The sequence below is a fragment of the Methylotuvimicrobium sp. KM1 genome, from assembly GCF_044788715.1.
Lineage (GTDB): Bacteria > Pseudomonadota > Gammaproteobacteria > Methylococcales > Methylomonadaceae > Methylotuvimicrobium.
Window position 1 is genome coordinate 633,664 of sequence record NZ_CP173170.1, and the last position, 57,671, is coordinate 691,334.

Annotated in this window: 38 protein-coding genes, 3 tRNA genes and 1 pseudogene (2 of these 42 only partly in view); 30 read left to right on the top strand and 12 right to left on the bottom strand. The window is 48.0% G+C overall.

Going from position 1 to position 57,671, the window contains the following annotated elements; all coding sequences use genetic code 11:
* A protein-coding gene (locus ACINK7_RS02865; protein ID WP_404359786.1) for a peptidylprolyl isomerase crosses the window boundary here: on the bottom strand, nucleotides 1-114 show its start. Its footprint begins 399 nt before the window's first position; the window shows 114 of its 513 coding nt (coding positions 1-114); its start codon is at nucleotides 112-114; its stop codon lies off the left edge, out of view.
* Between the two features lie 181 nt (nucleotides 115-295).
* On the opposite strand from ACINK7_RS02865, the gene cysS reads away from it, so the two are divergent.
* The 5 genes from cysS to ACINK7_RS02890 all read left to right on the top strand — a co-directional run bounded on the left by cysS (nucleotide 296) and on the right by ACINK7_RS02890 (nucleotide 3,099).
* Complete coding sequence (gene cysS / locus ACINK7_RS02870; protein ID WP_404359788.1) at nucleotides 296-1,684, top strand: cysteine--tRNA ligase; 1,389 nt, start codon at nucleotides 296-298, stop codon at nucleotides 1,682-1,684.
* A gap of 50 nt (nucleotides 1,685-1,734) precedes the next feature.
* Nucleotides 1,735-2,364, top strand: coding sequence for a methenyltetrahydrofolate cyclohydrolase (gene fchA, locus ACINK7_RS02875; protein WP_404359790.1), 630 nt, complete (start codon nucleotides 1,735-1,737; stop codon nucleotides 2,362-2,364).
* A gap of 476 nt (nucleotides 2,365-2,840) precedes the next feature.
* Nucleotides 2,841-2,917 (top strand) — tRNA-Pro (locus ACINK7_RS02880).
* Nucleotides 2,918-2,921: 4 nt separating this feature from the next.
* Nucleotides 2,922-2,998: transfer RNA gene (locus ACINK7_RS02885), tRNA-Arg, on the top strand.
* Between the two features lie 25 nt (nucleotides 2,999-3,023).
* Nucleotides 3,024-3,099, top strand: a tRNA-His gene (locus ACINK7_RS02890).
* A gap of 10 nt (nucleotides 3,100-3,109) precedes the next feature.
* Here ACINK7_RS02890 and ACINK7_RS02895 read toward each other — a convergent pair.
* Nucleotides 3,110-3,653: pseudogene (locus tag ACINK7_RS02895) on the bottom strand (site-specific integrase).
* Between ACINK7_RS02895 and ACINK7_RS02900 the strand changes: the two are divergent.
* The gene (locus ACINK7_RS02900; protein ID WP_404359792.1) at nucleotides 3,590-4,009 is read left to right on the top strand and encodes a tyrosine-type recombinase/integrase; all 420 of its coding nucleotides are present in this window, start codon (nucleotides 3,590-3,592) and stop codon (nucleotides 4,007-4,009) included. The pseudogene ACINK7_RS02895 and the gene ACINK7_RS02900 sit on opposite strands and share 64 nt — an antisense overlap.
* Nucleotides 4,010-4,085: 76 nt before the next feature.
* Here ACINK7_RS02900 and ACINK7_RS02905 read toward each other — a convergent pair whose 3' ends face one another.
* Nucleotides 4,086-5,138 (bottom strand): helix-turn-helix transcriptional regulator, encoded by a 1,053-nt coding sequence (locus ACINK7_RS02905; RefSeq protein ID WP_404359793.1) that lies wholly within the window; start codon nucleotides 5,136-5,138, stop codon nucleotides 4,086-4,088.
* Nucleotides 5,139-5,307: 169 nt separating this feature from the next.
* On the opposite strand from ACINK7_RS02905, the gene ACINK7_RS02910 reads away from it, so the two are divergent.
* The 10 genes from ACINK7_RS02910 to ACINK7_RS02955 all read left to right on the top strand — a co-directional run bounded on the left by ACINK7_RS02910 (nucleotide 5,308) and on the right by ACINK7_RS02955 (nucleotide 31,022).
* Nucleotides 5,308-6,393 (top strand): hypothetical protein, encoded by a 1,086-nt coding sequence (locus ACINK7_RS02910; protein ID WP_404359794.1) that lies wholly within the window; start codon nucleotides 5,308-5,310, stop codon nucleotides 6,391-6,393.
* Entirely contained in the window at nucleotides 6,390-9,425 is a 3,036-nt protein-coding gene (locus ACINK7_RS02915; protein ID WP_404359795.1) for a hypothetical protein, read from the top strand. The genes ACINK7_RS02910 and ACINK7_RS02915 overlap by 4 nt, the downstream gene beginning before the upstream one ends.
* Before the next feature lie 37 nt (nucleotides 9,426-9,462).
* Entirely contained in the window at nucleotides 9,463-11,895 is a 2,433-nt protein-coding gene (locus tag ACINK7_RS02920) for a pPIWI_RE module domain-containing protein (protein ID WP_404359796.1), read from the top strand.
* 280 nt (nucleotides 11,896-12,175) lie between these two features.
* Complete coding sequence (locus ACINK7_RS02925; protein WP_404359797.1) at nucleotides 12,176-15,052, top strand: DEAD/DEAH box helicase; 2,877 nt, start codon at nucleotides 12,176-12,178, stop codon at nucleotides 15,050-15,052.
* Between the two features lie 70 nt (nucleotides 15,053-15,122).
* Entirely contained in the window at nucleotides 15,123-15,350 is a 228-nt protein-coding gene (locus ACINK7_RS02930) for an antitoxin (RefSeq protein WP_404359798.1), read from the top strand.
* Nucleotides 15,347-15,763 carry a type II toxin-antitoxin system VapC family toxin gene (locus tag ACINK7_RS02935; RefSeq protein ID WP_404359799.1) on the top strand — a complete coding sequence of 139 codons (417 nt, stop codon included), beginning with the start codon at nucleotides 15,347-15,349 and terminating at the stop codon, nucleotides 15,761-15,763. The genes ACINK7_RS02930 and ACINK7_RS02935 overlap by 4 nt, the downstream gene beginning before the upstream one ends.
* A 24-nt stretch (nucleotides 15,764-15,787) precedes the next feature.
* Nucleotides 15,788-20,821, top strand: a complete 5,034-nt coding sequence (locus ACINK7_RS02940; RefSeq protein WP_404359801.1) for a hypothetical protein — start codon at nucleotides 15,788-15,790, stop codon at nucleotides 20,819-20,821.
* Nucleotides 20,821-22,506: a DUF262 domain-containing protein gene (locus ACINK7_RS02945; protein WP_404359803.1), complete on the top strand. Its 1,686-nt coding sequence runs from the start codon at nucleotides 20,821-20,823 to the stop codon at nucleotides 22,504-22,506. The genes ACINK7_RS02940 and ACINK7_RS02945 overlap by 1 nt, the downstream gene beginning before the upstream one ends.
* Before the next feature lie 8 nt (nucleotides 22,507-22,514).
* A complete protein-coding gene (locus tag ACINK7_RS02950) occupies nucleotides 22,515-28,880 on the top strand; it encodes a DEAD/DEAH box helicase (protein ID WP_404359805.1) in 6,366 nt (2,121 codons plus the stop codon).
* 3 nt (nucleotides 28,881-28,883) lie between these two features.
* On the top strand, nucleotides 28,884-31,022 hold the full coding sequence (locus ACINK7_RS02955; RefSeq protein ID WP_404359807.1) for a 3'-5' exonuclease: 2,139 nt from the start codon (nucleotides 28,884-28,886) through the stop codon (nucleotides 31,020-31,022).
* Between the two features lie 649 nt (nucleotides 31,023-31,671).
* Here ACINK7_RS02955 and ACINK7_RS02960 read toward each other — a convergent pair.
* The 6 genes from ACINK7_RS02960 to ACINK7_RS02985 all read right to left on the bottom strand — a co-directional run bounded on the left by ACINK7_RS02960 (nucleotide 31,672) and on the right by ACINK7_RS02985 (nucleotide 37,456).
* The gene (locus ACINK7_RS02960) at nucleotides 31,672-32,538 is read right to left on the bottom strand and encodes an ion transporter (protein ID WP_404359809.1); all 867 of its coding nucleotides are present in this window, start codon (nucleotides 32,536-32,538) and stop codon (nucleotides 31,672-31,674) included.
* 59 nt (nucleotides 32,539-32,597) lie between these two features.
* Nucleotides 32,598-33,611, bottom strand: coding sequence for a VWA domain-containing protein (locus ACINK7_RS02965; RefSeq protein ID WP_404359810.1), 1,014 nt, complete (start codon nucleotides 33,609-33,611; stop codon nucleotides 32,598-32,600).
* On the bottom strand, nucleotides 33,602-34,519 hold the full coding sequence (locus ACINK7_RS02970) for a hypothetical protein (RefSeq protein WP_404359811.1): 918 nt from the start codon (nucleotides 34,517-34,519) through the stop codon (nucleotides 33,602-33,604). The genes ACINK7_RS02965 and ACINK7_RS02970 overlap by 10 nt, the downstream gene beginning before the upstream one ends.
* On the bottom strand, nucleotides 34,509-35,342 hold the full coding sequence (locus tag ACINK7_RS02975; RefSeq protein ID WP_404359812.1) for a DUF58 domain-containing protein: 834 nt from the start codon (nucleotides 35,340-35,342) through the stop codon (nucleotides 34,509-34,511). Before ACINK7_RS02975 ends, ACINK7_RS02970 begins: the two co-directional genes overlap by 11 nt.
* 117 nt (nucleotides 35,343-35,459) lie before the next feature.
* On the bottom strand, nucleotides 35,460-36,476 hold the full coding sequence (locus tag ACINK7_RS02980) for an AAA family ATPase (protein ID WP_404359814.1): 1,017 nt from the start codon (nucleotides 36,474-36,476) through the stop codon (nucleotides 35,460-35,462).
* A gap of 212 nt (nucleotides 36,477-36,688) precedes the next feature.
* On the bottom strand, nucleotides 36,689-37,456 hold the full coding sequence (locus tag ACINK7_RS02985) for a hypothetical protein (RefSeq protein WP_404359815.1): 768 nt from the start codon (nucleotides 37,454-37,456) through the stop codon (nucleotides 36,689-36,691).
* A 177-nt stretch (nucleotides 37,457-37,633) separates the two neighbouring features.
* Between ACINK7_RS02985 and rlmH the strand changes: the two genes are divergently transcribed.
* The 13 genes from rlmH (at nucleotide 37,634) to ACINK7_RS03050 (ending at nucleotide 53,966) form a co-directional block, all read left to right on the top strand.
* Entirely contained in the window at nucleotides 37,634-38,104 is a 471-nt protein-coding gene (gene rlmH / locus ACINK7_RS02990) for a 23S rRNA (pseudouridine(1915)-N(3))-methyltransferase RlmH (RefSeq protein ID WP_404359816.1), read from the top strand.
* Nucleotides 38,101-38,676, top strand: a complete 576-nt coding sequence (locus ACINK7_RS02995; RefSeq protein WP_404359817.1) for a Maf family protein — start codon at nucleotides 38,101-38,103, stop codon at nucleotides 38,674-38,676. Before rlmH ends, ACINK7_RS02995 begins: the two co-directional genes overlap by 4 nt.
* Entirely contained in the window at nucleotides 38,673-40,127 is a 1,455-nt protein-coding gene (gene rng, locus ACINK7_RS03000) for a ribonuclease G (protein ID WP_404359818.1), read from the top strand. Before ACINK7_RS02995 ends, rng begins: the two co-directional genes overlap by 4 nt.
* 149 nt (nucleotides 40,128-40,276) lie before the next feature.
* Nucleotides 40,277-44,095, top strand: a complete 3,819-nt coding sequence (locus ACINK7_RS03005; RefSeq protein WP_404359819.1) for a YhdP family protein — start codon at nucleotides 40,277-40,279, stop codon at nucleotides 44,093-44,095.
* A 344-nt stretch (nucleotides 44,096-44,439) separates the two neighbouring features.
* On the top strand, nucleotides 44,440-44,562 hold the full coding sequence (locus tag ACINK7_RS03010) for a hypothetical protein (RefSeq protein ID WP_404359820.1): 123 nt from the start codon (nucleotides 44,440-44,442) through the stop codon (nucleotides 44,560-44,562).
* A gap of 99 nt (nucleotides 44,563-44,661) precedes the next feature.
* Nucleotides 44,662-45,471, top strand: a complete 810-nt coding sequence (locus ACINK7_RS03015) for a carbon-nitrogen hydrolase family protein (RefSeq protein WP_404359821.1) — start codon at nucleotides 44,662-44,664, stop codon at nucleotides 45,469-45,471.
* A 145-nt stretch (nucleotides 45,472-45,616) separates the two neighbouring features.
* Nucleotides 45,617-46,252: an outer membrane protein assembly factor BamC gene (gene bamC, locus ACINK7_RS03020; RefSeq protein WP_404359822.1), complete on the top strand. Its 636-nt coding sequence runs from the start codon at nucleotides 45,617-45,619 to the stop codon at nucleotides 46,250-46,252.
* Between the two features lie 8 nt (nucleotides 46,253-46,260).
* Entirely contained in the window at nucleotides 46,261-47,700 is a 1,440-nt protein-coding gene (gene tldD, locus ACINK7_RS03025; RefSeq protein ID WP_404359824.1) for a metalloprotease TldD, read from the top strand.
* Nucleotides 47,701-47,840: 140 nt separating this feature from the next.
* Complete coding sequence (gene pmbA / locus ACINK7_RS03030) at nucleotides 47,841-49,172, top strand: metalloprotease PmbA (RefSeq protein WP_404359826.1); 1,332 nt, start codon at nucleotides 47,841-47,843, stop codon at nucleotides 49,170-49,172.
* A 729-nt stretch (nucleotides 49,173-49,901) separates the two neighbouring features.
* Nucleotides 49,902-50,543, top strand: coding sequence for a uracil-DNA glycosylase (locus ACINK7_RS03035; RefSeq protein ID WP_404359828.1), 642 nt, complete (start codon nucleotides 49,902-49,904; stop codon nucleotides 50,541-50,543).
* Nucleotides 50,540-52,381 (top strand): excinuclease ABC subunit UvrC, encoded by a 1,842-nt coding sequence (gene uvrC / locus ACINK7_RS03040; RefSeq protein WP_404359830.1) that lies wholly within the window; start codon nucleotides 50,540-50,542, stop codon nucleotides 52,379-52,381. The genes ACINK7_RS03035 and uvrC overlap by 4 nt, the downstream gene beginning before the upstream one ends.
* Nucleotides 52,371-52,934, top strand: coding sequence for a CDP-diacylglycerol--glycerol-3-phosphate 3-phosphatidyltransferase (gene pgsA / locus ACINK7_RS03045; RefSeq protein WP_404359831.1), 564 nt, complete (start codon nucleotides 52,371-52,373; stop codon nucleotides 52,932-52,934). Before uvrC ends, pgsA begins: the two co-directional genes overlap by 11 nt.
* A 432-nt stretch (nucleotides 52,935-53,366) precedes the next feature.
* Nucleotides 53,367-53,966 (top strand): TetR/AcrR family transcriptional regulator, encoded by a 600-nt coding sequence (locus tag ACINK7_RS03050; RefSeq protein WP_404359832.1) that lies wholly within the window; start codon nucleotides 53,367-53,369, stop codon nucleotides 53,964-53,966.
* Between the two features lie 545 nt (nucleotides 53,967-54,511).
* Here the strand turns inward: ACINK7_RS03050 and cmoB are convergent.
* The 3 genes from cmoB to ACINK7_RS03065 all read right to left on the bottom strand — a co-directional run bounded on the left by cmoB (nucleotide 54,512) and on the right by ACINK7_RS03065 (nucleotide 56,960).
* Nucleotides 54,512-55,483, bottom strand: coding sequence for a tRNA 5-methoxyuridine(34)/uridine 5-oxyacetic acid(34) synthase CmoB (gene cmoB / locus ACINK7_RS03055; protein ID WP_404359833.1), 972 nt, complete (start codon nucleotides 55,481-55,483; stop codon nucleotides 54,512-54,514).
* A complete protein-coding gene (gene cmoA / locus ACINK7_RS03060; RefSeq protein ID WP_404359834.1) occupies nucleotides 55,480-56,211 on the bottom strand; it encodes a carboxy-S-adenosyl-L-methionine synthase CmoA in 732 nt (243 codons plus the stop codon). The genes cmoB and cmoA overlap by 4 nt, the downstream gene beginning before the upstream one ends.
* Nucleotides 56,212-56,306: 95 nt before the next feature.
* On the bottom strand, nucleotides 56,307-56,960 hold the full coding sequence (locus ACINK7_RS03065; protein ID WP_404359835.1) for a phospholipid-binding protein MlaC: 654 nt from the start codon (nucleotides 56,958-56,960) through the stop codon (nucleotides 56,307-56,309).
* A gap of 190 nt (nucleotides 56,961-57,150) precedes the next feature.
* Between ACINK7_RS03065 and hemB the strand changes: the two genes are divergently transcribed.
* Nucleotides 57,151-57,671, top strand: partial view of a porphobilinogen synthase gene (hemB, locus tag ACINK7_RS03070; protein WP_404359836.1) — the 5' portion only. Its footprint extends 484 nt past the window's final position; only the first 521 of its 1,005 coding nucleotides appear in the window; the start codon lies at nucleotides 57,151-57,153; its stop codon lies off the right edge, out of view.

Below are 57,671 nucleotides of genomic sequence, written 5' to 3' on the forward strand. Positions count from 1 at the left end.
TTTAACGTAAGTCAGAAAGTTTTCGGATGAGATCGGCGCTTTTTCGTGATTCAATTGAATTGTGATTTCACCCTGTGTCGTGGTGAGTTTGACCTTATTTGCTTGTTCTGACATTGTATTTTCCTTTGCAAAAGAATGGGTTGTTGCTAGTAGCAGTATTGTAGCGGTAAAAAGAGTACGCATGGTTGATTCCCGTGAGTAACAAGTAACCAAGAATTCTATGTGTTTTTGTCTTGAAAGAGAAGTGCCGGCTTGGTACATTGCCCTGTTTTGTTGTTAACCCGCCTTATCTGTCATGTTGAAAATATATAACACTCTGACGCGCCAAAAAGAACTTTTTAAACCCCGTGTCGAAGGTAAGGCCGGTTTGTACGTCTGCGGTATGACGGTCTACGATTATTGTCATGTCGGGCATGCGCGTGTGATGGTCGTATTCGATGTCGTTTCGCGTTATTTGCGTTACTCGGGCTATAACCTGACCTATGTACGCAATGTAACCGATATCGACGATAAAATCATTCAACGCGCACGAGACAACGGCGAAGATTTCCACGCCCTAACCGAGCGCTTCACCGAGGCGATGCATGAGGACGAGCGCGCACTTTCAGTATTGCCTCCCGACATCGAGCCAAAAGCGACGCAATCAATTCCTGAAATCCTAGCAATGATCGAAAAGTTGATTGCGAATGGCTTAGCCTATGTCGGTTCTAACGGCGATGTATTTTATTCGGTCTCGAAATTTAGCAACTATGGCCGTTTGTCCGGCAAAAACCTTGCCGAGCTGCAAGCCGGCGAACGTGTCGAGATTGAGCAAGCTAAACAAGACCCGCTGGATTTTGTATTATGGAAAGCGGCCAAGCCCGGCGAGCCTGCTTGGGAATCGCCTTGGGGCCAGGGGCGTCCCGGCTGGCATATCGAGTGCTCGGCGATGTCGACCGGTTGCCTGGGTAATCATTTCGACATACACGGCGGCGGCATGGATCTGCAATTTCCGCATCACGAGAACGAAATCGCGCAATCGGAAGGCGCGACCGGCGAAAAGTTTGTCAATTACTGGATGCACAACGGCTTCGTGCGTATCAACGAAGAAAAAATGTCCAAGTCGCTGGGCAATTTCTTTACCGTTCGCGAAGTATTGAAACGTTACCGGCCGGAAGTCGTGCGCTTTTTCATCCTGACTAGCCACTACCGAAGTCCGCTAAATTATTCCAACGAACATCTGGATGAGGCGGCGGTCGCGTTGACCCGTCTTTATACTTCGCTACGCGGTATCAATGCCGGCGAGTTCGAAGTCGATGCCGATTACGAGGCGCGCTTTAAAGAAGCGATGGACGACGACTTCAATACGCCGGTCGCTCTGTCGGTACTGTTCGATATGGCTAGAGAACTCAATAAAGTCAAAGACTCCGATAAGCAAAGGGCGACTCAATTGGCCGCTACCATACGCGCGCTGGGTGGCATTCTGGGCATATTGCAAGACGACGCCGAGCGCTTCCTGAAAGAAGGCGACAACCAGGCTGAAGGCTTGACGGCCGAGCAAATCGAAGCGCTGATACAGGCGCGAATCGACGCCAAAAAGAACAAGAATTGGGCCGAAGCCGATAAAATTCGCGACCAACTGAAACAGCAGGGCGTGATACTCGAAGATATTCCGGGCGGAGGCACTAACTGGCGCCGGGAATAAACACCGCCAAAACGGCATTGCTTGTAATGATAAAATAAACAAATCGATCCATGACCGATATCAAAGACAAATCGCTACAAATCTATCTCGATGAATTGGCCAGCAAGGCGCCGACGCCCGGCGGCGGCAGCGCCGCAGCCCTGATGGGCGCGCAAGCGGCCGCGTTAGTCGGCATGGTGTGCAATCTGACGATAGGCAAGCCGAAATACGCCGAAGTCGAGGCGGAAATGGGCGTACTATTGGACAGGTCCAAAGCGTTACGCGAACGCTTAGCCGGCATGATCAAGGCCGACGTCGACGTCTTCGACCGATTGATGGCCTGTTACGGCATGCCGAAAGAGACCGAAGCACAAAAGGCGGTCCGTTCCGAAGCGATACAGGCCTTATTGAAAGAAGCGACCGAAGTGCCGCTTGAATGCGCCCGAGCTTGCTTCGAAGTGATCGAGCTGAGCCGAATCGCCGCCGAAAAAGGCAATATCGGCGTCATTAGCGACGCAGGCGTCGCGGTCATGTCTGCTTACGCCGGATTGAAAAGCGCGGCATTGAATGTCTATATCAATGTCGGTAGCTTGAAAGACAAGGAATTTGCCGAACGTAAGACTCTGGAACTCGAATCGATTTTGGAAGGCACCGAACAAGCAGTCGATGATGTTTATCGCATTGTAAAAGAAAGGCTATAGAAACAAGCCGAACACCGAGCGTTCGCCGTTATACACATCTCTTTGAGATAAGCTGTGCGTACCATGGCAGCCCCTCCAATATTAACCAAGCCCTCATGGTTTGATGTGGCTAGAAATTCGCTGCTTAACGGCATGAAGGTACGCGAAGCGGACAACAATTTATGTATACTCATCTTATACTCAAAAATTAGCTAACTTTATGAAGGTATGGGGTGTGGTTAGCGAGGATGTCGGCAGCAGGGAGCGCTGCCGTCAAGTCCCCATGGACGGGTTCACGGCGTTCCTCGATAGATACATCCCATACCTTTTATTCTTAGACGGTTTTTCAATCAAAAGGGAGTAGGTTGAATTACTTTTTGAGTTTATTGGTAAAGATTAAAAAAATCTATTGACGAAAGTCATGAGAGTCTTTATCATACGCAGCTCTTCACGGGTGGATAGTTAGACAAGATTCGAACTCATTCACGAAGGTCAATCGGGGTATAGCGCAGTTTGGTAGCGCGCCTGCTTTGGGAGCAGGATGTCGGGGGTTCGAATCCCTCTACCCCGACCATACTGCGCTTGTAGCTCAGCTGGATAGAGCATCGGCCTTCTAAGCCGAGGGTCGCAGGTTCGAGTCCTGCCAAGCGTGCCATCTCCTGTTGAAATACTTTTCTGTGGTGATCGTAGCTCAGTTGGTAGAGCCCCGGATTGTGATTCCGGTTGTCGCGGGTTCGAGCCCCGTCGTTCACCCCATCCAAATCAATCACTTAACTAATTTCAGTTTAACTTCATTCTTGGCTTGCAACGATTTTGCAACTTTCGCGTTGTTTGCATGCTCCGCCAAATGTTCCGTTGCTGAGTGCGCATAGCGTTGCACCATTTCGAAACTAGACCAGCCTCCCAGTTCTTTTAGCGCATGCATTGGCGTGCCGTTTTGTACATGCCAACTTGCCCAGGTGTGCCATCTGAAATTTTCTATTCCTGCCCGTTTTAATGCTTTTCGCCATGCCGCTTGTGCCCGCTTTGTCAATCGGTGCGCCGTAATAGGTAAACACGCGGATATGATGCCGTCCTATTTGCGATCTCAGTATAGAAACCGCTTCGTCATTCAGCGGCACGCCGATCGACTTGCCCGCTTTGGCCTGACCGGGATGAACCCAAGCGACTCGTCTTTGCAAATCGATTTGATTCCACTCCAGCAGCGTCACGTTGCATTCACGCAATCCAGTCGGCAAACTAAAACGTGCCATCGCTTCCAAATGCGGCGGCAATTCAAGTCGGCAAAGGCAACAAGCAACGCATAGCATACCTGAATACCGAGCCCCTACGAATCGTCAAACGATGGTTCAACGTCAGAAACCCACATCTCGATGCGAAAGGTTTTCTGTTTAACCCGATCAGTAAGGTCGGCACGATTCAAACTCGAAAACTGTCCACCCAAGCCGTTTACGCCATCATCCAGCAACGTGCGGATCAAGCTCAGATCGAACCAATTAGGCCGCATAACTTGATAAAAACCTTTGTCACACAACTGCTCGAAGCCAGTATCGATATCAATATCGCTCGGCAATTGGTCGGACATACAGATATTCAGACGACGGCTCGGTATGATTTGCGAGACGATAAGTTACAGAAAAGTGTAATTAAACTTCTTGTCTATTGAGTCAAGTTTTCGCTCAACCATTCCGGGAGTTATGCATTCTACTAGCACGATAGCTGAGTTACTGGTTAATCAGTGGCTACTCGTATTGTTGTAATGTTAAGGATATTGTATTGACAACATCATCATGTAGCGATTTTGGCTCAATCACCTCAATACGTTCGCCTTCACCCAATATCCACCAACGTAATTGCCAGGTATTTGCTAATTCTGCCTGCAGAATTTTATAGCCGGGCTTATCGTCTTCCATGATTACCTGGGATTTATGCAGCGGTGTTTCGGATAAGGTGGCCGCAAGATGATCAACAATTCTGGCCTTAAAGAAAATCGTTTCTCCAGAACCAAAATGTCCTTGTTTTTGAGCATAAACATTGAGATCGAAATCGTCATTCTGACGACTGGCCTCATCTAGCAATTGGGCTGAAATGATTCGGTGCAATGCATAGAGGTACGCATCTTCATAATCGTTAGCCATTGCCACGAGATACGTGATGGGGCCGCGTTGAATCAGACCCAAGGGATGTAATCGGTAGTTTTTTTCTTTGCCGATTTTATGATAAATCGATTGATAGCAAACCTGAATTTGTCTTTCCTTGAGCAACGCTTCATGCACTATGGACAACACAATGGAATCGATCGAGGGTGATAGCAGTGTTTGTGCGGGTTGAATCACAGTGATTTTTTCGGGCCAATGAGTTACTTGGCTTTTCTTGTGTAAATCCAGAGTTTGTTGTGCTTTCTGAAATAAATCATGCAAGGATTGAGTCAGTAACACCGGCAAGGACTGGCTCAAATAGCGCTCGACCATCACCAGTGACAAGGCTTCTGGCAGGGTTAAACCTGTTGCGGGTTCAACATCCGTTCCGATCCATCGGTATCCATGGGGTAAGCCATTGATGGGATTCCCGTAGCCTTTGCTGTTATCGTTGACTTCCAATTGTGGGTGTAGCGGTAGCAAGGCTTTTAAATCGCGACGGATATTGTGGATTTCTACCGCGTAACCCTGGGCTTTCAAATCCTGAACGATTTCTCTGCCAGTCACCCATCGCAAATTTTTGCCGCTGAGTCTGCGAATACTCTCCAAAACCAGATTTCGTCGTTGCAGTGTTGCCTGCGATTTTTGTTGGCTCATTCCCTTGCTTCCCGATGTAAAAAGCGTGTTATTGAATCAATGACAAAAACAATGAAGGGTTTAACCCTTACGCAAATTGTTAGGGTATGGCTATATAGTTCCAAACATTGGTATTCGTTAGTCTTTAACATTTTTTAAGGGATGCTTTTTAACGATATGAGGTGTGCCTTTGGATAGCCTTAACATAGAAAGTCAACTTGCATTAAACCATGCAGCCAATGCAGTGTTGAAATGGTGCACGATATCCAATGATCCTGAGATTGTAGACATTGATTTGGTCATGCACCAATTGAGTTTGGCCATTTCATGGATTCAGCGTGTTAATAACGGAAAAAGTCAGATTCAGAATCCAGCTGAGTTTTTGGCGCTGATGAAAAAGCCGATTTGCGAATGGCTGCCTCTCGATTTAGAAGAAAGATTAGTTGACGGATTTGGTGTGACAGCTTTTGCACAGGATTGGGTGGCAGAACATGGCAACGAATCCGAAGCAACACTCATTCAAGAGCAAATGCTGCAAGTCATGTCGAGGCTACGTTCACGTAAAAATGGTGATCAACTTTATAGCCGCTTTCGTGAAAACCTCATCTCATTCCCAGTTGTATCTATAGAAAAAGCCAGGGAAATATTGTTACCAACGGGTTTAAACCTTACTCAGGTTTTTGAAGACATCCCAAGTACCTGTCTTGATAAGAATTCAACTCATTATTTTCCTTGTCCGGTTTGTTATTGGCCGATGAAACGACATGAAAATAGAGTTCAATGCTCTGGAAGCAGATGCTTTTCACGAGGTGCCCAATTTAGTTTTGTCGAAGACCGATTGTCTCCACTTGGAGATTTGAAGGCTCCTACACCCAAATCCGCTGATGCAATGCTGAGGTTAAAACACGGTTTTTGGCGATACACGTTGTTACCCGGTTTAATTGAATTAGATTTGAAATCGCGTCTGGAACAGCTTGATGGTGTAAAAGTACGTTTATGGCCAAATTTGGATCAGTATGATTTGCTGGTCCAGATCAGTGAGAGGCAACTAATAATAGACGTTAAAGATTGGGTCAATACATTTGCTCTTGCAAAGGCAATCAATAACGACCTGAATACCGAAAACTTGATTTATGTCGTGCCGGATGATCGCCGAAATCAAGTAAAAATTCTGCAAGAAAACTGTTCGAGCCTCAAACATTTACAGTTTATGTCCGTGAGTCAATTACTGAAAGCAGTGAAACAAATCATTACTGAACAGGAGGCACCGTTTTGAACGAACAGCCACTTCACTTAGCCTTAGATGCACTGCTGCTATTGGGAAACAAACACCAGCCGGAAGTGAGAGTTGGTGATCTCGTTTTAATAGCTCATGGTCGTTTACATCGCTGGCGACAATGGGGTTATTTATCCGAATTGGAGCAAAATCGATATCTTTGGTTATTGAGATATTCGCATTTGAATGAAATTAATAAAACAAGGCTGATCAAATTACTGACTGAAAGAATCAAAGCAGAGAATTCACCTTTTGAATTTATTGGTCATAATGAATCAGACTTAACGCGACGCTATCGGGTATTACCCGGTAAAGATATTGAGCAACACGTCGATGAAATTATCAGTGATCTGAAAAATCTTCAAATAGCTAATCCCATTATTTTTAAAAAGCGACCTGGAAACCAATTCTGGGTTAGAAAGAGTTTTTCCGGTAAATCATTCAAAGTCCCCGTCAAACTGGTTCCGAATAGTATCGACGCAGTTAAAATCCAAAAAGCTTCCAGCCTAAAAAATCTATCGATCAGCTATGTTGAGTTAAGGGACCAAGCCGAGAATATTAGCCGACTGACCGGCCAGGATTTTTACAAAAAACGGATGCAAATATTCTTGGACGAACTTCGCTGCCGGAAGAACAACCAAAAAATCGAAGACTTGATCTTTACAGCGGGTGAGCTGCAGATGCTGGTGGCACCAACTGGTCGAGGGAAGTCAGTATTAAGTAGAGTCTTAGCGACATTGTTGGTGAAAAAAGGATTTACTGTGACGCTTGTTTTGCCTGTCATTAAAGATGTCATCCAAGAATACCGGCAGTGCTCGAAAATACTACAAAAACAGACGCCAGCTAAAGTAGCTAGTATGCTATTTTCTTCACGTTCATTGGGACGCATCATCATTGATTTGTTGCGTAATAGTTTAAGAGACCCCAATTCGAATGATGCTCAAAACATTTTAGAAACAGTGGGCTATCACTGCGCATTACAGGCTTATGCCGAAGAAGGAGATGAAGTACAATTCGGCGAAGAACCTTGTCGCCATAGCCGATTCGATTGCCCTTTCTTGGCGGGATGCCCCAAGTTTCGTCATCAAAAAGCGGCCTTAGGCGCCCAGTTGTTGATCATTAATCATCATGCTTTTTTGTCGGGTCGATTGTCTCTGCCTGTTCAGGACGAAGAGTCTACTCGAATCAATACTTTTTTTGACCTAGTTGTCAAACGTTCTCATTTCGTGATTGTGGATGAAATCGATCAGCTGCAACAGGTACTTATCGACCAGCAGGTTGGTCAGATTCCTTTGACGAAAGACAAAGGTCCGACCATAGCCAATAAGGTTTATCGAGATCTGACGGATAATGGCACGAGTGTTAACAATTATGATGTGATTGACCCTCTAATAGAATTAGACCGGTTACCTTTGTTACTACGCGATGCCTTGATCAATCATCGAGTTAAATGGCCAACCAATTATGGTATTGGAACTGTTTTACCAGCTGCTTTGGAACAAAAAATCAGTCATAACTTTAAAAAATACCTACCTGAATCTGAATACTCAAACATCGACAAACTCATTGATCGTAAAAGTAGTGAACCGTTGTGGGATGAACTAAACCTATCTTTAAATCAATGGCTAACCTCTAACGGCCTAACCGAAACAAGTGAAGCAGAGCGAAAACTTAGTGTTATACAATCATTAGAAAAACTCGCCCCGAAAATTGCTGTCGAAAAACGTAATAAGCTCGCCAGCTTGCTTATTCTTCATCGAGTTCTATTTCATTTACAAAATTTGTTACAGGATGTTACCTATAGCTTTGGCAAAACCGATCTAAAAGAATCTCAAGAAGCCACTCAGTTTTATGCTCAGCTTATTGGTTACCGTCCTTGGTGTACATCCTATATGGGGCCGTTTGGACGGAGACATTACGGATTCCATGTGGCGAGCAAAGAACAACACAGGCAATTAAATGTGCAGTCATTATGCGGTGACCCGCATCTACTGATCTCGGAAATAGGGAATTTAATAAGCCGTGGTTATGGTGGTGGGGCTCGTATCGTTCTAGGACTTTCGGCAACAGCCTACTTTCCTGGAGCTTCCGCGAGTGATGTCAAAGGATCGGTTCGTTACTATCAGCCGGACGATACTACCGATTTGAAATTGGCATTAAGGTTGATTAAATCTTCTGATTCGGACGAAATGATCCGGATATCCGGAATGGGCGGGCATAACAAAAAAGAGCTACAAACCAGATTGCTGACAAAAGGTTTATGGGAACAATATTTATCTGTTGATATTGAACAACTTAAACAAAAACACCCTGATAGAGCTCGGGTGCTTTTAGTTACCAATAGTGGACGAGAGGCACGTTGGTCGGCCAATGCTTTATCGCAAGTCATGGGCGAAAAGCATGCGCTACGGCGCGTACGTTACCTGCAGAATGCCGATGATAAAGCGGAAAAGAACAATGGTATGGCTATTAGCCGAGAAGATTTAACCAATTTTGCCTATGGTGAAGCCGATATATTGATTGCCCCTTTTTTAAGTATTTGTCGGGGCCATAATATTCTTCAACCGGGTTCAGACAAATCTGCTATCGCATCAATTTATGTGCTAGTCAGACCTGTACCAACATTGGACTCACCGGGAATAGCTTTGGCGCATGTTAATTATTCACTGTTGAATGTTTGTACACCTGAAATGCAGCCACTGGAAACATTGGAATGGGAGCAGCGCCATGCTTATGCTCGGCTTAATGGCTTTTATGAACGTATAGGACCGTTTAAGTCGCTACCGGAAGATTTGAGAATGGAATGCTTTTGTAACGTATTGGTAGAGATGCTACAGCTTGCCGGACGAGGACGGCGTGGCGAAACTCCTATCGATGTATTCCTCGTAGATAGTGCTTTTGCAGACAGCAAAGCTGGATGGCGAGAATTGGCTCAAACCGCGTTATCGACCTGGCAGACACAAGGAAAAATGGAAGAAATGACACGTATACATGGTGCATTGATACATGCATTGGAAAATTTTCAACGCTGATTGACAATTTTTAACGGAATTACTATGAGGACGGACCATGAATTTTGACCTAAAAACAACTTCATTCATTTTGCCTTTGGAAAGTTACGGTGCTGTCTATGGCTACCAAGTTTCTAATGATTTTGTAAGGCGTTGGCAAGAACTGAATGAAATATTTCGAAAAAACAAATCGTATCTACCGTTTGGATCTTTAGCGACTGCCTTACGTTGGCATTTGGGATGTTTCATTCGTTTAGACCCTTATCAGGATATGTTTAAATCTGGGCAGCAGCTATTTTTAGTCGCCAGTAAGCAAGTGCCCAAGGACGCATTGGCAACTTGCTTGGATTTCTGGGAAGACGAAATTGACCGGCAATGTGACACTCCGGTTTTAGGCTCGTTAGTCAGGGAGGGAGCATTGACAGAATGCGCTTTGGATATTGGCGCGAACATTCAAACAAGAAAAAAAGCGTGCCCTACAGCGCTGGGATGGGTATGGGAGGCCAGTAAATGGCGTGTAGCAGAACGTCTTGTTCAGCAAGATCTGAAGGTCGATACCGATACGCCGCTTAAGTTCGTTTTAGACAGCCAGGCCAGTTTAGTTTGTTGGGACAGGCCGCTGGGCAATCAAACCGGGAAAGTCCAAGGTTATGGCATGCATGTCATAACTCCACGTTTGATAACGGTACCAGGTTTTGAATTGCCGGCCATTCATCTCAATAGCAGTATCAGTCGCTTGGCTACGCAGTGGAAAGATTCAAAAAAATATTCGCTTAAACATGCCTGGTTTCAAGTTTCCCAAGATAAACCTTTATTAAACATTTCAATTGGTTCAACCAAAAAAGAAGAAAAATGGCTCAAGGTTTGGAGCGATTTGTCGGTTCTCTTGCTCAACCGAATCGGATATACCGATATTTCTGAACCGGAAGGCTATGATCTTGCCAACTTACAACCAGTGAGAGCGCGCTATGAGAAAACACCGGTAAATTTCCCCATTGGCAAAGGTGTCGGCTTACCTTTCCATCATTATGTCGCAGCACACGCCCATTCAATTTTGAACGAAGCCAAACCCATCAATTTACAAAAAGAAGCTCCAAAACAATTACCCGTACAAGAATTACCCGCCCAAAAACCGGATGCAACTCATTGGCAATCGATTATTCAGGATGCAGGAGGTAATCAGCTGCAAATTATTTGCTTATATTCATCTCATATCGTCCGAAAACGATTGCAGGATGAATTACAACAATTGTTGATGGGTGTAACAGAAGCCCCTATCGAAGTCGAAGATGGTAATTGGTTTCGGGCGGGTCCTTTGAAAATCTTATTCGTTTCGCCGGAAGACAATCAACAATTTTTGTTGTCCACTAATCCGGAAGATGCCATCTTTTCATGGATACAACAAGCAATAGAGGGCATCGAACTATCTGAAAATGAATTATCCGGATTTATTGTCGAAACATGTGAAAACGACAGACTAGAAAACAGTCCGAAAAATTATGCCGACCCCAAGCCGTTGATTAGGCGCTTGTTAGCTAAGCATGGTCATGTCAGCCAGTTTGTCAGAGCAAGCACTTTACGCCAGCAAGATGGCAAAGGCGTTTGCCATGGCGCTAAGCGCGCAATCCACGATTTACTTAGAATGACCGGTTGTTATTTGCTTCCTTTCGAAAAAAGTCCAGATCCTTCCAAAGACTGCTGGTACATCGGACATTTCATTCGCAAGTCAAGTAAAGATAAAAATCAGTTTCATATTGCCATAACGGCTTGTAAGGCGGGTTCTCATCAATCGTTGATGTTGAGCCCGGCAGGAAACTGGGAAATCATGCCCAGAGGCATATCAAGTTATATATCCGCACAAGATCGCCCAAAACAAAAAGCCGATGCTTGTCAATTCATCAATCATGGTTTGAATGTTTTCATAAACCGTTTTCCCAATGCGAGATTTATTTTATTAATGGACGGACGCGCATCCGGATCGTTATGGTCACGATTGTATGATACACAATCAGAAGAAAAAGGTATTTTGCCGGACATATCAAGCGATGAGCGAGTGTCAACTATCCGTATTCGAAACGACTCCGGCATTCTTCCTCGACCAGCCGGCACAATTGATTTCAATAGGCCACTCGATGAAAAAGGGGAATTAAATCCGGGAGGTTCAAAAGGAATATTTAGTCACATTGATTCCGACTACCACGGCGCTTACTACTGTACACAACCATCCGCAATCCTAGATAACGATCGTGCAAGGAAAAAAACTCGATTTGCTGATCAACCACGCAATTTACAAAATGATCGCCAGGCTCAGACAGTGACAGAAATCGTTGTGTTAAACAAAGGGCCTTTTGCGGAAAAAGAACTCGTCACTACGGTTTCCAAGCTATGCTTTCAAAATTTAACCTGGGTTGATAAACAAAAAACATCTCTTCCATCGCCGTTACATTTAGCCCAAGCTTATGTCACCAATGCTTTAGGGGATATCGTTTAATATTAGACAAAAAAGGAAAAAAACCTTATCAGCCAAGTTGGCTAATACCATTAACAGAACTTTGCCCGCGCTTAAATAAGGGTGACAAGTTCATTAATTGCATATTACTGAACCGTATCAGCATAGTCTTTACTGATTACCCCATAGCAAAAATAGCCTCGCAGCAAGGTCATTTTTTGAGGATTATTAAATAGCTATAGATTAGTTCTAACAGCCATCTTGTTCTATAATTTCTTTCCTAAAACAGATAAAGATAACAACAAACAGGGACGGCTCCGCAGTGACCACTCACCAACAATTTGCTTCAGGCCTTCGCATAGAGGCCCGTGATGCCGAATGGCGAATCAAACGGGTCGATTATTCTTCCGATGGCGGCTACTTGCTGACTTGCGAAGGGTTATCCGAAATTATTCGAGGCAAGGAAACGCTGTTTCTTACCGAGCAAGAAGCGCTAGGCGCCGGAATTCGCATTCTCGATCCGGAAACCACTCAGCTGGTTGACGACTTAACTCCGAATTTTCGTGCCAGCTTGCTGTACCTGGATACCCTGTTGCGCAAAACACCGCCGACCGACGAGTTTATTCACATCGCGCAACGCGCTGCGATGGACCAACTGCCTTTCCAGCTCGATCCCGCCCTCCAAGCTTTAAGCCAACCTCGACAACGAATTTTGATCGCTGACTCGGTCGGTCTGGGTAAGACACTGGAAGCAGGCATTTTGGTGAGTGAGCTGATTGCAAGAGGGCGTGGCAAACGCATACTGGTATTGGCGGTAAAATCCATGCTGGCTCAGTTTCAGCAAGAATTTTGGAATCGCTTCTCCATTCCCTTGGTCAGGCTCGATTCTGTCGGTTTACAGCGTGTGCGAAACCGGATTCCCGCCAATCACAACCCCTTCCATTACTTTGATCGCTCGATCATTTCGATCGATACGCTTAAACAGGACATCGAATACCGGCACCATCTGGAAAAGGCCTATTGGGACATCATCATTATCGACGAAGCGCACAACGTCGCGGAACGTAACGCTAATTCTCAACGTGCAAAATTAGCCAAACTGCTGGCTACCCGTTCAGACACCCTGATCATGTTGTCTGCGACGCCGCACGACGGTAAAGCGACCAGCTTTGCCAGCTTGATGAACATGCTCGATCCCACGGCCATTGCCAACCCCAAAGACTATTCGCAAGAGGATTTTCGCAACAAAGGTTTGGTGATCCGACGCTTCAAAAAAGACGTGCGCGAACAACTCAAGCAAAATTTTCCGGAACGCGAAATCGACACCGTTCGTACGCCAGCCAGCTTTGTCGAAGAAGCGGCGTATGACCAACTCTGTGCCGCCAAATTTTATACGTTGGACGGACATGGCGCTGGACAACTCTTTCGTACCGTATTGGAAAAAGCGTTGTTCTCAAGCCCTGCGGCGTGCTTGTCCACAATCGAAAATCGCCTGAAACGCTTAAAGAGCCGGACATCGAATGACGAGATAGTCGCCGACATCAGCACGTTGGAAGGGTTACGCTTAGCCATTCAAGCCATCAAACCCGATCAATTCAGCAAATATCAACGCCTGGTAGCCCTACTAAAACCAGATGGCTCGAGCAGCTTGGGTTGGAGCCCTAAACAAGCGGATGATCGACTGGTCATTTTCACCGAAAGTCTGATTACCCTCAATTTTCTACAAAAACACTTACCCGATGATTTGGGTCTTAAATCCAAACAAGTCGCGGTCCTGCGCGGCGACATGCGCGACAAAGACTTGATGGATGCCGTTGAGCAATTCAACAAACTGGATAGCCCGATACGCATGCTGCTGTGCTCTGATGTGGCATCGGAAGGTATCAACCTGCATCACCTTTCACATCGGATGATCCATTTTGATATTCCCTGGTCGTTAATGGTGTTCCAACAACGTAACGGTCGTATCGATCGTTACGGTCAGCAACGCCGGCCGCAAATTCGCTACTTATTGACCGAGTCCGACAATACAAAAGTTCGAGGCGACTCCCGCGTCCTGGATATTCTGATCGAAAAAGACGCGCAAGCCGGCAAGAACATTGGCGACCCTTCCGAATTCATGGGCAAGTTCAATCCGGAGGAAGAAGAAGCCATCGTTGCTGCGGTCATCGAACGCGACAAGAAAGACGATGACGACATTTCGGACATCTTTGCCGATTTGCTGAATGGCACAGATACCGCCACTGATCTATTAGCGCAATTCACACCCGAAACGCCGCCCAGTCACAGTTTTGAGCAAGCATTGAAAAAAAGCCCGCGACTGTTTGAGCAGGACCTTCACTATGCTGAACAAGCCTTACGCTGGCTGCGCGAAAGCGGTGTCGATCTGCAAGCCGACATCGAAGGCGATTTAATGCGACTCACCGCGCCGAACGACCTGGTGCAACGCTTGCGTTACCTGCCCAGTGAAGTCCGCCCCGATAACGACCGTTTTATTCTGTCCAATAACAAACAGCGCATCTACGACGAACTGAAACGCTGCCGTGAAGAAGATAGCCCCTGGCCCGACATTCAATATCTTTGGGAGCAACATCCGGTCATGGAATGGTTGGCCGACAGAGCCTTAAATGCCTTTGGTCGGCACACAGCCCCGGTTTTGCGTCTCAACACCTTATCGGCACAACAACAGTTCGTTTTGATCTACGGCGGGTTTCCCAATAAACGCGGTCATATTCTGGTACATGACTGGCTGGCGGTTGAATTTAACAATCAAACCGTCCTCGGCATCAAATCGCTCGAAGCATTCCTGGAACAGTTGCAACTTCAACCCGGTAAACTGGCCAATCGCGGCGCAGTGGGCGACACTGCATCATTACAAAAACTGCTACCCTTAGCTATTCCATCCGCTAAAAAGGCATTACAAAAACTTAGGCTAAGCAAGCAATCCAATCTCAGCGAACGCCTGCTTACACAATTGGATCAAATGAACGCCTTAAAACGTCGCCACGTTGAACAGTTGGAAATCGACTTCGGTGACAGTGCTCAGCCCGAGGCCATCAAAAAACACCGCATCGACGATAGGCGTTCTCATATCGAGCGGGTTTTTCAAGATCATCTGGACTGGTTGCAAAATACTCAAACTACCGAAGAAGAGCCGTTTATACAGGTTGCTGCGGTCTTTACCGGTACGATTGCCTGAAATGACTAGTCATCCTGGATGTTGACGTATATATTAAGGATGTACATTTAAATTATCAGTGGAGAGTGCTATGCAAACCGCTCGAATTTTTACTAACGGCAATAGCCAAGCGGTGAGACTACCGAAGGATTTTCGGTTTGATGAAGATGAAGTCGTCATCAAAAAGCTAGGCGACATCGTCGTGCTTTTGCCCAAGCGCTATCGGGCGGAAAGCCTGCTGGCCATGCTGCAGGAAATTGGCCCAATGGATATTGAGCGTCAACAGCCAGCCGAACTTCAAGAGCGGGACTTTGAATGAGTTTTTATTTGCTGGATACCAATATCTGCATCTTCCTGCTCAACCAGCGTGGCGGCTTTGAAAACATCATCCAACGCATGGACGGCATGAGTCGTGAAGACATCGGTATTTCGGCCATTACTGTAGCGGAACTGGACTATGGTATCGCGGCCAGCAAAAAGCAAAGTGATAACGCCAAGCGCCTGGAGCGGTTTTTACTCGATTTCGAAGTGATCGACTTTAACCGCGCATCGGCCGCCGCTTACGGTCCACTCCGATCGAATTTGCAGTCGCAAGGCATGCCGATTGGTCCGATGGATTTTTTGATTGCGGCTCACGCCTTGGCATTAAACGCAATTCTGGTCACTAACAATACGCGCGAATTCGAACGAGTTCCCGGTCTTCGGCTGGAAGATTGGACCCTACCCAGATAAACCCACTCAAGGATAAGCAGCACCGTGAACTGGATCGGCATCAGCAACGAAAACGAGTTTTACAGCCAGCATTACTTGTCGGAAATTTTTTCCGGCGATGTGCGCGGCGTCCTGGAAACCTGGGGCGAACAGGAAGCTCAAGCCCGCGAAACAGCACGCGCCCATAATCAAAAAGAACCGGAGTATCGCGCGCCCTATGCCCGGCTAAATAGCATTTGGCGGGAAGCCCTCAACCAACTCGACAGCCTGCAACGCCCACAGCCACCCAGAGAACGGGTTGTCAAAGGCCGTGCGGTCATCCGCCAATTGTTACAAATTTTCGATTTGCCGTATCAACCCACCCGGCAACCACTCAGCGGCAATGACGATTGGGAATTGCCTTTGATCGGTGAATTGCGCACTCCGCAGGATGAGCCCTTGTTATGGGTGCTGGAAGCCCAATCCCTGGATGAAGGCGACGAGTTCGACGCCGACCCGTTAAGCCTGCGTCTGCATGCTGCCCAGCTCACCAGTCTCAGCAATGTCCCGGTCGCTAAAGCAATCACAGCCGCTGACGCTCCGGATTGGCAAAAGCTGTTGTCCAGCGCCGTCTTTACCCAAGCACGCCCGCCACGCTGGGTGCTGCTGGTCAGCCCTTATCAATGGCTGTTGCTGGACCGCGCCAAATTTGCCCAACACCGCTTGTTGCGGTTTGATTGGCAAGAATTGTTCAGCCGCCGCGAAACCGATACCCTCAAAGCTGTTTCGGTACTGCTGCACAAACAATCGCTGCTCGACGCCCAAGGCCAAAGCCTGCTCGACACTCTGGATGAAAACGCCCACAAACATGCCTACGGCGTTTCGGAAGATTTGAAATACGCCCTGCGCGAATGTATCGAACTGCTAGGTAACGAAGCCGCACAGCAACTGATCGAACAGGCCCGTAGCGATAAAAAAGGCATTTTCACCGGTAAGGATGCGCTCGACCCGTCGGACCTGTCCCTGCAATGCCTGCGCTATATGTATCGCTTGCTGTTCTTGTTTTACATCGAAGCAAGACCAGAATTGGGATACATTCCGGTAGATGAAAACAACAAACCACTAGAAGTTTATCTAAAAGGCTATTCCCTCGAATTCCTTCGTGATTTGGAGCTAATTCCGCTGACTAGCGAAGCTGAACGTAGTGGTCTCTACCTGCATCACTCGATACAAACCCTGTTTCGACTGGTCAGCGAAGGCACTGCCGATTCGCACACCCATAACCTGTTCGGTTCCACCCAATCCGGCCGCGATGCCTTCCAAATGGCGGCCTTGAAGTCCCATTTGTTTGATCCCAGCCGCACCGCGTTATTGGCTAAAGTCCAATTCCCCAACCACATTCTGCAACGCATCATTCAACTGATGTCGCTCAGCCGCCCGGCCAAGGGCAAGCGCCGGCGGGGACGCATTTCCTACGCCCAGCTCGGCATCAACCAATTGGGCGCGGTGTACGAGGCCTTATTGTCCTATCGCGGTTTCTTTGCTCAGGACGATTTATACGAAGTCAAAAAAGCCGACCCTTCGACTTCGCGCAGGACAAGTTCTGAACCGGACATGCTCGACACCGGCTATTTCGTTACCCGCGAAGCCCTAGACGATTACGCCGACAACGAACGGGTCTATGACCGTAACGAGCGTGGCGAAAAAACGTTGCGCCTGCATAAAAAAGGCAGCTTTATCTACCGACTGGCAGGTCGCGACCGGCAAAAATCCGCGTCCTACTACACGCCGGAAGTATTGACCCGCAGCCTGGTCAAATATGCCCTCAAAGAACTGTTCAAAGAGCAACTTGATCCATTGCCGGATGATCGCGCTCGCGCCGAAAAACTGCTGACCTTGAAAATCTGCGAGCCGGCCATGGGCTCGGCGGCGTTCTTGAACGAAGCCATCAACCAACTCGCGGAAAAATACCTGGAGCTGATGCAATCGGCGCTGAACGAACGCATTCCGCAGCACCAGTACAAAGACGAATTGCAACAGGTCAAAATGTATCTGGCCGACAACTGCGTGTTCGGTATCGACTTGAACCCTGTGGCCGTCGAACTGGCTGAAGTCTCGCTGTGGCTCAACGCCTTGTCCAAAGACCGCTTCGTGCCCTGGTTTGGTTTGCAACTGTATTGCGGCAATTCACTTGTAGGTGCTCGGCGCGAGGTGTTCAACAGCGACCAACTCAACCGTAAATCCGGCGACACCGCCTGCTGGCTCAATCAAGCGCCCAAAGCTGTGCCCATGGCCACGCCCCGCCAAGCCGGACAAATCTGGCATTTTCTGTTGCCGGATAAAGGCATGGTCAACTACAGCGATAAGGAAGTCAAAGCCCTGTACCCGGATCAAATCAAAGCCATCAACACCTGGCGTAAAATCTTTACTCAGCCGTTCAATAAAACCGAATGTGAGCGACTGGAAAAACTCAGCACCAAGTTGGAAGAGCTTTGGCATGAACACGCCGACTCGCTGGCAAGACAACGCAAACGCACTACCGATCCGTATCAGATTTACGGCTACCAACAAACCGGCAATCGCACCCCGCTGAATTTCAAGGATCAAGTCTTAGCGCAGGAACTGGAAGCCAAAGGCCTAGAAAACACCAGCGCCTACCGCCGACTGAAACTGGTGATGGATTACTGGTGCGCCTTATGGTTTTGGCCGATTCACGCCGCCGACGATCTGCCCAGCCGCGAAGAATGGCTGTTTGATTTGGAAACCCTGTTGCTCGGCGACACCGTACCAGTGGGGCCGAGCGGCGAACAAATAGATATCTTTGGCAATCAACCCCGACAAGAAGCTATCCCTTTTGTCACTCGCTTCGGCGTCGTCAACTTAAACAAACTATTCAAAGCCTCGCCGCGCTTGAAACGCGCCGACGACATCGCCCAGCAACGGCGGTTTTTTCATTGGCATTTAGCCTTTGCCGACCTTTTTCTCCACTCGCCCTCCGGGAGAGGGGCTGGGGGTGAGGGCGGCGGTTTTGATTTGTTTTTGGGGAATCCGCCTTGGCTGAAAGTGGAGTGGAACAGCGGCGCAGTGTTGGGCGATTTTGAGCCGCGCTTTGTGTTGAAAAGTTACAGTGCCAAGCAGATGGCGGATTTGCGGGAGGAAACCTTTCATCGTGTGCCGGAATTGGAAGCTGCTTGGCGCTCGGAGTTTGAGGAGTCGGAGGGCACGCAGAATTTTCTCAATGCGGTTGGCAATTATCCTAGCCTTGCTGGCCAAAAAGCTAATTTGTATAAATGTTTTTTGCCGAGGGCTTGGGCGAATGGATCGGCGAAAGGCGTCAGTGGGTTTTTGCATCCTGAAGGGGGTTATGATGATCCTAATGGTGGAGGCTTTCGTCGCGCCATGTATCCGCGTTTAAGAGCGCATTTTCAATTTCATAACGAATTGGACCTATTTGCTGAAGTCCATCATGCCACGATATATAGCATCAATATTTATGGCCCTGAATCGGTTAAACCCGGTTTCAAACATATAGCCAATCTCTTCACGCCACAAACCATCGATGTCTGCTTTACTCATGACGGCAACGGCTTAGTTCCTGGTATCAAAGAAGAAATCGAAGATGCTAATGGAAAATTGAAAACTCGCTGGAATACCCAAGGCCATCGCGACCGCATCATTTCAGTGGGTGAGCATGAACTGGCATTATTTGCACAACTTTATGATGAAGCCGGAACCCCGCCACTGGAAGCCCGCTTACCCGCCCTGCATGCCCAACAGTTATTGGGTGTATTGGAAAAGTTTTCAACTCAGCCCAAAAGATTCGGTGACTTACAAAGCAATTGTTACTCGACGCAACATTGGAACGAAACAACTTCACAACATGACGGCACCATTCGCCGCGAAACCCGTTTCCCCAAAGATGCCACCGAATGGGTGTTATCCGGCCCGCATTTTTTTGTTGGCACACCATTTTATAAAACGCCCCGAGCCGAATGCAGTCTAAACAGTCATTACGACGTACTGGATTTGGAAAACCTGCCAGATAATTATTTACCGCGTACTAATTATGTACCGGCATGTCCATTGGACGAATATAGGGCGCGTACAACTAGGGTATCCTGGTCCGAACCAAGCGAAATTGGCCCTATGTTACCAAATCGCGTAACTCGGTATTATCGGTTTGTTAATCGTGAAATGGTCGGTTCTTCGTCAGAAAGAACTTTAACTACCTCAATTATTCCTACAGGTACTGCCCATGTTCATACTTGCCTCACAACAACTTTTCATCAATATACTGACTTGATTGATTTTTTTTCAGCCAGTTTATCTCTAGCATTGGATTTTAGAGTTAAAAGCACCGGTGTGGGTCATGTTAATAAATCGTTACTGAATCAGTTACCGATAATTTCTAACGAGAAGTATCAATTTAATATACACGTACGTGCCCTAGTCTTAGTTTGTTTGACAAATCACTATTCTGAACTTTGGCAATCATGCTTTAAATCGGAATTTCAGCAACAGCGCTGGTCTATTTCAACTGGCAGTAAACACCCCGGCTATCGAGTTCTATCTGCCGATTTTTTCGCCAAACTTACCCCCGAATGGCAACGCAACTGCGCCCTGCGTACCGACTACGCCCGCCGCCAAGCCCTATTGGAAATAGATGTACTGGTCGCCCAATCCTTGGGCATGACCCTGGACGAACTGCTCACCATCTACCGCGTGCAGTTCCCTGTAATGCGCCAATACGAAGCCGACACCTGGTACGATCAAAACGGCCGCATCGTCTTCACCCCCAGCAAAGGCCTGGTCGGCATCGGCCTGCCGCGCAAAGCCCGTAAATCCGACCTCAACGAAGGCATCCGCTACGGCATCCACAGCGACGATCGCAACGAACAAGCCATCGCTCTCGGCTGGGAAGACATCGCCGACATGCAATCCGGCCAAGTCACCAAAACCTTCCTGGACGACACCCTCCCCGGCGGTCCCACAGAACGCACCATCACTTACACGCCCCCCTTCTTCAAACCCAACCGCGAAGAAGACTATAGAATTGCTTGGGTATTTTTCTCTAACGATCAGCTTTCGGAGATGAACTAATGGCTTCATTTATGTTAATGGAACCCACCAATCAAAGTTTCCAGGAGCTCATCGGCAACGGTATTAAGTACCAAGTGCCACGGTTTCAGCGTGACTATGCTTGGGACAGACAGCAATGGGAAGATTTATGGGCAGATATAGAAACGATTGCCGATGAACAGTTTCACTATATGGGATATATCGTGCTACAACGCAAAGGGCAATACGATTTTGAAGTAATCGATGGTCAACAAAGATTAATTACCTTGTCGCTGCTAATTCTTGCCGCGATGAAAAATATTCAGAATTTGATCAATAAAAACCAAGAAGTTGATGACAATACCCAGCGATTGAACGTTTTGAAGCAGCGCTACATTGGCTCAACCAATCCCATATCCTTGAAAGTCGATAGCAAACTCTCCCTGAATCGAAATAATAGCGCTAATTTCAAATCTATCTGCGCAAACCTCGATGCACCTAATCGACGTGGACAAACGCATACCAATAAATTAATCAATAGATGCTTTAAGTTTTTTCAAGAAAAGAAATTTGGCGGTAGCGGCCAGGAAATTGCTGAATTTATCGAGCGCGTTGCTTCAGGGATGATCTTTACCAAAATTGTCGTTCAAGATGATTTAAATGCTTATAAAGTCTTCGAAACATTGAATGCACGCGGCGTACAACTATCCACACCGGATCTATTGAAAAACTATATTTTTTCCATCGTCACCAAAAATAATAATGTGCCGGATGAGGAACTCAATGAGCTCGACGAAACTTGGTCGGAAATTGTTTCTCAGTTAGGGGAAAGTAATTTTACCGACTTCATTCGCTACCATCATAATTTTCAGGCCAGTTTATCGCAAAAAAAAGAGCTATTTTCTTCGGTTAGAAAATTGGCCAATACGCCAGAGAAAGCCTATGCCTATTTACGCTCTTTAGGCAACTATGCGCCGGTTTATGCTTCGTTATTGAATCCGGAAGATGAATGGTGGGCTAGTCAAGACCAAGATTACCGTTCCGCTAAAAAATACCTGGAAGGCTTTGCTTTATTCAATATCAAGCAACCCTTTACCATTTTAATGAGCGCTTTTTTTAAATTTACCGCCGATGAATTTATCAAACTTGTCAAATACTTATATGTATTATCCATTCGTTATAATGTTGTTTGTCATTTCTCGCCGAATGAACAGGAAAGTGCTTACAACCAATTGGCGATAAAGATTGATAAGCAAGAATTCACCCGCGCTAGTCATATCAAGAACAGTGAACTATTTAAGAAACTGTATCCCAGCGATGAGGCATTTTTTAATGCGTTTGAATTTCACAAAATGCCAAGCCGGCGAAGTGAAAAGAAAATACGCTTCCTGTTGGCAGAAATAGAAACTTATCTCGGGCATAACACCAACTACAGTAAAACCACCTTGGAACACATTTGCCCCTATAACGCCGATGAACAGTGGGATAGCTATTTCGGCGAAGGGGTTAATGATATTCAGGACCGCTTGGGTAATGTCATTTTATTAGATAAAGATCAACTGGGCCGATCGAGCTTTGCCGATAAAAAATTAGCCTATATCAATTCTCGCTATCCTTTGGCGGAAAAAGTTGCCTCCTACGATCAGTGGAATTTGCAAAGTTTAAATGACTACCAATCTTGGCTTGCTAAACAAGCCGTAGAAACCTGGCGAGTTTCCTACGAATAATAGAAAAAATGTTACCCATATTAGTCGCCCGCCAGATCACTGAGGGCTTACAAACCTTTCTACGCACGACTTTTCCCGTCACGACGCCTGGCTTTAGACGTGATGCCAATCGCACGTTGATTGACGATTTTCTGGATCAAAAAGGCAATTTGTCCAAAGGGCCGTGGCTGGAAGTCAAATTGCCTTTTCGTACAGCAGGTGCGGATACCGCATTGCCGTTTAGCCGTTACACAATCGAATTTCAGCCCTATCAACATCAACTGAAGGCTTTTCAACGCCTGACGGGTAATGCCGCACGCTCGACCATCGTGGCTACCGGTACCGGCTCGGGTAAAACCGAATGTTTCATGTATCCCATTCTGGATTATTGCCTGACTCATCGGCACTCCGGCATCAAGGCCATCATCATTTATCCGATGAATGCGCTGGCTACCGATCAGGCAAGGCGATTCGCCAAGGAATGCAGCAAACTCAATCCCAAACTGAGCGTGGGTTTGTTCACCGGCGACGATGGCTCGAATAATCGTTCGATGACACCTGAACAGGTCATTTCACACCGCGACACCTTGCGCGAGAACCCGCCGGATATTTTGCTGACCAACTACAAGATGCTGGATTTCTTGTTGATGCGTCCGCAGGATCAAAAGCTTTGGCAGTTCAATACGCCGGGCGTATTGCGTTATCTGGTGGTTGACGAGTTGCATACCTTCGACGGCGCTCAAGGCACGGATTTGGCGTGTTTGATTCGGCGCTTGCGCGACAAGTTAAGCATCGGCGAGGAAATGGCCTGTGTCGGCACATCGGCGACTATTGGTGATGCCTCTGCAGTGACTGCGTTACGTGAATACGCAGAAGCGGTTTTCGACACACCTTTCGATGACGATGGCATCGTATTGGAGGATCGCTTATCGGTGGATGAATATTTGGGCCGCTACGCTGACAGTGTTGAGCCGATTTCCCGTTGGCCGGTCGAGGCTTTAATGGAACTGCGCTCAGGTGAATCGGAGTCAGTGGTTTATCTGCGTCGGGCGGCGGAATTTTGGTTAGGCCAAACTTTAGCGTTAGATTCACCGGATGAAGCGAATCGAATCAGGGCAACGGTGCAGTTGGGTGAACAATTGCTACGGTTAACCGCTTTTCACGAACTGCTGAGACAAACCCATGTGTTATGTGACGCCGGCGAACTCGCTGAATTATGGCGGCAACGTTTACGGTTACCAGACAACACTGCTGCTGAAATTCTGATCGATAGTTTAATCGCCTTGATTTCGGCAGCCAGGCGTTGGAAAAACTCGGAAACACCGGCCTTGCGGGCCTCTGTAACACGAGAGGATGTCGAGCCTTTTTTACAAGTTCGCGTGCAGCTCTGGTTACGGGAATTGCGGCGCATGGTGGCGAGTGTCGCCTATCCATCGCAATTAACCCATGCCGACGATCTGCGTGATCTGGCCGATCCCTTGCACCTGCCGTTACTGCATTGCCGCGAATGTCATGCTGTCACTTGGGGGGCGGTGGTAGCGGAAGGCGAACAGCGCATTAGGCCTGACTTACAAGCTTTTTATCAGTCTTGGTTTGGACAAAAACCGGATGCCTCGTTGTTGTTTCCGCTTGAACCCGAACGAAAGGTGCCGGAGGGTGAAAAACGCTGGCTGTGTACGAGCTGTCATCAGTTATCCCCTTTGAAAGGCAGCGATACTTGTAGCGGTTGCCAGGGACATCGAATCGCAGTCTGGATGCCGGATATTCGGAAGCAAGTCCAGCGCGGCGGTATCAACAGAACCATCATTTCGGCTGACTGTCCCTGTTGCAGCGGGCATGAATCGCTGTCGATCATCGGCTCGAGGGCCGCTAGTCTTTCCAGTGTATTGATTGGCGAATTGTTGGGTTCGTCATTCAACGACGATTACAAGTTGATTGCCTTTTCTGACTCGGTGCAAGATGCCGCGCATAGAGCGGGCTTTTTTGGCGCTCGCACGTACTCGCAGACGTTACGCAATGCCTTAGCCCACTTCATTCGGCGACAAGGTGAAGGCTTATCCTTACCGCGTTTAGCGCAAGAGTTTCCCAATTACTGGCTGCAACAATCGGGCAGCGAAGCTGCGTTTGTCGGCACCTTCATTGCGCCGAATATGGAATGGCTACAGGGGTATCAGGCCTTGAAAGAGCAAGGCAAAATTCCGGCGGGTAGCGACGTGGTCAATTTGGTAGCCAAACGCTTGTCCTGGGAAGTCATGACGGAATTTGGCTTGCGTAGCCGAATCGGAAGAACGCTTGAACGCTCTGTGGTGGCGACTGTGCTACCCGATGGCGAACGCTTGGCTGCCAGCGGTGAACGCTTAACGCGCCAACTTCGAGAAGAACTCGGTATGCTAACGGAAGTCAGTGTTTCTGATGTGCAGTATTTTTTATTGGGACTTTTGACGCGACTCCGGCAAAAAGGCGCTTTCTACACCAAAGAGCTTGAAACTTACGTCAGAGAGGGAGGGAAAGAGTTTCTTCTCACGCGACTTCCCTTCATGCCGGGCTATGGTTTTAGTCATCGTCCCCCCGCCATGCTCAGCATGGATCAGGTTTCCAATAACTTCGACAACTTGATGCAGCCCAGCGCTTGGTATCGCGATTGGTTTAACAAGTGCTTGGCAGCCGATCAGCCTTTAGCATCTGCTGAATACCAACAAGCGTTTACGATCACGTTAGATGTTCTGGAAAAAGAGGGTTGGGTGCAAGCACTGCCTGTACGTCAACAAACCGTGTGGGGATTGATCCCAACGTATTGGCAAGTCACCACGCAAATGCTGGAAGTGGCCTGTAAGGACTGCCAGCATCGGTTACCGGCACCGAATCAACAATTGCATTGGCTCATTGGCATGAAATGCCTGCGCCAAGGTTGTTTCGGTCATTATCAAGCCGCGCCGATGTCATCCCGCTCCGGGCATTATCGTGCTTGGCCCCGGCGGTTGGTGCCCAGTGAGCATACCGGTCTGTTGGATGGCCAGAAACGCCATGCCATTGAAACCTCGTTTATCGAAGGTACCGATACTTGGGATATTAACCTGCTGTCCGCAACACCGACACTGGAGATGGGGATCAACATCGGTGATTTGTCGACGGTCTTGCTTTGCTCGGTGCCTCCCGCTCAGGCGAATTATTTACAACGTATTGGTCGGGCCGGTCGCCGCGATGGTAACGCATTGGCGGTAACCATCGCGACGGGACATCAGCACGATCTGTATTTTTATAGCAATCCTAAAGAGATGATGGCGGGTCAAATCACGCCGCCGGGTGTTTTTCTAAAGGCGATGGCGGTTTTGGAAAGACAGCTGATTGCTTTTTGCTTTGACCGTTGGGTGGCAACCGGTATCGATACTTCTGCGATTCCCGGTACTTTGCAAGCCGTGCTGGATACGGTCGAATCAGGCAGGTTGGACGGCTTCCCGCATAATTTGCTGAAGTACGTCGATGAACACGGCTTGGCAATCATTCAGCGTTTCTTAACGTTATTTCCCGATTTGGACGCAGACGGTATCCACCACATCGAACAATTTTTACTGGGCAGTAAAACCGAAGGAACATTGGGTTGGCGAATTTTAAATAGGCTCAATGAGTTGTCGCAAACGCGCCAGTCGGTTAGAGCCAGGGCGGATGAACTAAAAAAACGTATCGTTCAATTAGAAGCCCAGCCTAGCGATGAAGCCCGCGATCAACTGTTGGCCGATTCCAAGAGCGAGCGGCAGGCATTACTGGCATTGATTGGCAGCATCAATCGGCGATTGACCTTAAATTTTTTTACCGACGAGGGTTTGTTGCCGAATTATGCCTTCCCCGAAGAAGGCGTGACGCTTAATTCGGTGATTCTGCGCCGTAAAGAAGTTCGGGATGAAGGCAATGAGGGCAAACGCTACGAAGCGCTGAGTTTTTCCTTCCAGCGATCCGCGCAAGCCGCATTGGGCGAACTGGTACCGGAGGCTCGCTTTTATGCCGCTGAACATCAACTCAATATCGAGCAAGTGGATTTAAGGCTATCCAAACCGCAAAACTGGCGCTTATGTCCTGCTTGTCATTACAACGAAAACATCGATGAAAGCGGCGATCCGCATAGCGTTTGTCCTCGCTGTGGTAATGGACAATGGGCCGATACGGGACAAAAACGCACACTATTGAAATTACGTCAGGTTTACGCCAGAGCCGATTCTCGAAATGATCGAATTGGCGACGACAGCGATCAGCGCGAGCCCAAATTTTACCAAAGGCAATTGTTAGTCGATGTGCCGCCGGAATCCCAGCAAGGCGGCTATCGCTTGGCCAGCGACGAATTACCGTTTGGTTTTGAATATTTGCGCAATGCCCGTTTCAGAGAAATCAACTTTGGCGAGCCGGGCGATACCGCGGACACGTTTCATGTTGCAGGTAGAAATGATGCGCGTAAAGGCTTCAAGATTTGTCGGCATTGCGGCATGGTTAAGCGTTACCGGCTCCGCAAGGGCCAATATGCTCATACTTTGGATTGCCCAGTGTCTAAGCCGGGAAACGAATCGAATGATGCCGATTGGTTGACCAGTTTGTATCTTTACCGCGAACTGAATTCCGAAGCGATTCGTATCTTACTGCCGTTAGCGGATGTTGCTCAGTCCGAAACGCGGAAAATGTCCTTTGTCGCTGCGCTGAACATGGGGTTACGCCAGTATTTCAAAGGCAATGTTCAGCATCTAGAAATTACCGAGATGTCCGAATCTGCTCCGGATGGTCACACTACTCGGCAGTATTTGGTGATTTATGATCGGGTACCTGGGGGGACGGGTTATCTGAAAGAATTGATGCGAACACCTGAGAATTTGATGGGACTTTTGCAGCAGGCTTACGATTTACTGGAAAGCTGTTCCTGTGCTGAACAGTCTGATCAAGACGGATGCTATCGCTGTATTCTGGCTTATCGGGATAGCCGCAATAGGTCGGCCATTTCGCGAAAAGTTGCCTTAACGTTACTCAAACAAATTTTGGATTTGCAGGGTCAATTGCAATCGGTTGCCAAATTGAGTGACATCGACATGAACAGCGCCTTGGGCAGTCCTCTGGAGGCATTGTTTGTCTCGGCGTTGGCTCGGTTTACGGATATGACCAAAAAAACTGTGAACGGCAAGCCAGGCTACTGGTTGAGCGTCACCGATTCATCCGGAAATACGCGTGCCTGGGAGCTGGAGCCTCAAGTGAAGTTGGGACCCACCCAAAATGTAGCTCTGCAAACTATTCCCGATTTTATGTTGCGTCCGGTTCGGGAAAGCGATTTTGCCGAGTTGGGCGAATGGGCCTTATATCTTGATGGTTTCGGCCATCATTTTGGCATCCAAACCGATGATACCCGCAAACGCCTAGCAGTCATGCGCTCAGGTCGTAGGGTTTGGAGTTTGGGATGGCAAGATATTCCTGAGACGGGGCAGCAACCCAACTCCGTCATGTCCGACTATTTATTGAAGTTTCGCCAACCGGCCATGCTCACCCAATATGACAAGTTGGCAGAGCGTTTTGGCTGGCAATCGAATTCTAGTCTTGAAAGTAGCTTGGTATCAGGCCCTTTCAACCTTTTACTGGATTATTTAAAAGCCCCTGTGTCAACCCGTGATCGACTTCAGCAAGCCACGCTGTGCAATGCCATCAGCTGGCTAAGCTTGCCTTCATTAAAAACCCCGATTTGGCAAGAGCCACATTACGATCTGAAGGCGCTGATACCGACCACTATTTGGCATTGGATGCAAAATCTTAACGAACCCCTTGCGTTTGGTGGTTTGTTGGAGGGTATCGAAACTCCTGCTACACCCGTAGATATTGCAGTATTTTTGCCTGTTGCTGGGTTAACCTCGCGAGAACGACTATTATCCGAGATGACCGTCGTTGTTGTTCTGGATGAAACTAAAGCCGAGCAAACCAAGGTGTTTGAAAAAATCTGGCGAGGCTTTTGGCATGCGGTGAATGTGTTGCAATTTGCTCCGCGCTTTACCGTTGCAACGCGAGGGGGTGTATTAGAACAAGTGTATGAAAATTTGTTGCAAGGTTGGCCATTAAAACCGCATGAGGTTCAATCGGTATCCTCGTCAGCATCCGACAATCCTTGGACCGAGATATTCGAGCTGTGCGAAATTGATCGGTTTGCCTTGGAATCCCTGATAAATGCAGGTATTAGCTGTCCGGAAGTTGGATTTGATCTTGTCGCAAACGGTCAGGTAGTCGCAACGGCAGAATTGGCTTGGCCGGATGCTATGCTAGCCATCATGCTGGAGACGCCTGATACATTTGCCGGAATACCCAATTGGAAATTGATCAGTGTCCATCAAGCTGATTGGCTGGATGAACTGATGCAATTGCTGCCAAAGCAGGAGTAATGAATGGAAAATTTGAAAATAGCTATTGGTGACGGATTTCTGGAATCGTTTGCCCGGATCCCAAAAGCAAAACAAAAAAAGGTGATGGAGTTTGTGGCCAAGTTTCGCTACAACCCTACAGCCAATGGCATCAATTACGAAAAAATTAACGATGTGCGTGATCAAAATTTCCGTTCAGTTCGCATCGACCAAGATTATCGAGGCATTATCCTGAAACCTGCCCAAGGCAATGTTTATATTTTGCTGTGGGTCGACAAACATGATGATGCTTATGACTGGGCTCGTTCCCATCGCTGTCATATTCATCCGCAGACGGGGACTTTGCAGTTGGTCGAAATTGTACAAAGCGATCAACCGGAAATTGAACGCAGTCAAGTTCCAGCTACCGCAAACACAACACCTCGGTTATTTGATTTGTCGGACGATACGTTGTTGAGTCTAGGCGTCCCTGCTGAAGATTTACCGCGAATCAAGGATTTGACTTGTGTAGAAGACTTGGAATCGATAGAAAAAACGCTGCCGATTGAAGCGTTTGAGGCGCTTTATTTACTCGCAGCTGGCACACCGCTAGACGACATATTACTCGATTACGCCTCAAAAACAGCAGCAAAAGACGTCAATACCGAAGATTTTGCCGAAGCCCTCAATCAAGATGCATCTCGCCGTCGTTTTTACGTGGTTGGCGATGAAATGGAGTTATTAGAGATGCTGGAAGCTCCGTTGGAAAAATGGCGGGTATTTCTGCATCCTTCGCAGCGAAGATTGATCGCGCGACATTGGTCTGGTCCTGTTCGTGTCCTCGGCGGTGCCGGTACGGGTAAAACGGTCGTCGCCATGCACCGTGCAAAATGGCTGGCTAGCCAACTGACCGGTCCGAGTGAACGCATCCTATTTACAACGTTTACCAGTAATCTAGCTGTCGATATTCAAGAGAATTTACGGAAAATTTGCTCAACTCAAGAATTTCAACGAATTGATGTGCAACATATCGATGCCTGGGTTGTAAATTGTCTAAAGCGTTTGGAATACAACTTACGTGTTGTTTATCCCAATGGCAAGGATAGCGAATATGAACAATGTTGGTCTTTGGCTGAAGGACTTATTAACCCAAGTTTAGGATTAACTCCGAGTTTTTTTCGGGAGGAATGGGAACGCGTGATTCTTCCGCAATCGATTCGCTCTAGGCATGCGTATTTAACCGCCAGTCGCATTGGGCGTGGCGTACCTCTTACTAGAAAGCAGCGTGCTGATAGTTGGCCTGTGTTTGAGGAAATGCGTATCCAACTGACGCAACGAAAGTTAACGACTATCGAAGATGCCGCTTTTGACATCATCGCCATACTCGACTCGGATAGCCATATCAAACGTTATCGTTCAATTGTGGTAGACGAAGGACAAGACTTCGGGCCGGAAATGCTGGTGTTATTGCGTCGTTTAGTACCCGAAAATGAAGACGATCTGTTTATTGTCGGCGATGGCCACCAGCGGATTTATCACCGTAAAGCTGTGTTAGGAAAATGTGGCATCAATATCCGGGGCAGAGGTAAAAAACTGAGAATCAATTACCGTACTACCGAGGAAATTCGACGCTTTGCGACGCGGATATTAGAAGGGATTCCGATTGATGACATGGATGACTCCCTGGATTCGTTGATGGATTATCGTTCCCTGATGCACGGAGATTATCCTGATGTACATCACTTCAGTTCGATAAGCGATGAATCCAAGTGGATTGGCGAAAAAATCGAGTCGTTGATTTCAAGCGGAATGCTGTCACAAGATATTTGTCTGGTTGCAAGAACCAATCACCTCCTAGATGAATTCCAATTGCAGCTTCAATCGATGGGTATCGAAATCCGAAAATTATCCAGACAAGCCCCAGACAACAGAAATCTACCCGGAATTCGTTTGGCTACTATGCACCGAGTAAAAGGCTTGGAATTTAAAGCCGTATTTATGGTTGCTATCAACGATGGCATTGTTCCACTAAATTTAGGAACTGTCACAAAGGATTTAACTGAAACTACTCTGAGGAATCAAAGCGAAAAAGCGTTATTTCATGTTGCAGCTACCCGTGCAATTAAATATTTAAGTATTTCTTCGCATGGGAAAGCTAGCCGCTATTTAGTGCTCGAACGGTAATTTAAATGCTAATATAAAACAATAAGTTATTTTAAAATAAACGCAAAAAGATTAGCGGCGGCGATCTAATTGGCGTGAAAAATGCCTATTTCAACTAACCGGTTGAAAGTTAATGTTATTATTTTTCGCATTTTAAAGTTTAGCCAGCCATTAACCCCAATCACCGCCCCAATTTGTTAAAACTTCGTTGGACACAAACCCATGAGAAACGTCTTATCACCCCGGCTGTGCATTGGTCAAAATCGACATTGCCGACATCGTTATTGATGTCACTTCATGAGACGACATTCCCTTGCTACTGTTAGGCCTGCAGCACCTGTACTGCACACACCCGTTACGCGATGCTATCTTCAATCTCCTCAAGGAGGTAGCACCAATCCAAACGGCCAGTGAGCAAACGCGCATCGTGTCACTAGACAAAGGGTGGCCCGGCTGGATCAATGGGCGTTCTGTTGCTGGGCACGCTTCGCCTGGCGCTTAATGCCGGTTACGCCCCCATTTCTGCGTCGTTTGCGCTTAATCGATCACCGTCTTGACGCCTTCTTCACAATTCAAATTGAAAATATCCTTAAACTCCTTATCCATCTATTGACGAACGTTGTTATCCAAGGTTAGTTGATGTTTAGACATTGAACAATAGCTTAGGATCTCACTCATTTTCATCCAACCGGTGCCCGCAATATTTGCAATAGACGGCGTCGAAGTCGTGGCCGGTCGCGCCGCAATCGGGGCACGGTCTGTTGTCTATTCGGCTTTGCTTTTGGCTTTTCATCAGTTCCGCGCTGTAAATGCCGGTCGGCACGGCGATGATTCCGTAGCCCATGATCATGATAGTCGAGGCGAGTAATTGTCCTAATGCGGTTTGTGGCGAAATGTCGCCATAACCGACCGTGGTGATCGTGACGATGGCCCAGTAGACCGATCTGGGAATACTTGTGAAACCGGCTTCGCTACCTTCGATGATATACATCAGAGCGCCGAATACCACGACCAGCGTCAAGACCGTATACAAAAATACCGCAATTTTTCGAAAGCTATTGTTTAGTGCAATCAGTAGAACGTTAGCTTCGCGCATGTATTCGGATAACTTCAATACTCTGAATATGCGCAGCAATCGTAAGATTCGCAATGTCAGCATATATCCGACGCCGGGAATCAGCAGTCCCAAATAAGTCGGCAGGATCGAGAGCAGATCGACGAAGCCGAAAAAACTACGGGCATACAGCAAGGGGCGGCGTACCGAAAGTAGGCGTAAAATATATTCGAGCGTGAATAACAGCGTAAAAAACCATTCCGATAAATAGAGCAGTTGTCGATACTGATTACGTATCGTTTCGACGCTATCGAGCATAACTGCGACGATGCTGAGTAAGATCATGATGATCAAAACAACGTCGAAAGCCTTTCCTGCTTTGGTTTCTGCGCCGAAAATGATCCGGTTCAAGGTTTGCCGCCAAGCCGAGGTTGGGCTTTCTTCATGGATGCGGGGGCGTTTCATAGGCGATTGAGTGGTCATGGCGGCGTTTTCGGGGTTTTAATCAACAAGAGGGCCTACCTTAGCCGCTAACGACAAGGTTATCGGTTGGAGAAAGAATTCGATTCGAATAGATGGCGTTCGGACTTTATCTCGAAATAGCGGGCAAACAGCAAAATCAAAATACCGCTGATTGCCAGTAGATAACAATACTCTGCGAGGCTTTGCCGGGCTATCTTTTCGGTGTATTGAATCGGCTTGTTTTCCAGTCGTCCGATTTCGTCGATGACGTTTTGAAGCGCTTCCGGGTTTTGGGCTTCGAAAGCTTTATACGGAATGCCGATGCTTTGGAAAAACTGATGCAGAAAATATTCCGGCGAGGTGGTTTCGTTTGCATTGGCCGGCTTGCTATCGAGAGGGAGGCTTCTATCGTCGCGCAGATAAACCCAATACAGCATGACTTTGTATTGATGGAACAACTGGGCAAGCGTGCTTTGCGTTTCGAGATCGATGCGCGCGGCGCCGTCCGATACCAGTAAAATGACGCGCGATCCAGTCAACGGACGTTCCTGAAAATAGTCCAACGCCATCGCGAGACCCGGTGCGATGTTGGTGACGCCTCGGCCGCGCGATCGGGTCGCGTCGATCGCGGCTAGAATCGCGGTTTTGTCTTGGGTCAACGGCATGACATGAATGGGCGCTGTGCTGAACGAAATCATGCCGAAAAAATCGTCTTTTCTGCGTTTGATGAAATCGCCGAGTAAGTTCCGGGCAATCGCGATTTTGCTTTCTTTTGCCGCGCCGCCGAAATAACGGCCGGCGAAGTTTTCGTTCATGCTCGCGCTTCGGTCGAGTAGGATGACGATTTCGGCGCCCTGTCCGAGTCGTTGCACGGTTTGCTCCTTGAGATAGGGTCCCGACAGCGCAATCAGCAACAACAGAATGACGCCGGCGCCGATCGACTTCAATAGTGTAAACAACAAAAACGACAAAGGGTCGAACGGCAATACCGACAGGCTGGAATAACGCAGCGCGGGTAGATGCTTGCCGAAAAACGGCAGTAAGGCCAGCGGTGAAAACAGCAATACCCACGGATGACTTAGCGCTAAATCCATCGGCCGCTCCTTTCGAGCTTCCGATATAGCAAGCACAGTTTCTCGACTTGAGTCGGACTTATTGCCGGTAATTCACTAACGGGTTCGGCAAAGAAAAGTTGTTGCGAAATCGCGAATAAAGCTTCGGTCCTTTCTCGAAGCGGTAAAAACTTCGGATGACGTTGAAAAAAGCCAGGCAATTGTCCGGCAAATAGCGTTTCGCCGGCCAGTTCATTCAAGGCATGATGAAAGCATTGCAAGGCTTGTAAGGTCACGGCCTTCGATTGCGGCAACTTTTTGAGTTTTTTGAGTTCCCGGCAGGCTTTGCCGAATGAGCCGCTGTAACGTTCGAGAAACGGGATTTTGCCGTAAAACCACACGATATAGAGCAATATAATCGAAGATACCCCGAGCAAATAAGTCAAGGCGCGGCGGTGCGAAGTCGCATCGATTAGGCGCGGCGGCGCTTCCGATTCGGGCTCGATGTCGCGATCCGCTTTGTTTTTTGGAATCAGCGGATGATAACTGAAAGTCCAAGGCGGAAGCGTTTCAATTTCGGGCTTGCCTCGGTGCATGAAGCGAATCGGCAATGGCGGGATCGTCAATTCCTCGGTGGCGCGCACGCTCTTGAAGACCTGATAGGTGATCGCAAGCGAGTAGTCTTTCCCCGATTTGCTTGGTATTGATTCGATGCTATCAAGGCTAAGCCATTCGTTGATCGGGCCAGGAGTCGGCAGAAAGCCGGATTCCAGTGTATAGAATAACGGTACCCCGATATGGGCCGTCAAGGTGATTTTGTCGCCAAGGCTGTAGCCGTAATTGCGCGGCGTATCGAGTTCGATTTCAATGTTGGCCGCGTTTGCGGTCATGGCGCCCGATAAATACAGCAATAGCCATAAGTAAAAATGAGCAAAGCGTTTATTGTTCATAGAAATAATGGGTGAGCTGGTCGGCCTGAAAGGTGTCGTCGAGAAAAAACGCTTGGCGGCCGTAGCGCGTAAACAAATGCTTGAGCCGTTCTTGCCGGTCTTCGAATGTCGCGATGATTTTGCGTTTCAGCGCCGGACGCATCAGTAATTGCCGGTCTTTACCGGTTTCCGGGTCTTCCAGGCGCACCAGGCCCCATTCCGGCAGATTGCGATACTCTTGAGGGTGCCATAATACGACCGGTATCACGTCGTGTTTCAACAGCGAATCAAAAATCTGGGTGGTTTCATGCAATGGAAAATGAAAGTCGGAGACTAGAAAAATCAAAGAGCGATGCCGGGGACAATATTCGGCGATCGAGAGCAGGCTTCGGCAATGGCTGTCGCCGGGGTCGAATTGCCCGAGCCGGTCTACAAGTTCGGCGGCGCCGCCTTTATACCAGCGCGGCGGTAGATGAAAGTCTGGCAGTAAATCCTGTCCGCAGCCGAAAAAGCCGAAATGATCGCCGCTGCGATAGGCCGAATAAGCCGTCAATTCGGTAAACCGTGCCAAGGTTTTCATTTTGCCGTGAAAGCTCATCGATGCCGATAAGTCTGCAATGATGTTGACCGAAATCAAGCCGCGCTGGCGAAAAGTCCTGACCATGAATTGGCCGAACGGGTCGAGCAGACTGGCATGAATATCGATATTGTGCGCTTCGGGACGAGCAATCAACGGCGCATGCCCGTGAAACTCGTGTTCGCCGCCGCTGTGTTTGCCGGCATGACGGCCAGGGTGCGCGCTCGCGGTGCGCCAAGGCAGTTGATAATGAAATTCTTCGAGCATTGTTGGCTTGTGGTAGTAAGCGGTTAGTAGTGAGCAGTGAGCGGATAGATAAATAATAAAATTCTTAGAGCATCATCCGATTAAGTTTCGCGTACAAATGGACTGGTGCAAATTTTCTTAGGGCGCTGCTACCTGCTGTAGTATTTTTTGGCTGAGCTGTTCGGCGAGCAGTGTGCGTCTCAATTCGTAAGTTGGATTGAAAAACACCCGGTGCGCGATCGTTTCATGAAAAATTTCGCGGATGTCTTCCGGTAAGACGTGCGTACGTCCGTTCAGCCATGCCGTCACGCGCGCCGCGCGCATCAGCATTCCGGCGCCGCGTGCGCTGGCCCCCGCCAGGATTAGCCGGTCCATGTCGACGTTGTCCAATACAATCGAAAAGTCTTTCGGAAAACGGGTCGCCTGCCAAAGTTGCAAGGCATAATTTTGCAAGGTTTCACTGGCTTGAATGTGATGCTGAATTTGCCGGCTGATATCGTTCAATTCACGGTAGGGGAGGATGCCCGGCTGTATCGTCTCGATCAATGCGTCGACATCGTAGAATCTCGGATTGAACATCAATTCGCGCTGCAGGGCCGGGTCTTCGGGCGTTTCGATTTTTAGCTCCATCATGAAACGGTCGCGGGCCGCGGAGGGTATTTCGAAGGTTTCGTCTTTTTCGACGCGGTTGCGGTCGGCGAAGACCTGCAAATGTGGGAAGTAATGTTCGCGGTTGAACGCCGTGACCGATTTTTCGGCCATCACGCGCAGCAGCAATGAATGGACCTGGGGTCTGGCGCGGTTGACTTCGTTGAAGAAGAAGGTCGACAGCTCCTCGCCATGTTTCAATATCGGGCCGGGGTCGACCTGCGGTTTGCCGGCTTCGTTGATGTAGGTGTGGTAGACCAGGTCGTTAGGCATCAAGTCGATCGTGCCTTCGATGCGCTCGTAGGCGCCGCCAATGCCGCGTGCAACGGCTCTAAGCAAGGTGGTTTTTCCGACTCCGACATCGCCTTCGAGCATCGCATGGCCGCGCGCGAATATCGCGGTCGTGACGAGCCGTACCGGGCGTTCGAGCCCGATCACGGCTTTGTTGATTTCCTGTTCGAACAGTGCGGCGCGGTTATGCCAATCGGCTAGGTTTCGGTCGGTCATTGTGGTGTTTAGTTTAAGTGTTGTTGGTAGAGTTAATTGGGCAAAGGTTAACCGGATATGGATTTTGAGTGAAGCTTTAGTTCCTTGGTAAGACGGAGTGCGCTGTCCTACGCCTTTCGACCGCGGTCAAAACAAACCGCCCCGCGCTAGGGTTCGCGTCAGGAAGTGGAAAATAAAGTCATCAAAGCCTGTTTGTCAATAAATTGCTCCGGTCAATGCCGGATTCTAACCGGTGCAATCGCAAAGAAGATAAGAAAACCGAAAAAAGAAACGATGGTCAACCATTGAGTTAGGCCGTAAAGTTTGCGAATGCCCCGGTTGGCTTTTTTGACGATTTCGAATTCCTCCAAGTAAACCGTTTCGCAGGCGCCGTTGCCGGTGTCGTCTCGGGTAATGCTGGTGCCGCGAAAGAAATTATTGCTTTTGTTGGCATATTCGGCCAATACGCCCTTGAAACGGATATGATCGCCCGGTTCTGCGGACATCAGCGCTTTTTTGATGCGGTCGTTGTCGGTCAGTAAATGATTGTTCGACAGTGAGTTCATCTTGAATAAAGCCCCGGTCTCGTAGTCTTGCCAGGAAGCCCAGCATGTCCAGCTATCGTTATGAAACTTCATTTGCCGGTAAACGCCGGAACCGACATTTTTACCCCAGATCACGCATAAGTCGCGAAAGTTTATAAAATCATGCCAGCGTTTGTGGTGCCAGATGTTGGTGAACGCATCGGCGTCGCTGTAACTGACGACGACTCCGTGTAACTCATAGTCATACAAAGGCGTGATCGTATATTCCTGATCGTTGACTCGGCTCTTGAACGGCTCGGCCTTTATCTTGGCTTGAGCCGGTTCTTCGAGATAACCGAGATCGTAAAAATTCGGCTCCGGTAAATGGTCTTTTTTGAAATAAAGCAGGACTGTCAGTAATGCGCTGACGATGAAAACCCATTTGAATAGCTGCTCGAAAAAGGAACTGGTAGCCATGGTTCAGATTGGTCGTAAAAATTGAAATTATAGTCCAACCGTTAAAATGCCTGATATATAGAAGGGCTATTTTTTACTGCAACGGTTTCCATTCTAAAAGGCTTTCTTCAATAAGTCTCATTTAAACGATAGCGTTTGTTTATTGCGCACTCCAAGGCTTCTGTGTATGCTCCGTGCATGCAAATACAACTGATTACTATCGGCAATAAAATGCCGGCTTGGGTACAATCCGGTTATGATGAATACGCTAAGCGACTGCCGAGAGAGTGCGAATTGGTGCTCAAGGAGATTCCGCCGGGCAAGCGGGGTAAAAATAGCGATTCGGCCCGTATCGTCAAGGACGAAGGCGATAAAATGATCGCGGCAATCGCCAAAGACGCGCATGTCGTGACCTTGGACGTCCCCGGAAAATCTTGGTCGACGCCGGAATTGTCGGTTGCCTTGAAACGATGGCTCGAAAGCGGGCGGAATGTCGCCTTATTGGTCGGCGGACCCGAAGGATTGTCCGATGATGCGAAACAATTGGCGCGCGAATCCTGGAGTCTGTCCAAGCTGACTTTTCCGCATCCATTGGTGCGTGTGATTGTTGCCGAACAGATTTATCGCGCCTGGAGTATTTTAAATAACCATCCCTATCATCGCGAATGAGTGTGCAAATCCTATTGGCTTCGGCGTCTCCGCGCCGTCAGGAACTGTTAACGCAAATCGGAGTCAGTTTTAAGGTGTTTCCGGTCGATATCGATGAGACGCCTTACTCAGGTGAGGCGCCATTGTCTTATGTTCGACGTATCGCTGCCGAAAAATCGGCCGTAGCACTGGAGCGGAGTGGGGCAAGGCTGCCGATTCTGGCCGCTGATACGGCGGTGATCTTGGACGGACGGATTATGGGCAAGCCGAAGGATAAGGCCGATTGCCTGGCCATGCTTCGCTTTTTGTCGGGACGGACGCATCAGGTCTTTAGCGCAATATCGCTCAGAGGCTTCGAGCACTGGCAAGCCGTCAATGTTACCGAGGTCAGTTTTCGTGATATCAGCGAAGATGAAATCATCCGCTATTGGCATAGCGGCGAGCCAGTCGACAAGGCGGGTGCTTATGCGATTCAGGGTTTAGGCGGCGTGTTCGTCAAATCGATTACCGGCAGTTTTAGCGGCGTGGTTGGTTTGCCGCTGTTCGAGACGGCTGAACTTTTAGCGAAACAAGGGATAACGATTTTCAAATGAGTGAAGAAATTTTAATCAATGTCACGCCGCCGGAAACACGCGTTGCCGTCATCGAAAACGGAGTCTTGCAGGAACTGATTATCGAGCGTAGCCGACAACGCGGTTTGGTCGGTAATATCTATAAGGGTGAAGTCTGCCGAGTATTGCCCGGCATGCAAGCGGCTTTTGTCGATATTGGTTTGTCCAGGGCTGCCTTTTTGCACCTATCCGATTTATGCAGCAAGGATTTGGAAAAAAAAGGATCGGCGAATATCGAAAGCTATCTGCACGAGGGGCAACATATCGTCGTGCAAGTGACCAAGGACCCAATCGGTACTAAAGGCGCGCGATTAACCACCGAAATCTCGATTCCGTCGCGTTTTCAGGTTTATATGCCCTATGCCAATAATTGCGGCGTGTCTCAACGGATCGAATGCGATGCCGAGCGTGCTAGGCTCCGTGCTTGTCTTGAATCGTTTCGCGAAAAAAACCAATGTGGCGGATTTATTGCTCGTACGGCAGCCGAATGCGTCGAGGAAGTGGTTTTGTATTCCGATATGACTTTCCTGCTCAAGCTTTGGACGACAATTTCGGAAAGCATTAATAGCGCGCAACCGAAGCAGTTCATTCATAAGGACTTGCCGCTGAGTGTCAGAACGTTGAGGGATCTATACAAAGAAGGTATCGAGCGGGTGCGCGTCGATTCTAAGGAAACTTATCTCAAGCTAATCGAATTCGCAAAGATTTTCGTGCCCGATATTGTCGATGTGATCGAACATTATACCGGCGAGTGTCCAGTCTTCGATATTTACAGCGTCGAAGAGGAAATTCAGCGTGCGCTGGATCGTAAGGTTATGTTGAAATCAGGAGGACACTTAGTGTTCGATCAAACCGAGGCGATGACGACGGTCGATGTCAATACCGGCAGTTATGTCGGCGGGCGTAATCTTGAGGAGACGATTTTTAAGACCAATTTGGAGGCTGCTCAGACGATATCTCGCCAACTACGATTGCGAAACTTAGGCGGCATTATCATTATCGACTTCATCGATATGCAGAGCCATGAGCATCGAAAACAAGTCTTGCAAGCCTTGGAGCGGCATTTGGAAAAGGATAATGCGAAGACCAAAATTACCGAGGTTTCCACGCTCGGCTTGGTCGAAATGACCCGTAAAAGGACTCGGGAAAGTCTCGAGCATATTTTGTGCGAACCCTGTTCGGCTTGCGGCGGGCGCGGTGTGTTGAAAACCGCCGAAACGGTATGTCTGGAAATTTTCCGCGAGATCATTCGCGAGGTCAGGCAATACAAAGTTCGGAAACTGATGGTATTGGCATCGAACGAAGTCGTTGAAATGTTGCTCGATGAGGAAGCCGATATGCTTGCGGAACTCGAGGCGTTTTTGAATATTCAGATTAAGTTTAGGGCCGAGGGCGAATATAATCAGGAGCAGTATGATGTGGTGTTGTTATGATAGGCTGTTTAGCAAGCAGTTAGCAGTTAGCAGTTAGCAGTGAATAGGGAGTAGGGAGTAGGGAAGAGGAGGATTGTCCTGATGAATCGAATCATCGATCTTTTTAAATTGAGCCGTTTTCAATATCGCATTAACGAGTTTTTAGCTAAGTGATTCATCACATTACGCGGGCCACGCGAATTCTGCTTTTTTGGTCTTTGATTGCTTCGGCATTAGGCTTGACGGCAGTCCGTGTATTAATGAGCGGGCTGGAAAGTTATAAGTTCGAATTAGAGCGAGAAATTGGGGCGCTGATCGATGCCCCGGTTCAAATCGGTCGAATAAAGACCGGTATGCGAGGCATCACGCCGACGTTAATGCTAAAAGATATCAATGTGTTGGATGAGGATGGCAAAAGCCTCTCGACGCCGGTTAATTTTGAAGAGATTCGCTTAAATATCAGTTTATGGCGTGTTCTTTGGACGCGAGAAATTTGGAGGGCATCATGGATATCGATTATCGGTGCCGATGTGTCGATACAGCGAAAACCGGATGGTAGTTTCACACTAGTCGGTTTACAAGCCGGCGGCGAGACCGATTATCCATTGTGGTTGCTGCAAGGAGGGAAGTTTGAGCTGCTGCATAGCCGTATCGCTTGGCAAGATGAAATGCGTGGCGGCAAACCCATTCAATTCGAACGAGTCGATTTGGTGATCAATAACGACGGGAGTCGACATCAAATTCATTTGTTGGCGGGCTTACCCGAAAATTTAGGTCATACATTGCGCGTGTCGATGGAATTGAATGGCAATTTTTTCGAACCCGGTAAAATCGACGGCAAGTTGTATTTTGAAGGAACCGGGATTGACTTGGCCGAGATTATGGCGGGCGAATCGCTATCGGATATTAGTATTGAATCCGGGGTGGGCGATCTGAAGCTTTGGACGTATTGGCAAAAAAGTCAAATATTCGAAGCGGTCGCCGAAATTAATTTGTCGCGCGTAGCATTGCAGTTCAAGGCAAAGAGTGCTTTAGTGCTGGATAGACTCGAAACGCTCTTTAGGTGGCGCGATGATGGTCGACGTTTGGCGCTGGATATTGCTCGATTGGCCGTAGAAGATAATCGGCGGCCTTGGACCGACACGCAGTTCAGTTTGGCTGTTGAGCGAGATCCAGAAAATGCGTTCAAGAGCTTGGCATTGTCGGCGCATCGTCTGGATATGATGAATATTTCCGAGCTGGTGGCTTGGCCAGGTTTATTGCCGGCTGAACAGGCGGAACGTTTGACGGCACTCAAGTTGTCCGGAAATGTGGAAGATTTTACGCTTTTTGTCGATATTGACAGTCAGCGCTTTGCCGCCGATGGTCTATTTTCCGGTTTAGGATTTGCCGGGTTCGATTCCATTCCGGGATTTTCCGGTATAACCGGACATATCCGCGGCAATGACGAGCGCGGCATGGTGCAATTGATGACCGGTCAATCGCAGTTAGCGCCGAATGGAGTGTTTCGGCAAGCGCTATCGTTCGAACGTCTGCAAGGGCGGATCGACTGGCGGCAAACGCCCGATGCCTGGGTTGTTTTCAGCAAACAAATACGGTTAGATGTGCCGGCGGGGTCAACGATTAGCCGCTTGTTTTTAACACTGCCCAAAAGCGAAGCCTCGCCCGTACTTGAATTACAAAGTACTTTTTCGGTTGCCGATCTTGGTCAGGTTAAAAATTACCTTCCGGTGGGGAGTATCGATCCCGATACTTTCTCTTGGTTAGACCGCGCGTTTATCTCAGGCAGTATTCCGCGAGGCGGATTGTTGTTTTCCGGCGAGTTGGAGAGTTACCCTTTCGCCGAAAGTCAGGGCGTTTTCGAAGTCTTGTTCGATGTTTCCGATATGACGTTGAATTACGACCCGGAATGGCCAAATTTAACCAAAGTTGATGCGCAGGCGCTGTTTTACGGAGCGTCGCTCAAGGTCGACATCAAGAAAGCCGAAACTGCAAATTGCTCGATTAGGCAAGCCGAAATAACTATTCCGATGCTGAATGTTGAGCCCAATCTTTTGGTCAGCGGCGTCGCCGAGGGCAGTATTATTCACGCGTTGGATTTTCTACAGCAAACTCCGATCGGTTCACCGGTCGGTGCGTTGCGAACCGCAGTAACGCCTACCGGAAACACATCTGTTAAACTCGATCTCGATATCCCATTAGTGGGGCTGAAACCGGTTATGGTCGATGGCGAAGCTACGTTCGATCATGCCTCGCTCGTTGTCCACTCATTCGATTTGCCGGTCGGCAATATCGAAGGGGTTTTAAGATTTAATGGACAGGGGCTTTTCGCCGACAATATACAGGCGGTCGCGTTGGGGAGCCCGATTCGAGTGAATATCGAAAGCGAACCGAAACAAACCACGATTAAAGTCGCGGGAGAAAGCGCCGTTGAGAATCTGAAAAATCAATTTAAGTTGCCATGGTGGGGGCTTGTTGAAGGCAATACCGATTACCGACTGGAATTGGTCTTACCGGCCGAAGACAATCGCACAACTCAAATGACGATCAATTCGGGTTTGAGGGGCTTGTCATTAATCTTACCCGACGGACTCGGAAAAGATAAAGACCAGTCGCGCCCCTTGTCGCTGGTTTTTGACTTGAGCGACGAGCGTTTGTTGCCGGTTAGATTAAATTACGATAATCAGCTGAATGCCGCATTTAAGATTGAGATAGCGGAGCAGGCATTGCATTCGGGGCATTTTCTGTTCGGGGTCGGTGTAGCGGATTATCCGGATGCTCCGGTTATTAAGCTAGAAGCGAATCGCGATAAGATGAATCTCGAAGAATGGCTAAGTTTTATCGATAGGGACGGTGTCGCAAAAGACGAGTCGATGCCTGTATACGAAATCAAAATAAGAACCAGGCAGCTAATTAATCAATTTATGGACTTGGGCCGGCTGGATTTAATGTTGACGCGCCGCGGCAATTTCTGGGTAGGTAAAATCGATAGTTCGGCGGCCAAGGGGAATTTGCGTATACCGGTTGACCGGTCGGGCGACGATAGCATACGGATGACCATGGAGTTTATCGATCTGACAGCGATGAGCCGCATTAAATTGGAAAGTGGTACCGATAACCTCATGGAAAAAGTACCTTTATTCGATATAGACAGCGAAAAAGTGATTTGGCGCTCAAGCGATATGGGACGATTGGTGTTGCGAACCGTACGTATGCCTCAAGGCTTGCATTTTCAGCGACTTACCATTTCCGATAGAAATGAAACAATGAATCTGACCGGGCGTTGGATCAATCAAGGATTTGGCTCAACAACTGAGTTAAAAGGTACTTTCGACGGTCGGCAGTTCGGTCGGTTGCTTAATGAGTTAGGGCTTTATGAAAGTATGAAAGAAACCCGTATTGCCGCAAAACTCGATCTAAATTGGAACGCGGCTCCTTATCAATTTTCATTGGAGCGCTTACGAGGTAAAGTGGATATCGAGTTAAACGACGGGAGATTGCTCAGCATAGAACCCGGATTGGGGCGAGTATTGGGTATCATAGCGTTTTCACAGTGGGTTAAGCGATTGCAATTGGATTTTCGCGATGTTTACGAGGAAGGGTTAACCTTCAATAGTATCAAGGGGCGTATTCATTTTGCCGATGGCATTGCCAGCACCACAAATTTAGAAGTCGACGCCGTGCCGGCAAAAATAACGCTTTCCGGGAACGCCAATTTGAACGATAAAACGCTGGATCAACAAGTTCGGGTCGTGCCTAAAAGTTCCGATGCGGTTCCCATTGCTGGTACAATTGTCGGCCGTTTAGCCGGTTTGATTGCCAAGGCAGTGACGAAAGATTACCAGGAGGGCTTTTTTTTCGGGTCTCAATACCGAATCATAGGTTCTTGGGAAGAACCGCAGGTAATTCCTTTGCGTGAAGGCGACGGTTTGTTTAACAAAACCTGGCAAGGACTTACCGATTTTCCGTGGACGGAAAATAGCGATTAACCTATAAAAAGCATTTTGTTCACGCAGCACACGAAAATATTCAAATAGTTATACTTTTCAAGTTGCTCACCTGATGGGTGATTCAAGAGATTTATGTAACTGTATGATTGCTTTCGTGTATTTCGTGGACTGCTAGCGAAATTAGGATTAAGGATTTTGCGCTATACGGATATAAAATAACGTTCATGAAGGCCAGGCAATCGCCCCCGGCAAATGAAAGTTCGGGGTGAGTGAGGGTGCGGTCACACGCCCGACAGGACGCCGTGAACCCAGCACCTAAATTATCCAAGATAGTTAACCATAGCCAATGGGTTATGGAATTTAGGTGCTGGGTGAATACGTCCATGTGGCTCGACGGCGGCTATCTGAACGCCAGGGATGGCGTGAATGCAGATTTTGCAGGAGCAAAAATCTGCCCTGCCGCCGACGCCCGCCGGTCGAGCAACCGCACCCTCTTCGAAACCTAGATTATCACCGCAACGTTTTGCATATCGAAAAATTAGATAAAGAGTTTCAATTAATGAACTTTCACAGTAAGAGTTAAAAATTAAACAAAGAGTCTTTAAATGAGTAAATGTGCCGCCATACAAATGGCATCGAGTCCCAATGTGGGGGCGAATCTTTTAGAAGCCGACAAATTAATCGGTGAAGCGGTAAATGCCGGAGCGAAATTGGTTGTATTGCCGGAAAACTTTGCCTTGATGGGGGAAAGCGAGACCGATAAGTTAACGATCAAGGAAGTCAACGGGAATGGTCCGATACAAGACTTTTTAGCGTCGACCGCACTCAAATACAAAGTTTGGGTTGTCGGTGGAACGATCCCCTTGGCCGGCGATAACGATAACAAAGTTAGAGCTGCCTGCTTGGTTTATAACGACCGTGGCGAGCGCGTTGCGCGTTATGACAAAATACATCTATTCGATGTCAGCGTACCCGATACCGAGGAAGAATACCGCGAATCGAATTCGATTGAGCCCGGACATGCCCCCGTTGTTGTCGATACACCTTTCGGAAAGTTGGGGCTGTCGGTTTGCTATGATCTGCGCTTTCCCGAACTTTACCGTAATTTGGTAGCGAAAGGCGCCGAAATTTTGTTGGTGCCTTCGGCGTTTACTGCACAAACCGGTGCCGCGCATTGGGAGGTCCTATTGAGAGCGCGAGCGATTGAAAACTTATGTTATGTCATTGCACCGAATCAGGGCGGCTTTCATATTAACGGTCGTAAAACCTTTGGGCATTCGATGATAGTCGATCCGTGGGGAGTGGTTTTAGGTTGTCATAAGAATGGCGGCGGCTTCGTTTGCGCCGATATCGAACGCGAACGCTTGGAAAAAGTTCGATTGTCTTTCCCCGCTTTACAGCATCGAAAAATTTAAATTTCGATTAGTTTTTGGTAAGCAGTCAGTGGTTAGCTGTGAACTGATAGGAATTATGTTCATCGCTTATCTTTCCCTCCGGCTTGGCGCTTAGAGAGAATATTCTTGAAAAATCAAATTTTAAGGTTACATTGCTTTAAATGTCATGAAGCCATCGAATAGAACCATCCTTAAATTTTGCGGGGTGTTGTTGTGGTCGGCGGTTCTGGCGAACTGTTCCGAAACTGAAGTCCGTTATCGGGACACCGGACATTTGGAGCGACCGCCGGAATTCGAGGGCGCATCGGGCGAGCAGAGTTTACAAAAATCGGTCGATCCTGTGTTGACAACGTTATCGATTCAACAAGGCTTAGGCGATAAAGTTGCGATCGAACAATCGGCGCTACGAACCAAGCTAATTATCAAAGAACCTTTTGAAAAAGCTTGGTTCATAATGGAGTTAGTCCTAAATCAGCAACGCATCGAAATTACCGATAGGGATCGCGATGCCGGTTATTACTATGTCCGCTTCGATCCCGACGAGAACGAGGCGAAAGGCATTTTGGGCTGGTTATTTAAAGACGACGATTATATCGAGCGAATTTATTCGTTGCAGTTATCCGAAGGTCAATCCGCGTCGGAAATTACTGCGGATATCGTGACTGAACAAGATGAAAAAAATCCGTCCATACCAGGTGCGTCAGAACCGCTCGAGGACATTAAAAAAGACGGGCCAGACCGGTTGCTGCAGATGCTCTATAAGAAATTGCGAGACGGCATACCGAAACATCAACGGCAATAATAGACAGTATGGAAATTTTAAATATAGCGAAACAAGCGATTCTTGCGCCGGCAGGCTTGCAGGAACAAGATATCGAGCGAGTCATGAGCAGTTTGCTCAGTGTTCCGGTCGATGCCGCCGATATCTATTTTCAATCCAGTCATTACGAATCCTGGGTTATGGAAAGCGGCATCATCAAAGAGGGCAGTCATAATATCGAACAAGGTGCCGGTGTGCGTGCCGTCGTCGGCGAGAAAACCGGATTCGCCTATAGCGATAAAATTGAATTGCCGGTCTTGCTCGAAGCGGCCGGTAATGTCAAAGCCATTGTCCGACAAGGACAAAATGCGCGTACGGCCATTTCCAAGCAAGCCGCATGGCCTCGATATTACCATTCTGTCAACCCGCTCAAATCTTTAGCGGATCAGCAAAAAGTCGAACTGTTGCATAAAGTCGACCGAGAGACACGCAAGCTCGATAGCCGTATTGAAGAAGTGGTTATCAGCTTAGTCGGTCTTCATGAAAATGTTTTAGTCGCTAATCAAGACGGTACATTGGCTGCCGACATCCGTCCGTTGGTTCGTATGAACGTGAGTGTCATTGTCGAGGATAATGGACGCCGCGAACAGGGTAGCATGGGCGGCGGCGGGCGTTGCGATTACGGCATGTTCGTAGACCAGGATAAAGCACTGGAGTACGGTCGAGAAGCGGTTCGGCAAGCGTTGGTTAATCTGGATGCCGTCGATGCGCCGGCCGGCAGCATGACTGTAGTCTTGGGGTCGGGTTGGCCGGGCATTTTATTGCATGAAGCAATTGGGCATGGTCTGGAAGGCGATTTCAACCGTAAAGGGACATCGGCCTTTAGCGGACGAGTCGGCGAAAGGGTTGCATCCGATTTGTGTACCGTGGTCGATGACGGCACGCTCGAGGGACGTCGCGGCTCGTTGAGTATAGACGATGAAGGCACGCCTACCGAAAAAACTGTGTTGATTGAAAACGGCATATTGAAAGGCTACATGCAGGATAGATTGAATGCCAGATTGATGGGCGTATCCCCGACCGGTAACGGTCGGCGCGAATCTTACGCGCATTTGCCGATGCCGCGCATGACCAATACCTATATGTTGCCGGGGCCGCACGATCCTGAAGAGATTATCCGCTCGGTCAAAAAAGGTTTGTATGCAAAAAATTTCGGCGGCGGACAGGTCGATATCACTTCGGGAAAATTCGTGTTTTCAGCCAGCGAGGCTTATCTTATCGAGGACGGCCAGTTGACGCGACCTGTAAAAGGCGCCACGTTAATCGGCAACGGGCCGGATGTTCTGACTCGGGTGTCGATGGTCGGCACCGATTTGGAACTCGATAGTGGTGTCGGGACCTGCGGGAAGGATGGGCAAAGCGTTCCGGTCGGCGTCGGCCAGCCGACCTTGAAAGTCGACGCGTTGACGGTCGGCGGTACGAGTATCTGATGGTTGGTGATTGGTGAACAGTAAGCGGTAAACTGTGAGCGGTGAGCGGTAAGCAGATAGTAGGTCGTTGTTCGGTTCCCCGCTTACCGCTCACTGCTTACCGTTGACTATATCGATTTAATTTTAAGTAGAGAATCATTTTGCAAAACCGGGAAGAAATCAGTCGATTGGAAAATTTGGTCCAAAGCATTTTAGATGAAGCGAAGCTGCAGGGCGCAACCGCTGCGGAAGCGGGTTTGAGTGTCGATAGCGGCTTGTCGGTGACCGCGCGTTTGGGTGATGTCGAAACGATAGAGCATCATCGCGATCAAGGCTTGGGAGTGACCGTTTATTTCGGGCAGCGTAAAGGTTCGGCGAGTACCACCGATCTATCCAATGCTTCGATCAAGGAAACGGTTGTCGCCGCATGTAGTTTTGCGCGCTATGGCAGCGAAGATCCTTATGCAGGATTGCCCGAGCAAGAGTGGCTTGCAACCGAATTTCCCGACTTGGATCTATTTCATCCTTGGTCTCTCGCTGCTGATCGTGCGATCGAGTTGGCGATAGCCTGCGAAGATGCCGCACGTTCTTATTCAACCGAAATTACTAATTCGGAAGGCGCAACGGTCACCAGTCACCAAGGCATTCGGGTTTTGGGCAATAGTTTAGGTTTCTTGAAGGGTTCCGAATCGAGCCGTCACTCGATTAGTTGCGCAGTATTAGGACAACGCGGCGACAGTATGCAGCGCGATTATTGGTATAGCGTTGCCAGGAATCCTGACTTGCTCGAGGCGGTCGACTCCATCGGCAGAAAAGCAGCCGAAAGAACGGTTAGACGTTTGCAGGGGCGAGGCTTAAGCACGCGGCAATGTCCGGTTTTGTATTCGGCTGAAGTGGCTTCCAGTTTGTTCGGATCGCTAATCGGCGCAATTAGCGGCGGTAACTTATACCGTAAATCGTCGTTTTTACTCAATGCATTGGATACACGGATATTTCCGGAATTCGTGCATATTCACGAGCAACCTTATATGGTTGGTGCTCTCGGCAGCGCTGCTTTCGATGCCGAAGGCGTCAAAACTAGAGCTCGGGACATCGTTGCGGACGGTATTTTAAAGGACTATGTGTTGAGCACTTATTCGGCTAAGAAACTCGGTCTTGTAAGTACGGGAAATGCCGGGGGCGTTCATAATCTGATCGTCGATAGCGGAAACGATGATTTTGCCGGCATGCTGAAAAAACTCGGTACCGGACTGCTTGTAACCGAATTGATGGGGCAGGGCGTTAAAATGGTGACTGGCGATTATTCGCGCGGCGCGGCCGGATTCTGGGTAGAGAACGGCGAAATTCAATACCCGGTCGAGGAAATTACGATTGCCGGAAATTTGAAAGATATGTTTAAAAATCTCGTCGCGGTCGGTAATGATGTCGATTATCGAGGCAACGTACGCACCGGTTCGGTTTTGATCGAGCGCATGTCGATCGCCGGGGAATAAGACAATCGGCGATGATTAAAAATAGTGCGTCGCTTTGTAATACCATTTATTTTTTCAATCGAAAAATCGAATGTCTCGGTTTCGACTCGACCTATAGCCGGGTAATTATTCACGCCCCCTATCGTTCCCACGCAGAGCGCTCATCGTTATATTATCATCGTAGATCAAAATTCGGCACCGGGGGCCCGTCAAAGGACCCAGCCCCTAAATTAGTAAGACTATTAACCATGACCGATGGGCTATGGAATTTAGGGGCTGGGTAAATACATCCATGTAGGCTCTATGCCAGCATCCATGCTGGCAAAGCCTTTGCCGAGCACCCCGGTGCCTCCTTAGGCACTGCCGAAATTTGAAGTGCGAAAGGTATACATAAATTGTAGGGTACGCTGCGCGTACCAAAGCCGTGCCCTGGCGGCTCGGTTGTCACATGAACATTGCGGGGTTACCATGGTACGCACAGCGTACCCTACGCGGATCGCCTAGCGCTAGGCGATCCGCGAGTGTTAAGTGACAATAAATGGTATTGAGGTCTCGTTGGTTAAGATTGCGAAAAGGTAATTTTTGACTTATGTATAACGATGAGCGCAGAACGTGGGAACGATAATTTCCGGGGGACTGAATAGTTACATCGCCGCACCCTCCACCACCAGAGAACTTTCATTTGCCGAGGCGATTGTCAAACCTTCATGAGCGTTCGGTTAAATGCCCGCTTTTTATTAAATCAAATCTATGGCTTCTAACGAAATGTTTAATCAAGAGTGCAGGGATTGCGGACGCTTGGACGAATTTTTGTGCGAGGTGAAACGCAAGTATCCCGATTATCATGCCCGACCGGTTGCTCCGTTCGGTGACGAACAACCGAAATTGTTGGTGGTCGGGTTGGCGCCGGGCATGCATGGCGCGAATGCAACGGGGCGCCCGTTTACCGGCGATTATGCCGGAATCTTGTTGTACCAAGCGTTATACCAATTCGGTTACAGTAATCGCCCCATTTCAGAAGGCCAAAAGGATGGCTTGGTTTTAACCGCTTGCCGCATCACCAATGCCGTTAAATGCCTGCCACCGCAAAATAAACCGACCGGTTTGGAAATCAATACCTGCAATCGATATTTAAACGCCGAAATAGCGCAAATGTCTGAAGGAACGGTCATTCTGGCGCTGGGCAGTATCGCGCATCAGGCCGTCTTGAAAGCCTGTGGTTTAAAATTAAAAGATGCACCGTTCGGCCATAATCGCTTGCATCGTTTGCCTAATTCGCGATATCTGGTTGATTCTTATCATTCCAGCCGTTATAACGTGCAAACCAAGCGTTTGACCGAGGAAATGTTTCACGATGTTTTTCGCCGAATTGCCGGGCTGTTCGATCATTGAGTTTTGTTGTGCCTGTTGCCGAATTTGATGTAGCCGCCTTTTTGAAAACCCTGACCGGTCGGCCGGGGATTTATAAAATGCTGAATGAAAAAGGCGAAATCATTTATATAGGAAAGGCTAAAAACCTCAAGAACCGCGTGTCGAGTTACTTTCGGACGCAAACCGCATCGCCGAAACAGCAGGCGATGATTGCGCAGTTGGCGTCGATAGAAGTCATGGTAACCAACTCCGAAGGCGAAGCCTTGTTGCTCGAAAGCCAGTTGGTCAAACGTTTCATGCCCCGCTACAATATTTGTTTGCGGGACGATAAATCCTATCCTTATATCTTTATTTCCACCGAACAGGATTTTCCCCGGATTACTTTTCATCGAGGCGCGAAAAAGAAGAAGGGGCAATATTTCGGGCCTTATCCGAGCGCTGGCGCGGTCAAGGAAACACTGAAATTATTGCAAAAAATATTTCCGGTCCGGCAATGCGAAGATTCTTATTATCGCAATCGAACGCGCCCCTGTTTACAGCATCAGATTAAACGCTGCACCGCGCCGTGTGTCGATTTGATCGATACAAGCAATTATGCGGTCGATGTCGAAAATAGTATTTTGTTTTTGGAAGGCAACGGCGATTTATTGATTGGTCGTTTGATCGAAAAAATGGAAAATGCTTCGGCGGCCTTGGATTTTGAAAAAGCGGCGGGTTTTCGGGATCAGATCGCCCGATTACGTTTAATTCTTGAAAAGCATTTTGTGCATGGCGAGCGGGGCGATGTCGATATCGTTGCCTGCGCTACGCGAGCAGGCGTGGCATGCGTTCAGGTGTTTTTTATTCGCAAGGGCCAGAATCTCGGCAATAAGTTGTTTTTTCCGAAATTGTCCGATCAAGATGAGCCCGGCAAAATTTTGCAGGCGTTTATCGCACAATATTATCTCGACAAGACGGTGCCCTATGAATTGATCGTCAGTCACGAGCCGGAAGAAGTCGGCCTACTGGCTGAAGTTCTGGCAGCTTATGCCAAACATGCCGTTACAATTACGTCCAAGGTACGCGGCGAACGCCAAAAATGGCTGCAAATGACATTGGCCAATGCCGAGCATTCGCTGCAAAGCAAATTGGCCGACCGGCAAGGTATTTATGCGCGTTTTTTGAGTCTTCAGGAGGAGTTAGGTTGCCGGGAATTACCGAAGCGCCTCGAATGCTTCGATGTTAGCCATACCCAGGGCGATCAAACCGTAGCCTCGTGTGTTGTGTTCGATAGGGAAGGGCCGGTAAAATCGGCTTATCGGCGTTTCAACATCAAGGGTGTGACGCCCGGCGACGATTATGCGGCAATTCATCAGGCGGTTACCCGGCGTTATAAACGGCTCAAGCAAGGCGAACATGAGGCTCCCGACATTTTGTTTATCGATGGCGGCAAAGGGCAAGTTGCTGAAGCGAAAAAGGCATTGGCGGATTTAGAGATAAACAATGTTATGATAGTCGGAGTTTCCAAAGGGCCGGATCGAAAAGCCGGTATGGAAAAACTACTGCTGACCGATCAGGTGGAGCCTTTGGATGTAACGCCCGGTGCGTCGGGGTTGTTGTTGATTCAGCATATTCGCGACGAAGCACACCGATTTGCAATTACCGGACACCGGCAGCGGCGCGGTAAGACCAAAAAACAATCCGTTTTGGAGGACATTCCAGGGTTGGGACCGAAACGCCGACAATTATTATTAAAACAATTCGGCGGTTTGCAAGGCGTTGCCGGTGCCAGCGCGGATGCTTTAGCGAGTGTGGCAGGCATAAGTAAGGACTTGGCGCAACGAATTTACGAACAATTTCATAACCCAAATGGCCATTAAATTTAATCTTCCGACCTATCTGACTTTGCTGAGAATTGTTTTAATTCCGTTGCTTGCAGTGGTGTTTTATCTGCCTTGGGAATATGCCAACTTGGCTTCGACAAGCATTTTTATCTTGGCCGGTATCACTGATTGGTTGGATGGTTATTTAGCCCGTAAGATGAGCTTGGAAACGCCCTTCGGCGCTTTTTTGGATCCGGTTGCGGATAAATTGATGGTGGCGATCGTACTGGTTTTGATTGTACAACAAGACGGTTCGCCTTATTTAGCCTTACCTGCGGCGATTATTATCGGGCGCGAAATTACGATTGCATCGTTACGCGAATGGATGGCGGAATTGGGGCAGCGCGCTAAAGTCAAAGTTTCGCAACTGGGTAAATGGAAAACCACGGCGCAAATGACCGCGATCGGGTTTTTATTGTACGGACAGGATGTCGTCGGTATCCCCGTTAAGACATCCGGATATGTGTTGCTGTATCTGGCGGCGATATTGACGTTATGGTCGATGATTAACTATTTGAAAGCCGCATGGAGTGTGTTTGGAGAAGGTTAAAAAAAAATCTGTTCGCTATTAACGTAGCGGATCGAAACTAGAGTGTTGTAATAAACAACTGTTTGAGGTTTAATTTAAAACCTTATCTTCGTATGGGATATGATAATTCGAACAGCCGTCTTCGAAGTTTTTTGGCGCTTTCTTGTTCGATAGCGGTTGTGGCGAAAACATTATATGGCCTTAGCTTAACGACTGCCGGTTCCTGACGCAGTTTATCGCTGACTTTCCTTTAAGCGTCGAATGAGCTACATAGCCATGATAACCGCAAACATGGTCGATCGAAGTACACAGGTTTTTATGTAACGTTTCGGTGAGTAATATCGGGATTAATCAGCCTTGCCATGCTCCGCAGGTTCTCGAATGCATTGCCGAAACGATACGAATCATTAACTTTATAAAGGCAGCATAATGATATTGCTGTAAAAAGTGAAAATGGAAAAGGAAATAGAAAATAACAAAAATAAATTGGACACTCAGGATGAAATTCTCTTGGCGGCATTAAAGCTTTTCGCCGAGAAGGGGTATTTCAATACGTCTCTCGGTGATATTGCCGAAGCGGCCGGCATCAAGACCACCAGTGGTCTGTATCAATGTTTCAAAAACAAGCAAGCGATAGCCGAAGCCTTATACGCGAATATCATCGATAGTCTGAGTATCTCGATCGATGATATTCGACGCCGAAATGCCAAACCTTCCGAGCAATTGCGCGAAGTCGTCGGCCTTTTGTTTAGGTTAACTCAGGAAGCGCCTGATGTGATGCAGTTCCTGTTAGTCATTAAAGTCCGCGAATTTTTGCCCGAGCAAAAGCCCTTCATGGAAACGCCGCCCTTCATCAAGATCATAAAAATCCTTCAGGCCGGTATTAAGGCTGAGGAAATCAAAAATATCGAGCCTATACTGGCTTATACTTTTTTTTTCGGGATCATCAATCAAACGCTACGTATAGCTTTGTCCGGCAGTCTTCCAAAGGATGTCGACGCGTATCAGTCGCAAGTTTGGCTTGCGGCTTGGAGCGTTATTTGTAAGAAATAATATTTATAAGGTGAAAGGTGAAAGAGGAAAGAGGAAAGATTCGATCGTCGACTGGCTTCGTTCTTTCTCCATTCTCCTTAAACGCCTAGCGCTTTCATTTATTGGGGTGATTGCTAGGCTTTCATGAACGGTACTGTGAAAGTTCGTAGATTTAGACTCATTATCTAATTTTTCGATAAACGAATCTTGGCAGAGCAAATGCGGGCTCAGAAGAGGGTGCGGTTGCTCGATCGACAGGCGTCGGCGGTAGGGAGCCGCCGTCGAGCCTACATGGATGTATTCGCCCAGCACCTAAATCCAGCACCTAAATTCCATAGCCCATTGGCTATGTTTAATATCATGGCTAATTTAGGTGCTGGATGAATTCCATAGCCCTTTGGCTATGGTAACTATCGAGCATAATTTAGGTGCTGGGTTCACGGCGTCCTGTCGGGCGAGTGACCGCACCCAGTCGGCCCTCGTGCTTTCTTTGCCGGGTTGATAACCAGGCCTTCTGGTCGTTAGTTTGAATGATTCTTCACGAATAAGGGCAATCAGTTAACCGGTTATTTTTCCGCTATGAAAATAGCCCGTTTCGGTACCGGTAGGCCTTCCAGTGTTAAGCTCGAGTCATGCGGGTCTAGAAAGTCCTTGAGCGATTTAAAATCCATCCAGTCGGTGCTGCGTTGTTCTTCCGGGGTTGTTACCGTGACATCGACTAATCTAATATTGCTGAAACCGCAGCGTTTCAGCCATCCCTGCAATGCTTCACAGCTGGGTATAAACCAAACATTGCGCATATGAGCATAGCGGTGCTCTGGCAGCAATACCTCATTCGGTCCGCCGTCGACGACCAGCGATTCGAGAATCAATTCGCCGCCGGATCTAAGGCAATCTTTTAATTCCAACAAATGATCGATCGGCGAGCGGCGATGATAGAGCACGCCCATGGAAAATACTGTGTCGAAAGCTTTTAAGCCGTTCGGTATTTGTTCGATGCCCATTGGCAACACGTAGTGCCGCGCGTCACCGGCCAGTTTTCTGATGAGGTGAAACTGCATTACATTTAACATCAACGGATCGATACCGACCACCAGGTCTGCGCCGGCACCGAGCATTCGCCAGCCATGATAGCCGTTCCCGCAACCTACATCGAGCACCAAACGCTTTTTTAGTGGACTGATATGGGCTTTCAATCGATTCCATTTCCAGTCGGAGCGCCATTCCGTATTAATAACAATGCCGAATAAGTCGTAAGGACCTTTTCGCCAAGGGCTGAATGTTTTTAATACGGCTGTTAATTGCTCGCGGGAAATATCGCCTAAAGCGCTAGCAGTACCGATTTTGACGGTGTCTTCATTAAAAACGCGCTGCGAGAGAGATAGCTCAGGCAAGTCGCCTATGGTTTGGAGCCAGCGAGTCAACTGGCCGTGCCGAGTCGGGTTGAATGCCGACTGTAATTGTTCTGGCAGGATGTCGGCCCAAATGTCCGCGCCATGGTCCCTTAGTGTTTGGTAAAGTACTTGGTAATCAATCATTTGAGAGCGATTATCGAGGCGAAATTGAAATATTGAAACCAGACTTCGGCGCTATTGAAGCCTGCTTTCAGTAAGCGTTGCCGGTGGCAAGCAAAAGTTTCGGGAATCAATACATTTTCCAATGCGGTCCGCTTTTGGCTGATTTCCAATTCGCTGTATCCTTGCGTTTTTTTAAACGCGTGATGCATTTCGGTTTGCAATTGCTGTTGGCGTGGATCATCGAATTTTAATTTTTCGGACAAAATCAAAATGCCGCCCGGTAATAGGGCCTGATAAATATTGCGGAGAAATTCGCTTCGGTCTTCAATAGGTATGAATTGTAGCGTGAAGTTCAAGACCACAGCCGATGCGTTTTCCAGTCGTGTTTCGCGAATATCCTCGCAACGGGTTTCGACTTCGATTGGAGATGTGTCATTCGCCAATATTTTTTTAAAGCGGTCGATCATCGCCTCCGAATTATCCACGGCAACAATGCGGCAGTTTGGCGCTTCGATCTGATGACGCATTGCCAATGTTGCCGCACCGAGCGAGCAGCCTAGGTCATAGCAAAGGCTATTGGCTTGCGCGAAGCGCCCTGCCAACAAACCGATAGCCGATATAATGGAACGGTAACCGGGCACGGAGCGTTGAATCATGTCGGGAAATACGGCTGTTACTGCGGAGTCGAATTGGAAGCCCTCTAAGGACTCGACAGGGTGAGCGTATAGTGAATCTTTTTTAAAATTCATCTAGGGATTGGGTTAGTGCAGGCAAAAATATGAGTTGTTGCAGGGGTGTGGCGCGCTCTGTTGAGACGGAGCGCGCGTAGCGACGGTGCGATAATTTATGAATTATGCAGCGAGTTTTTGGACAAAGCTTCGGCATTTCTTGTTTTCAATGTGTCGATAACCGCTGACAACGAGCCGCTATTTCTGATTTCATTATTGAATGTCGTGCGGTAGTTCGTGACCAAGCTGACGCCTTCGATCAGGATGTCGTAAGCTTTCCATTTTCCTTTGATCAATACCATTCTGTAGTCTACAGCGATTGGCTGAATACCCGGTTGCAATATCTCTGTTTTAACGATGACTTTACTCGCATCCGATTCCATTTTTAAAGGTAGAAAGCGCACCGACCAGTCCTTGAATTCGACAAACGCGCGAGAATAAGTTCTGACCAACAGGTTTCGGAATTCATTATTGAATTGCGATCTTTCTTCCGGAGTGGCGTCCCGCCAGTATTTTCCAAGTACCAATGCCGAAATTCGATTAAAATCGACATGGGGGTAAATCGCCGATTCAACAAAATCCGTTATTTGTGCAAAATCCTTTGTAAATTCGGGATTTTGCATTTTTTCCTTTAGTTTGTCGGAAGCTTCGGCAATCGCTTGTTGGGGCAATAATAATTCGGCGGCAATGGCTTTGTTCAATGCGCTAATGCTTATAAAAAAGCTCAATATTGCCAACAGAAAAGTGCGTTGGTATTGTGTCGTTTTCATAATGACCTCAAGTTCTTAGACTTATGTGCAAACACATGTCCGAGTTTTTTACGGTTAAGTAAGACATGGTTTAGGGTGTCGGAAGCGTGCTAATATTATCGGATCGATTTATATCTTGCAGAAAAACTATTGGGCAAGATATGGGCCCTTGGCGCACGGCAAACGAGATTAACCTAGACCTACGGACAAGATGACGCATAATACCACCAATTTCCCCTTAATACGCATGAGAAGAATGCGTTATCAATCTTTTTCACGTCGCTTGATGAGCGAAAACCGTTTATCGGTCGATGACTTGATCTATCCGATGTTTGTCACGGAAGGCGAGAATAACCGCGAAGCGGTGCTTTCGATGCCCGGCATAGAGCGGCTTTCGTTGGATTTGTTATTGAGTGAAGCCGGAGAAATATCGAGTCTCGGCATTCCTGCAATCGCTTTATTTCCGGTCATATCGCCCGATAAAAAATCCGACGATGCGGCCGAGGCTTTTAATCCGAATGGATTGGTTCAGCGAACTGTCAAAGCACTCAAGACGGCCTATCCGGAACTTGGCGTGATTACTGATATCGCACTGGATCCGTTTACCTCTCACGGTCAGGATGGGTTGATCGATAACAGCGGCTATGTGATCAACGATGAAACGGTCGAGGTTTTGATCAAGCAAGCTTTGTCGCACGCCGAAGCAGGTGCCGATATTGTTGCGCCTTCGGA

Bases quoted from the DNA above. Each gene is read 5' to 3' on its own strand.
- cysS (WP_404359788.1), top strand. From the start codon at position 296: ATGTTGAAAATATATAACACTCTGACGCGCCAAAAAGAACTTTTTAAA.
- fchA (WP_404359790.1), top strand. From the start codon at position 1,735: ATGACCGATATCAAAGACAAATCGCTACAAATCTATCTCGATGAATTG.
- ACINK7_RS02905 (WP_404359793.1), bottom strand. From the start codon at position 5,138: ATGAGCCAACAAAAATCGCAGGCAACACTGCAACGACGAAATCTGGTT.
- ACINK7_RS02920 (WP_404359796.1), top strand. From the start codon at position 9,463: ATGAATTTTGACCTAAAAACAACTTCATTCATTTTGCCTTTGGAAAGT.
- ACINK7_RS02930 (WP_404359798.1), top strand. From the start codon at position 15,123: ATGCAAACCGCTCGAATTTTTACTAACGGCAATAGCCAAGCGGTGAGA.
- ACINK7_RS02935 (WP_404359799.1), top strand. From the start codon at position 15,347: ATGAGTTTTTATTTGCTGGATACCAATATCTGCATCTTCCTGCTCAAC.
- ACINK7_RS02945 (WP_404359803.1), top strand. From the start codon at position 20,821: ATGGCTTCATTTATGTTAATGGAACCCACCAATCAAAGTTTCCAGGAG.
- ACINK7_RS02950 (WP_404359805.1), top strand. From the start codon at position 22,515: ATGTTACCCATATTAGTCGCCCGCCAGATCACTGAGGGCTTACAAACC.
- ACINK7_RS02955 (WP_404359807.1), top strand. From the start codon at position 28,884: ATGGAAAATTTGAAAATAGCTATTGGTGACGGATTTCTGGAATCGTTT.
- ACINK7_RS02960 (WP_404359809.1), bottom strand. From the start codon at position 32,538: ATGACCACTCAATCGCCTATGAAACGCCCCCGCATCCATGAAGAAAGC.
- ACINK7_RS02965 (WP_404359810.1), bottom strand. From the start codon at position 33,611: ATGGATTTAGCGCTAAGTCATCCGTGGGTATTGCTGTTTTCACCGCTG.
- ACINK7_RS02970 (WP_404359811.1), bottom strand. From the start codon at position 34,519: ATGAACAATAAACGCTTTGCTCATTTTTACTTATGGCTATTGCTGTAT.
- ACINK7_RS02975 (WP_404359812.1), bottom strand. From the start codon at position 35,342: ATGCTCGAAGAATTTCATTATCAACTGCCTTGGCGCACCGCGAGCGCG.
- ACINK7_RS02980 (WP_404359814.1), bottom strand. From the start codon at position 36,476: ATGACCGACCGAAACCTAGCCGATTGGCATAACCGCGCCGCACTGTTC.
- ACINK7_RS02985 (WP_404359815.1), bottom strand. From the start codon at position 37,456: ATGGCTACCAGTTCCTTTTTCGAGCAGCTATTCAAATGGGTTTTCATC.
- rlmH (WP_404359816.1), top strand. From the start codon at position 37,634: ATGCAAATACAACTGATTACTATCGGCAATAAAATGCCGGCTTGGGTA.
- ACINK7_RS02995 (WP_404359817.1), top strand. From the start codon at position 38,101: ATGAGTGTGCAAATCCTATTGGCTTCGGCGTCTCCGCGCCGTCAGGAA.
- rng (WP_404359818.1), top strand. From the start codon at position 38,673: ATGAGTGAAGAAATTTTAATCAATGTCACGCCGCCGGAAACACGCGTT.
- ACINK7_RS03010 (WP_404359820.1), top strand. From the start codon at position 44,440: ATGTGGCTCGACGGCGGCTATCTGAACGCCAGGGATGGCGTGAATGCA.
- ACINK7_RS03015 (WP_404359821.1), top strand. From the start codon at position 44,662: ATGAGTAAATGTGCCGCCATACAAATGGCATCGAGTCCCAATGTGGGG.
- bamC (WP_404359822.1), top strand. From the start codon at position 45,617: ATGAAGCCATCGAATAGAACCATCCTTAAATTTTGCGGGGTGTTGTTG.
- tldD (WP_404359824.1), top strand. From the start codon at position 46,261: ATGGAAATTTTAAATATAGCGAAACAAGCGATTCTTGCGCCGGCAGGC.
- ACINK7_RS03035 (WP_404359828.1), top strand. From the start codon at position 49,902: ATGGCTTCTAACGAAATGTTTAATCAAGAGTGCAGGGATTGCGGACGC.
- pgsA (WP_404359831.1), top strand. From the start codon at position 52,371: ATGGCCATTAAATTTAATCTTCCGACCTATCTGACTTTGCTGAGAATT.
- ACINK7_RS03050 (WP_404359832.1), top strand. From the start codon at position 53,367: ATGGAAAAGGAAATAGAAAATAACAAAAATAAATTGGACACTCAGGAT.
- cmoB (WP_404359833.1), bottom strand. From the start codon at position 55,483: ATGATTGATTACCAAGTACTTTACCAAACACTAAGGGACCATGGCGCG.
- cmoA (WP_404359834.1), bottom strand. From the start codon at position 56,211: ATGAATTTTAAAAAAGATTCACTATACGCTCACCCTGTCGAGTCCTTA.
- ACINK7_RS03065 (WP_404359835.1), bottom strand. From the start codon at position 56,960: ATGAAAACGACACAATACCAACGCACTTTTCTGTTGGCAATATTGAGC.